Origin of the sequence: Pseudomonas sp. NY15354 (assembly GCF_048068075.1) — a bacterium.
In the GTDB taxonomy this organism is placed as follows: domain Bacteria; phylum Pseudomonadota; class Gammaproteobacteria; order Pseudomonadales; family Pseudomonadaceae; genus Aquipseudomonas; species Aquipseudomonas guariconensis_C.
Window position 1 is genome coordinate 56,659 of the sequence record NZ_JBLUPV010000010.1, and the last position, 57,671, is coordinate 114,329.

The 57,671-nt window shown below is 64.6% G+C and carries 47 protein-coding genes (2 of these 47 only partly in view); 27 read left to right on the forward strand and 20 right to left on the reverse strand.

Annotated elements, in window-relative coordinates:
• The 10 genes from ACNFCH_RS12420 to ACNFCH_RS12465 all read right to left on the reverse strand — a co-directional run.
• On the reverse strand, window positions 1-1,818 hold the 5' portion of the coding sequence (locus tag ACNFCH_RS12420; RefSeq protein ID WP_416742890.1) for a putative bifunctional diguanylate cyclase/phosphodiesterase. It extends 264 nt beyond the left edge of the window; 1,818 of the gene's 2,082 nt are visible here — the first part of the coding sequence; its start codon is at window positions 1,816-1,818; its stop codon lies beyond the left edge, outside the window.
• A gap of 145 nt (window positions 1,819-1,963) precedes the next feature.
• Complete coding sequence (locus ACNFCH_RS12425; RefSeq protein WP_416742891.1) at window positions 1,964-6,310, reverse strand: SpvB/TcaC N-terminal domain-containing protein; 4,347 nt, start codon at window positions 6,308-6,310, stop codon at window positions 1,964-1,966.
• A 245-nt stretch (window positions 6,311-6,555) separates the two neighbouring features.
• Window positions 6,556-8,052 carry an efflux transporter outer membrane subunit gene (locus tag ACNFCH_RS12430; protein ID WP_337158312.1) on the reverse strand — a complete coding sequence of 499 codons (1,497 nt, stop codon included), beginning with the start codon at window positions 8,050-8,052 and terminating at the stop codon, window positions 6,556-6,558.
• Complete coding sequence (locus ACNFCH_RS12435; RefSeq protein WP_337158311.1) at window positions 8,049-11,156, reverse strand: efflux RND transporter permease subunit; 3,108 nt, start codon at window positions 11,154-11,156, stop codon at window positions 8,049-8,051. Before ACNFCH_RS12435 ends, ACNFCH_RS12430 begins: the two co-directional genes overlap by 4 nt.
• Window positions 11,153-14,251, reverse strand: coding sequence for an MdtB/MuxB family multidrug efflux RND transporter permease subunit (locus ACNFCH_RS12440; protein WP_337158310.1), 3,099 nt, complete (start codon window positions 14,249-14,251; stop codon window positions 11,153-11,155). Before ACNFCH_RS12440 ends, ACNFCH_RS12435 begins: the two co-directional genes overlap by 4 nt.
• Complete coding sequence (locus tag ACNFCH_RS12445) at window positions 14,248-15,534, reverse strand: MdtA/MuxA family multidrug efflux RND transporter periplasmic adaptor subunit (RefSeq protein WP_196161964.1); 1,287 nt, start codon at window positions 15,532-15,534, stop codon at window positions 14,248-14,250. Before ACNFCH_RS12445 ends, ACNFCH_RS12440 begins: the two co-directional genes overlap by 4 nt.
• A 204-nt stretch (window positions 15,535-15,738) precedes the next feature.
• The gene (tpx, locus tag ACNFCH_RS12450) at window positions 15,739-16,239 is read right to left on the reverse strand and encodes a thiol peroxidase (RefSeq protein ID WP_070091110.1); all 501 of its coding nucleotides are present in this window, start codon (window positions 16,237-16,239) and stop codon (window positions 15,739-15,741) included.
• A gap of 171 nt (window positions 16,240-16,410) precedes the next feature.
• Complete coding sequence (locus ACNFCH_RS12455; protein WP_337158309.1) at window positions 16,411-17,700, reverse strand: serine/threonine transporter; 1,290 nt, start codon at window positions 17,698-17,700, stop codon at window positions 16,411-16,413.
• Window positions 17,701-18,039: 339 nt separating this feature from the next.
• A complete protein-coding gene (locus tag ACNFCH_RS12460; protein WP_337158308.1) occupies window positions 18,040-19,239 on the reverse strand; it encodes an amino acid aminotransferase in 1,200 nt (399 codons plus the stop codon).
• A 240-nt stretch (window positions 19,240-19,479) separates the two neighbouring features.
• Window positions 19,480-20,505, reverse strand: coding sequence for an Ldh family oxidoreductase (locus tag ACNFCH_RS12465; protein WP_337158307.1), 1,026 nt, complete (start codon window positions 20,503-20,505; stop codon window positions 19,480-19,482).
• A 158-nt stretch (window positions 20,506-20,663) separates the two neighbouring features.
• Between ACNFCH_RS12465 and ACNFCH_RS12470 the strand changes: the two genes are divergently transcribed.
• From ACNFCH_RS12470 to ACNFCH_RS12500, 7 genes are all read left to right on the forward strand, one after another.
• Window positions 20,664-21,536, forward strand: coding sequence for a MurR/RpiR family transcriptional regulator (locus ACNFCH_RS12470; RefSeq protein WP_337158306.1), 873 nt, complete (start codon window positions 20,664-20,666; stop codon window positions 21,534-21,536).
• Between the two features lie 26 nt (window positions 21,537-21,562).
• Window positions 21,563-22,315, forward strand: coding sequence for a transporter substrate-binding domain-containing protein (locus ACNFCH_RS12475; RefSeq protein WP_196161969.1), 753 nt, complete (start codon window positions 21,563-21,565; stop codon window positions 22,313-22,315).
• Between the two features lie 84 nt (window positions 22,316-22,399).
• Window positions 22,400-23,119 (forward strand): ABC transporter permease, encoded by a 720-nt coding sequence (locus ACNFCH_RS12480; RefSeq protein ID WP_416742892.1) that lies wholly within the window; start codon window positions 22,400-22,402, stop codon window positions 23,117-23,119.
• Entirely contained in the window at window positions 23,116-23,826 is a 711-nt protein-coding gene (locus ACNFCH_RS12485; RefSeq protein WP_416742893.1) for an ABC transporter permease, read from the forward strand. The genes ACNFCH_RS12480 and ACNFCH_RS12485 overlap by 4 nt, the downstream gene beginning before the upstream one ends.
• A gap of 16 nt (window positions 23,827-23,842) precedes the next feature.
• Entirely contained in the window at window positions 23,843-25,087 is a 1,245-nt protein-coding gene (locus tag ACNFCH_RS12490; protein WP_337158304.1) for an FAD-binding oxidoreductase, read from the forward strand.
• Between the two features lie 22 nt (window positions 25,088-25,109).
• Entirely contained in the window at window positions 25,110-25,895 is a 786-nt protein-coding gene (locus tag ACNFCH_RS12495; protein ID WP_337158303.1) for an amino acid ABC transporter ATP-binding protein, read from the forward strand.
• Window positions 25,896-26,407: 512 nt separating this feature from the next.
• Complete coding sequence (locus ACNFCH_RS12500) at window positions 26,408-27,217, forward strand: type 1 glutamine amidotransferase (RefSeq protein WP_337158302.1); 810 nt, start codon at window positions 26,408-26,410, stop codon at window positions 27,215-27,217.
• 136 nt (window positions 27,218-27,353) lie between these two features.
• Here the strand turns inward: ACNFCH_RS12500 and ACNFCH_RS12505 are convergent, their stop codons facing one another.
• Window positions 27,354-28,124 carry a helix-turn-helix transcriptional regulator gene (locus ACNFCH_RS12505; protein ID WP_337158301.1) on the reverse strand — a complete coding sequence of 257 codons (771 nt, stop codon included), beginning with the start codon at window positions 28,122-28,124 and terminating at the stop codon, window positions 27,354-27,356.
• Between the two features lie 105 nt (window positions 28,125-28,229).
• Here ACNFCH_RS12505 and ACNFCH_RS12510 point away from each other — a divergent pair, with 105 nt between their 5' ends.
• Together ACNFCH_RS12510 and ACNFCH_RS12515 are read left to right on the forward strand one after the other, a co-directional pair.
• Window positions 28,230-29,045 (forward strand): sulfite exporter TauE/SafE family protein, encoded by an 816-nt coding sequence (locus ACNFCH_RS12510; protein WP_337158300.1) that lies wholly within the window; start codon window positions 28,230-28,232, stop codon window positions 29,043-29,045.
• A gap of 74 nt (window positions 29,046-29,119) precedes the next feature.
• Window positions 29,120-29,449, forward strand: a complete 330-nt coding sequence (locus ACNFCH_RS12515) for a hypothetical protein (RefSeq protein WP_337158299.1) — start codon at window positions 29,120-29,122, stop codon at window positions 29,447-29,449.
• A 98-nt stretch (window positions 29,450-29,547) separates the two neighbouring features.
• Here the strand turns inward: ACNFCH_RS12515 and ACNFCH_RS12520 are convergent, their stop codons facing one another.
• On the reverse strand, window positions 29,548-30,708 hold the full coding sequence (locus ACNFCH_RS12520; RefSeq protein WP_337158298.1) for an MFS transporter: 1,161 nt from the start codon (window positions 30,706-30,708) through the stop codon (window positions 29,548-29,550).
• A gap of 389 nt (window positions 30,709-31,097) precedes the next feature.
• Here ACNFCH_RS12520 and ACNFCH_RS12525 point away from each other — a divergent pair, with 389 nt between their 5' ends.
• Window positions 31,098-32,315 carry an amidohydrolase family protein gene (locus ACNFCH_RS12525; protein WP_416742894.1) on the forward strand — a complete coding sequence of 406 codons (1,218 nt, stop codon included), beginning with the start codon at window positions 31,098-31,100 and terminating at the stop codon, window positions 32,313-32,315.
• A gap of 36 nt (window positions 32,316-32,351) precedes the next feature.
• Here ACNFCH_RS12525 and ACNFCH_RS12530 read toward each other — a convergent pair whose 3' ends face one another.
• Window positions 32,352-33,239 (reverse strand): LysR family transcriptional regulator, encoded by an 888-nt coding sequence (locus tag ACNFCH_RS12530; protein ID WP_323113926.1) that lies wholly within the window; start codon window positions 33,237-33,239, stop codon window positions 32,352-32,354.
• Between the two features lie 117 nt (window positions 33,240-33,356).
• Between ACNFCH_RS12530 and ACNFCH_RS12535 the strand changes: the two genes are divergently transcribed.
• Window positions 33,357-34,031 (forward strand): class I SAM-dependent methyltransferase, encoded by a 675-nt coding sequence (locus ACNFCH_RS12535; protein WP_416742895.1) that lies wholly within the window; start codon window positions 33,357-33,359, stop codon window positions 34,029-34,031.
• Window positions 34,032-34,253: 222 nt separating this feature from the next.
• Entirely contained in the window at window positions 34,254-35,138 is an 885-nt protein-coding gene (locus ACNFCH_RS12540) for a DMT family transporter (protein WP_416742896.1), read from the forward strand.
• On the opposite strand, the gene ACNFCH_RS12545 is transcribed toward ACNFCH_RS12540, so the two are convergent.
• Window positions 35,139-36,050, reverse strand: a complete 912-nt coding sequence (locus ACNFCH_RS12545) for a hypothetical protein (protein WP_337158293.1) — start codon at window positions 36,048-36,050, stop codon at window positions 35,139-35,141.
• 205 nt (window positions 36,051-36,255) lie between these two features.
• Between ACNFCH_RS12545 and ACNFCH_RS12550 the strand changes: the two genes are divergently transcribed.
• From ACNFCH_RS12550 to ACNFCH_RS12575, 6 genes are all read left to right on the forward strand, one after another.
• The gene (locus ACNFCH_RS12550) at window positions 36,256-37,236 is read left to right on the forward strand and encodes an aliphatic sulfonate ABC transporter substrate-binding protein (RefSeq protein WP_416742897.1); all 981 of its coding nucleotides are present in this window, start codon (window positions 36,256-36,258) and stop codon (window positions 37,234-37,236) included.
• A 15-nt stretch (window positions 37,237-37,251) separates the two neighbouring features.
• Window positions 37,252-38,616, forward strand: coding sequence for an LLM class flavin-dependent oxidoreductase (locus ACNFCH_RS12555; RefSeq protein ID WP_416742898.1), 1,365 nt, complete (start codon window positions 37,252-37,254; stop codon window positions 38,614-38,616).
• 134 nt (window positions 38,617-38,750) lie between these two features.
• The gene (locus tag ACNFCH_RS12560) at window positions 38,751-39,587 is read left to right on the forward strand and encodes a bifunctional allantoicase/(S)-ureidoglycine aminohydrolase (RefSeq protein WP_070091132.1); all 837 of its coding nucleotides are present in this window, start codon (window positions 38,751-38,753) and stop codon (window positions 39,585-39,587) included.
• 95 nt (window positions 39,588-39,682) lie between these two features.
• Window positions 39,683-40,282 carry an START domain-containing protein gene (locus ACNFCH_RS12565; RefSeq protein WP_416742926.1) on the forward strand — a complete coding sequence of 200 codons (600 nt, stop codon included), beginning with the start codon at window positions 39,683-39,685 and terminating at the stop codon, window positions 40,280-40,282.
• 123 nt (window positions 40,283-40,405) lie between these two features.
• Window positions 40,406-40,693 carry a hypothetical protein gene (locus ACNFCH_RS12570; RefSeq protein ID WP_337158289.1) on the forward strand — a complete coding sequence of 96 codons (288 nt, stop codon included), beginning with the start codon at window positions 40,406-40,408 and terminating at the stop codon, window positions 40,691-40,693.
• Between the two features lie 88 nt (window positions 40,694-40,781).
• Window positions 40,782-41,396 carry a Yip1 family protein gene (locus ACNFCH_RS12575; RefSeq protein ID WP_337158288.1) on the forward strand — a complete coding sequence of 205 codons (615 nt, stop codon included), beginning with the start codon at window positions 40,782-40,784 and terminating at the stop codon, window positions 41,394-41,396.
• Window positions 41,397-41,414: 18 nt separating this feature from the next.
• Here ACNFCH_RS12575 and ACNFCH_RS12580 read toward each other — a convergent pair whose 3' ends face one another.
• Window positions 41,415-41,681 carry a DUF1652 domain-containing protein gene (locus ACNFCH_RS12580; protein WP_337158287.1) on the reverse strand — a complete coding sequence of 89 codons (267 nt, stop codon included), beginning with the start codon at window positions 41,679-41,681 and terminating at the stop codon, window positions 41,415-41,417.
• 333 nt (window positions 41,682-42,014) lie between these two features.
• Between ACNFCH_RS12580 and ACNFCH_RS12585 the strand changes: the two genes are divergently transcribed.
• Window positions 42,015-42,242 carry a DUF6555 family protein gene (locus ACNFCH_RS12585; protein ID WP_196161989.1) on the forward strand — a complete coding sequence of 76 codons (228 nt, stop codon included), beginning with the start codon at window positions 42,015-42,017 and terminating at the stop codon, window positions 42,240-42,242.
• Between the two features lie 27 nt (window positions 42,243-42,269).
• Here ACNFCH_RS12585 and ACNFCH_RS12590 read toward each other — a convergent pair whose 3' ends face one another.
• On the reverse strand, window positions 42,270-43,154 hold the full coding sequence (locus ACNFCH_RS12590; protein WP_416742899.1) for a pirin family protein: 885 nt from the start codon (window positions 43,152-43,154) through the stop codon (window positions 42,270-42,272).
• A gap of 215 nt (window positions 43,155-43,369) precedes the next feature.
• Window positions 43,370-44,257 carry an EamA family transporter gene (locus ACNFCH_RS12595; protein ID WP_070090989.1) on the reverse strand — a complete coding sequence of 296 codons (888 nt, stop codon included), beginning with the start codon at window positions 44,255-44,257 and terminating at the stop codon, window positions 43,370-43,372.
• 258 nt (window positions 44,258-44,515) lie between these two features.
• Here ACNFCH_RS12595 and ACNFCH_RS12600 point away from each other — a divergent pair, with 258 nt between their 5' ends.
• A complete protein-coding gene (locus tag ACNFCH_RS12600; RefSeq protein WP_337158285.1) occupies window positions 44,516-45,913 on the forward strand; it encodes a cytosine permease in 1,398 nt (465 codons plus the stop codon).
• 149 nt (window positions 45,914-46,062) lie between these two features.
• Here the strand turns inward: ACNFCH_RS12600 and ACNFCH_RS12605 are convergent, their stop codons facing one another.
• Together ACNFCH_RS12605 and ACNFCH_RS12610 are read right to left on the reverse strand one after the other, a co-directional pair.
• Window positions 46,063-46,881, reverse strand: a complete 819-nt coding sequence (locus ACNFCH_RS12605; RefSeq protein WP_337158284.1) for a class II aldolase/adducin family protein — start codon at window positions 46,879-46,881, stop codon at window positions 46,063-46,065.
• Window positions 46,882-46,917: 36 nt separating this feature from the next.
• Window positions 46,918-47,961 carry an ABC transporter substrate-binding protein gene (locus tag ACNFCH_RS12610; protein WP_416742900.1) on the reverse strand — a complete coding sequence of 348 codons (1,044 nt, stop codon included), beginning with the start codon at window positions 47,959-47,961 and terminating at the stop codon, window positions 46,918-46,920.
• A gap of 190 nt (window positions 47,962-48,151) precedes the next feature.
• Here ACNFCH_RS12610 and ACNFCH_RS12615 point away from each other — a divergent pair, with 190 nt between their 5' ends.
• The 4 genes from ACNFCH_RS12615 (at window position 48,152) to ACNFCH_RS12630 (ending at window position 53,491) form a co-directional block, all read left to right on the forward strand.
• Window positions 48,152-50,104, forward strand: a complete 1,953-nt coding sequence (locus tag ACNFCH_RS12615; protein ID WP_416742901.1) for an FAD-dependent oxidoreductase — start codon at window positions 48,152-48,154, stop codon at window positions 50,102-50,104.
• 40 nt (window positions 50,105-50,144) lie between these two features.
• Window positions 50,145-50,753: a helix-turn-helix domain-containing protein gene (locus ACNFCH_RS12620; RefSeq protein ID WP_416742902.1), complete on the forward strand. Its 609-nt coding sequence runs from the start codon at window positions 50,145-50,147 to the stop codon at window positions 50,751-50,753.
• A gap of 257 nt (window positions 50,754-51,010) precedes the next feature.
• Window positions 51,011-52,318, forward strand: coding sequence for a substrate-binding domain-containing protein (locus ACNFCH_RS12625; protein ID WP_416742903.1), 1,308 nt, complete (start codon window positions 51,011-51,013; stop codon window positions 52,316-52,318).
• A gap of 165 nt (window positions 52,319-52,483) precedes the next feature.
• Complete coding sequence (locus ACNFCH_RS12630; protein WP_337158279.1) at window positions 52,484-53,491, forward strand: TerC family protein; 1,008 nt, start codon at window positions 52,484-52,486, stop codon at window positions 53,489-53,491.
• A gap of 63 nt (window positions 53,492-53,554) precedes the next feature.
• Here the strand turns inward: ACNFCH_RS12630 and ACNFCH_RS12635 are convergent, their stop codons facing one another.
• Window positions 53,555-54,784, reverse strand: coding sequence for an acyl-CoA dehydrogenase (locus ACNFCH_RS12635; protein WP_070090997.1), 1,230 nt, complete (start codon window positions 54,782-54,784; stop codon window positions 53,555-53,557).
• Window positions 54,785-54,924: 140 nt separating this feature from the next.
• Between ACNFCH_RS12635 and ACNFCH_RS12640 the strand changes: the two genes are divergently transcribed.
• From ACNFCH_RS12640 to ACNFCH_RS12650, 3 genes are all read left to right on the forward strand, one after another.
• Window positions 54,925-55,851, forward strand: a complete 927-nt coding sequence (locus ACNFCH_RS12640) for a LysR family transcriptional regulator (protein ID WP_337158278.1) — start codon at window positions 54,925-54,927, stop codon at window positions 55,849-55,851.
• A gap of 185 nt (window positions 55,852-56,036) precedes the next feature.
• Window positions 56,037-57,191, forward strand: a complete 1,155-nt coding sequence (locus tag ACNFCH_RS12645) for a cysteine desulfurase family protein (RefSeq protein WP_337158277.1) — start codon at window positions 56,037-56,039, stop codon at window positions 57,189-57,191.
• A 269-nt stretch (window positions 57,192-57,460) separates the two neighbouring features.
• On the forward strand, window positions 57,461-57,671 hold the 5' portion of the coding sequence (locus tag ACNFCH_RS12650; protein ID WP_337158276.1) for an MFS transporter. It continues 1,250 nt past the right edge of the window; only the first 211 of its 1,461 coding nucleotides appear in the window; the start codon lies at window positions 57,461-57,463; its stop codon lies beyond the right edge, outside the window.

The following is a 57,671-nucleotide window of genomic DNA, read 5'->3' on the forward strand; positions in this document are numbered from 1 at the left end:
CGGCAGGCGCTTCAAGTACATCAGGCTTGAGTAACCGGTCCCGAAATCATCGATGGACAGGTCCACGCCCATGTCGGAAAGCTTCTGCAGCACGGTCAGGCTGGCATCGGCGTCGCGCATGGCCGTGGTCTCGGTGATTTCCAGCGTCAGGCGGTTGGCCGGCAGTTGGTTGCTCGCCAGGGCGCGGGCCACGCTGTCGACCAGACCGGCATGACAAAATTGGATGGCCGACAGGTTCACCGCGATACGCCAGTCGTCATACCCCTGCGCGAGCCAGTCGCGCATCTGCCGGCAGGCCTCGCCCAGCACCCATTCGCCAATGGGGATGATCAGACCGGTCTTCTCGGCAAGGCCGATGAACCGGTCCGGCAACAGCAGCCCGTGCTGCGGATGCTCCCAGCGCAGCAACGCCTCGGCGCCGATCGGCTGGCGGGCGAGCGCATCGAATTTGGGCTGGTAGTGCAGGCGGAACTGGCCATGTTCCAGGGCCGCGCGCAGGTCCTGGAGCAGTTGCAGTTGCTGACGGGCGTTGCTGTTCATCGAGACGTCGAAGAAGCTGTAGCCGTTCTTGCCGGCGCTTTTTGCGTGATACATGGCCGCATCGGCGTTGCGCAGCAGTTCCTGCTGGTCCAGGCCGTTGCCCGGGTAGAGCACGATACCCAGGCTCGCCGAGAGCTGCAGGTCGTGATCGGCCACCCGATAAGGGCGTGCCACCAGATTGACCTGCTTGACGGCCACCTCCATGGCATCGGCCGGCTCCTGCAGTTCCACCAGCAGGACGAACTCGTCGCCGCCGATGCGCGCCAGGGTGTCCTGGCTGTGCAGATGCCCCCGCAGGCGGGCCGCCACCGCCTTGAGCAACAGGTCGCCCACATGATGGCCGAAGGCATCGTTGACGGGCTTGAAGCCGTCCAGATCGATGAACATCAGCGCGAAGCATCCGCCCTGCTCCGCCACCTTGCTGATGGCTTGGTCGATGCGCTCCGCCAACAGGGTGCGGTTGGGCAGGCCGGTCAGGGTGTCGTGCAAGGCGAGCTGAGTCAGCTCCTGGTTGGCCAGGGTCAAGGAGCGTGCAAGCTCCGAGGTGCGCGCCTCCAGGCGAGCATCGAGCACCGACGTGAGCAGGGCCACCGCCAGCACCGCCAGGGTGGTGATCAGCACCACCGAGTCCAGGCCATCGCCGCGCAGGCCGTTGGCCAACGCACCGCAGAAGCTGCCCTCGGGGAAGTTCGCCGCCGCCATGCCGGTATAGTGCATGCCGACAATGGCGATCCCCATCACCACCGCGGCCGCACCACGAATATGCCGCACATACGGGGTGTGCTGACGCAAGCGGAACGCGATCCACAGGGCCGCCGCCGAGGCCCCTACAGCGATGGCCAGGGAGGCACCGAACAGGGTCGGGTCATAGTCGATGCCCGGCACCATCTGCAGTGCAGCCATGCCGGTGTAATGCATGCTGGCGATGCCACCGCCCATGATCAGCGCACCGAACCCCAGCTGCAGCATCGGCAGGCTCGGCTGACTGACCAGCCACAGGGCGAAGCCCGACGACAACACCGCAATCAGCAGCGACAGCGCAGTGAGCGTCCAGTCATACCCCAGCTCGATCGGCAGGCTGAATGCGAGCATGCCGATGAAATGCATCGACCAGATCCCGATGCCCAGGGCAAAGGCCCCGCCCCCCATCCACAAGTAGGCCGCGCGGCCCTTGGCCGTGGCAATCCGGCCGGTCAGGTCCAGCGCGGTGTAGGAGGCAAGAATGGCGACGCACAGCGAGATCAACACCAGCGCGGAGGAGTAGCTACCGATCAGCATTTGGATTCCAGCAAAGGGGCTGAACAAGGGCCCGAAAAGCTGATTATTGTACTCAAGCGTTGGTGAAACGCACGGGCTTTTTGAGAATGGGAACGGGTCCGTCAAAGCGCCGCGCAGGCCCCTCAGGCCTGCGCGGTCGCTGCGTTCAAGCCGTATCGTTTTCGTCTTCCGAGACCGTGAACCAGGGGTAATACTGCGTGCGTCGCTCGTAGCCCGCAGCAGTGAGCACGCGGCAAACACGCCCAGTGGCATCGTACAGATGGGTGTCGGCATAAAGCCCGTCAGTTGTGCGCTGATCGTCCACCGGGCGCCAGTCGTTCAGATAGAACGGTAGCCACGTGCGCACCGGCTGGCCCTTGTTGTCGTACTCGGTCTTTCCGCTCACCGCCCAACGTACGGCGGCGTGGGCGATGACAGCCTTGCCCTGCTCATCCACTTTCAGCTCGCCCTCGTCAGTCCGGACCAATGCATCGCCTGGCGCATGCAGTACCGCCGTCTGCAACGCGCGCCCCCCTCCATCGCTGTAGGTCACGCTCAGGCGCACCTGCTGGTCAGGGTCGCCGTCGTAGCGGTCGGTCAGCAGGCTGATGATGTGCGGCGGCTCGCGTCCTTCGTTCAGATCGAGCTTAAGCCCATGCGTGCGGGCAAAACGCCTGAGCGCCAGCTCGCCGACGCGCCCCGATTGGATACGCCCGCGCGCGTCACGGCCCGGGGGCATCCAGCTGTCGGTCACCAACAGGTGGGCCGTATGGACAGGCACTTCGCCGCCCTCGAGCGACAGCATGGCCGCCATCGATTTCGGCACATCGAAAGCCTGGGTGGGGTGATAACCCGCCATTTCGCCATTCTCGGTGCCGTGGAATCGGCTCTGGACCACCCGCCCCAGTGCATCGAATGTCACCGATAGCACATTGTCGTTCGGGTTGATGAGCGACATCACCGTCATGAAGCGCCAGTCATAGCTGAAGCGCGTGCACAAACCCGCTGCGTCGGTCACCTGCTGCACGGCCAGCCCATGAGGCGTCCATTGCACGAGCGTTTCACCCGTCAATTCGCTGTCCCGCGCACCGACCAGTCGATAGAACCCTTCGGCGTCGGCATAACGTGCCAGCCCGTGGCGAGCGAGGTAGACGCGTTTGCCGTCCTCCGGTAGCTCACTGGCACGGTAACCGCCCTGTTTTAACAAGCGCTCCAGCTCCGCCTCGGGCACATGGCCTTCGAAGGCCGCCAGCGACGCCTGTTCCAGCAGGGCCGTCTCGGTGTAGGCCACCAGAGCCTGACGTACCGGCACCTCGACCGGCGCCCCCGCCCTGTCGCACCACTGCACATGGCTGTAACCGCCCAGCGTGGCATCGTCCAGATGCGCAAGGGGGCCCTGTGCTGCCTGCAGACTCTCCACGGTGAAACCACCCTCAGGCACCTGCGCTGGCTCCAGATGCAGCACGTCCGTGCGCCCTCCTTCACTCAGCCCCGTCAGATGAAGGTGCCCGACATGCAGGTTGCGCACACGCTGACGCGAAAGCGTCAGCCATACCGCGTTCTGCTGGGCGTCGCGAGAAGCCGCTTCGAGCCCCTCGGGCAATGTGTCCGGGTAAGGCGACGGCTTGACCGCATCCTGTCGCGGGTAGCGGATGTCCACGCTTTGCAGGACGCTGCCATACCGGTCCTGCTCCAGGACGACCACCTGCGAGACCACCGGATCCTGGGCAATCCGTTCGGTGGTCAGCGTCAGGCTCTCCACCGGCGTCACCAGCGCCGCTGGCCTCGCAGGGGACGCCGTCTCATAGGCGCGCACCTGCCAGCGCTGGCGGGTGATGCTGTAGGGCACAGACGCCCGATCACTGCCGTCCAGACCATAGGTTTCCGTCCGCACTGGCATGCCCTTCAGCGCGCGCAGCAACCAGCGCCGTGCCTCGCCCTCCGGCGCGTAGGGGACTTCCTGGCCGTCGGCTTGCAGCTGGGTGAGACGCAGTGGGCTGACGGCAAAATCCGACTCTGCCGAGCCCGGCCCCGCAAAAATGCCCTCCAGGGTCGTATCATGAGCCTCGATTCCACTGAGGAACCAGCTGCGGACCTGAGCAGGTGGCGAACGCTCCGGCGCGGTGCCCTGGGCATCGACCAGCGTGTCGGTCTGGATCAGGCGGGTAAACCCGCGAAACTCACGCTCGATACCGTCCCAGATGCCACGCAGGTACGTCATGCCGCTGACCGTGCGCAGGCCGCTGATGTCATCGACCATGGTCACTCGGCTGAGCATGTGCACCGGAAACGGCAACAGGCTCACCGCTGGCTTGCCTTGCGCCTTCAGGGTGGCCTTTTCATCCAGCCAGCCCTGGGCCGAACTGCGGTAGTCGAACAGGGTGCGGCTGCCGGTGTTGGTGCAAACCTGCGCCAGCAACCAGGGGCGCCTGTCATTGAATCGGTAGGTCCAGGTGCGCGGCGCCATGTGCGTCACCGTCAACACGAGCTCTGCGGTCCCTTGGCCGCGCAGGTCCGTCACCTGCAGCACGCAGGTGTCATCCAGCACCACGCCCGCGGGCGCCGGCACCGCTGCACGCTCCACGAAACGGTTGCCCGATTCGCTCACGAACACCCGCACACGGTCGGCCTCCAGGTACAGGATGTCAGTGGTGCCGCTGCCGTCCGTATCACCGAGAAGTACCCGCGAGGCCCTGAAGTCCTCGACGGCAAACCCGCCGATGCCGATCGGCTCGCCAAATCGGCCATGGCCGAGCGATGGCCAATAGGTAACGCTTTCCCCGGTGATCTCCACCAAATGCTGTTGACCACTGCCGGCCACGTCGGCAAACGCCACCAATCGGTCCTCGCCGCCTTCCATGGGCAACGATGTCTTGCCCAGGTAGGCGGTTTCGGCAGACTGCCGCCAGCCTTCGCTGCCCGCGCTAGCCCATAGGCGCACACTTCGCGGCCCGATCATGGCCACATCCAGCAATCCTTCGCCGGTCAGGTCGACCCGTTGGGCACGGGGATGCAGCAACTCCGTGGGCAAGGCCTGAAGCGGGATGAAACGGCTCCATTGGCCATCTGGCGACAAGGTGAAGCGGCCATGCAAACCTGGCTGAGCCACCAGCCAATCAGGACGGCCATCGCCGTCCAGGTCGGTCAAGGTCCCACTCTCCAGCGCAGGGGCAAGAGGCAGCAGCTGGGATTCGCCCCACGTCACTGCATCGATCTCGCCACCGTCCTTGCGTTCCGGCGCACGGTATCGCCACGCGCCCTGCTCTTGGTACAGCAGCCCTGCCAGACCCTCGCCATGCAGGTCGGCCATCTGCCAGCGCGACGGGCTGAAACCGTCGAGATCGGGCAGCGCTTCCCAGCCGGCAGCGTCCCGGCCTGGCCGGCTCAACTCGAACTCCATCGGTGGCAGGATCAGCGGCGTGCCATCCGGTTCATACGCCACCTGCTGGGCAGACTCCAGCACGGTCGCCACGGCTGACTGCTGGTATGTCAGGTGCAGGCGCGAGACCAGCACCGGTGTCGAGTCCTTCTCGCCCGCCATCATCGCGGTGCGGTGCCAGAGCAGCACGTCCCGGCACAGACGACGCATGCGCACGTTGAAACCCCAGCGCCAGAAACCATAGCGGTCCAGGCGAGCCGGCCAACGTGCACTGGTCTGGAACGGTGGGGGCTCATCCACCGGCGTGTCGCGCTCGCCATAATCGAACAGCATCACGCTCATGAAGTCTTCAGGGCGAAACGCCCCTTCCGGTACCAGCAGCGCCTCCGACGGCGTCGCGTTCAAGGCATGCACGCCAGCCAGGTATACGTTCGCCACCCGCGGGTGGGCGGCCAACTCCTGAGCGTCGCAGTTGGCCTCATCCTCCGTACGGTAGGTGTACACCAGGTGCTCGCCCTTGGCGCTGACCGTCTCTTCGGGGTACCAGGTGGCCACGTGCGAAGGGTCGTCCGGGTCGCTCAAACGGGCGCTGGTAGTCCAGCCGAACAGCGTCAGGCTGCCGTCTGCATGGTAGTGCAGCCAGAAACCGGGAGCGTCCGGTGTGGCCTCGGCGCACCAATGCTCGAGGCGTTCGCCGCGCCCGCCGCTTCGCGACACCCAAGGCGTGACGGTGTGCGGGGCATGGACGGTGGAAAATGGCAGCGTGCTCTCGGTACGCGAGCCAGCGTTGTCACGCAGGATCTCTTCGCCGTCAGGGCCGGCCAGACGGTCGCCTTCGGTATACCGTGGGATGCCGAACCGGGTCATGCGCGATACCACAGGCAGTGAGCAGATCCATCCGGCGCCAAAAGCATCGTTACCGCCACCTGAGCTGTAGTTCAGCGCTAATGCCGGCGACAACTCGCGCCCGCCGGGCAGCGGCAACGGCAACGACCAACCGGCCGCACCATCGGCGCTGCCGACGGACAGCATGCCGCCGCCGACGGAGACGGTACCGCCGCCTTTGGGCAGCGACGGCGGGGTAAACAAGGGGTCGCGGCGAGTGTCCGCGGACGTAGAGGATGAATCAGGCATGTTGGGCTCCTGCGCGCCCTCCCGCATGGCACGGGATCGGCGCAGACTACTGATGGCATGGAAGGAGCGCGCCTGCCGGCACCGACCGCCGTGGGCGGATGATCGAACGCATGGGCAGGACGAAAGCGCTCAAGCTTTGAACAGCTTATCCATCAGTCCAACAGGGCAGAACTGCCCGAAACACGAGGTGGCGCCGAGCGGAAAAACATGCCTGACCGCCACACATCTGGCCCGACTGCCGGTCGTTATGGGGTTTTATCCGCTTCGGCAAACGCCTGCTGGGCATCCCAGCCACCGCCCAACGCGGCAATCAACTGCACGCTGGCCACCAGCCTGCCCTGAAGCAAGGTCAGGACGCTGCGCTCGTTGCTGAGCGCCGTGGTCTGGACGTTGACCACATCCAGGTAGCCGATCAGCCCGGCGCGGTACTGGTTTTCGGTCAGGCGCAGCGATTCACGGGCCGCTTCCAGGGCTTCCTGACGCACCACGGCCTCATCCCCATACACCTTGAGCTGCACCAGGTAGTTCTCGACTTCCTTGAAGCCATCGAGCACGGTCTGTCGGTACTGCGCCACGGTCTGGTCGTACACCGCCACGGTGCGATCCACCTCGGCACTGCGCCGACCGGCATCGAACAGGGTCATGGCCAGCGACGGCCCCACCGACCAGTAGCGGTTGGGCAGCTCGATCCAATTGCTGAAGCTGCTGCTGGAGTAACCACCGCTCATGCTCAGGCTCAGGTCCGGGAAATACGCCGCGCGAGCCACGCCAATGTTGGCGTTGGCGGCCATCACATTGCGCTCGGCCGAAGCGATGTCAGGCCGACGCTCCAGTAACTGCGAAGGCAGCGATACCGGGATCTGCGGCAAGCCCGGGATGCGCTTGCTATCGGCCAGGGCGAAGTCCGCCGGCGCTTTGCCCAGCAGCACGGCGATGGCGTTCTCGCACTGGGCGCGCTGCCAGGCCAGATCGATCAGGTCGGCCTCGGTGCTCTTGAGCTGGGTACGCGCCTGCGCCACGGCATCGGGCCCGGCAACGCCTGCGCGGTACTGGTTTTCGTTCATTCGTAGCGAACGTGCGTAAGCGGCCACGGTGGCCTCCAGCAGGCGCTTCTGCTCGTCGATCACCCGCAGTTGCAGGTAGTTCTGCACCAGCTCCGACTGCAGGCTCAGGCGGATCGCCGCCAGGTCCGCAAGGCTGGCCTGTGCACTGGCCTCATCGGCATTGAGCGCCTCGCGCAACTTGCCCCACAGATCGATCTCCCAGCTCACGCCAAGCTGGGCATTGTAGGTATCGCGGATGCCGCTGCTGTTGTTCGACAGGCTCGAACTGCTGCTGCCGGTGCCCTGGGCCGAGCGGGTCTTGCCCACCGAAAGGTCCAGGCTTGGGAACAACGCGCCACGGCTGCTGCGCACCAAGGCCTGGGCCTGGCGGTACTGGGCCGCGTATTGGGCCACGGTCTGGTTGTTGCGGTTGAGCTCCTCGACCAGGGCGTTGAGCCCCGTGTCGCCGTAGATTTCCCACCAGGCACCCCGGGCGATGGCATCGGACGGGTTGGCCTGGGTCCAGCCCTCGGCCTGCTTGAACTGCGTTGGCGTGGCAAGCGTCGGGCGGTGGTAATCCGGGCTCAGGGTACAGGCGCTGAGCAGCGCAACGCACAGGCCAGCGCCGACCAGGCGCGAGCCGCGCCCACGGGTCAGCAGCTTCAGGGCGCGGTGGAGTGGGGTCTGGGCAAAGTTCATAGCGGGGTATCCAGTGCGGCGTCGGTGCGCACGCCACGCCAGCGGTTGAACCGATGGCGCAGGCGGTCGAGGTACAGGTAGACCACAGGCGTGGTGTAGAGGGTCAGGACCTGGCTGAACACCAGGCCACCGATGATCGTCAGGCCCAGGGGCTGACGCATCTCGGCGCCCTCGGCGCGGCTGAGCAACAGCGGCAGCGCGCCGAGGATGGCGGCCAGCGTGGTCATCAGGATCGGGCGCAAGCGCAGCAGGCAGGCACGGCGGATGGACTCCTCCGGGCTCAGGCCATCGTTGCGCTCCAGTTGCAAGGCCAGGTCGATCATCAGGATCGCGTTCTTCTTCACCACTCCGATCAGCAGGAACAAGCCCAGCAGCGAGATCAGGCTGAACTCGCCGCCGGTGGCATACAACGCCAGCAAGGCACCGACACCGGCCGACGGCAAGGTGGAAAGAATGGTCAGCGGATGGATGTAGCTCTCATAGAGGATCCCCAGCACCAGGTACACCAGCACCAGGGCGCCGAGGATCATCAACGGCTGGCCTTGGGTGGTCTTGGCGAAGGCATCGGCGGTGCCGCCGAGCTTGGCGATCACTTCCTCCGGCAGGCCGAGCTTGGCCACCGTGCGCTCCACCGCGGCCATGGCCTGATCGGGGCTGTAGCCTTCGGCGACATCGAAGGCGATGTCCTCGGAGGCGAACTGCCCTTCGTGGCTGACACGGTCATTGGCCAGGCTGTTCTCGTAGCGGGCGAAACTCGACAGCGGCACCCGCGCGCCGTCGGCGGTGATCACCTGGACCTGCTCCAGGGTGCTGGGGTCCCAGGCGTACCTGGGGTTGATCTCGAGCACTACCTGGTACTGGTTGAGGCTGTCGTAGATGGTCGAGATCTGCCGTTGGCTGTAGGCGTTGTTGAGCACCGTGGTGACCATGTCCATGTCGATTCCCAGGCGCTTGGCCTGGTCGCGGTCCACCACCAAGGTCACCTGCTGGGTGCCCGCACCGTCCCGGGCATCGATCGCGATCAGCTCAGGCAGCGCGCGCAAAGCTGCGACCACTTTGGGGAACCACTCACGCAGCGCACCAAGGTCGCCGCTCTGCAAGGTATAGAGATATTGAGAAGTGGACTGGTCGCGCCCGCCTCCACCCAGTTGCAGGTCCTGGTCGGCCATCAGGAACAGCCGCCCACCAGGCACCTTGGGCATCTCCTTGCGCAGGCGCTCGATCACCTGCTGGGCCGACAGCTTGCGCTCGCCGATGGGCTTGAGGCGCACCAGCACGAAGGCATTGTTGGTGCCGCTGTTACCGCCGATGAAACCTGCCACGCTCTCCACCGCTGGATCGGCCAGCAAGGCGCGGCGGTAGGTCTCCATCTTAGGCTGCATCACGCTGAACGACAGACCGTCGTCGCCACGGATGAAGCCCTGCAACTGCCCGGTATCCTGCTGGGGCATGAGGGTCTTGGGTACCACCACGTACAGGGCGATATTGACGCCGATGGTCACCAGCAGGCTGATCAGCGTGAGACGCTTGTGACGCAGCGCCCAGCCGAGGCTGCGGTCGTAGGCCGCGACCATGCGCTGGTGCACCTGGTCGCTCCAGCGTTGCAGGCGGTTCTGCTCCTGGGCATGGGGCTTGAGCCAGCGTGAGCAGAGCATGGGCGTGAGGGTCAGCGACACCAGCAACGACACCAGGATCGCCGCGGCCAGGGTAATGGAGAACTCCTGGAACAGGCCACGCACGATGCCGCCCATGAACAGGATCGAGACGAACACCGCCACCAGCGAAACGTTCATCGACAGCAGGGTGAAGCCCACCTCCTTGGCGCCCAAGAAGGCCGCGCGCATGGGCGGTTGTCCGTCCTCGATGTGCCGGGAGATGTTCTCCAGCACCACGATGGCATCGTCCACCACCAGCCCGGTGGCGAGGATCAACGCCATCAACGACAGGTTGTTCAACGAGAACCCACACAGGTACATGACCGCGAAGGTCCCCACCAGCGAGACCGGCACAGCCAGGCTGGGGATCAGCGAAGCACGCACGTTGCCCAGGAACAGGTACACCACCAGGATGACCAGCACCACCGCGATCAACAGGGTGTGTTCGGCCTCCTTCAAGGTGGCCTTGATCACTGGCGAACGGTCCATGGCCACGTTCAACTTGACGCTGGCCGGCAGCAGCGATTGCAAAGCAGGCAACTGGGCCTTGATCTCGTCGACGGTCTGGATGATGTTGGCGCCGGTCTGGCGATTGACCACCAGCAGCACCGCCGCCTGATCATTGAAGAAGCCGCTGTTGTAGCGGTTCTCGACGCCATCGGTAACGCTCGCCACATCGGACAGGCGCAAAATCGCGCCGTCCTGCTGACGGATTACAAGTGGCTCGTAGTCCTTGGCTGTTTCGAGCTGGTCATTGGCACGCACCTGCCAGTTACGCTCGGCATCTTCGACGAAGCCCATGGGCCGGCGCTGGTTGGCATTGGCCACCGCCGTGCGGACTTCGTCCAGGGACAGGCCGTACTGGTTGAGCAGTTGGGGCTCCACGGAGATGCGCACCGCCGGCAACGAGCTGCCGCCGATCTGTACCTCCCCTACTCCGCTGACCTGGGCCAGGCTCTGGGCCAGGATGGTGTCGGCCATGTCGTAGAGCTGGCCTTTGGAGAGCACATCCGAGGTCAGCGACAGCACCATGATCGGCGCCTGGGACGGGTTGATCTTCTTGTAGGTGGGCATGCTGCGCATGCCGCTGGGCAGCAGGTTGCGAGTGGCGTTGATCGCCGCCTGAACCTCCCGCGCCGCGCCATCGATGTCCCGGCCCATGTCGAAGCCGATGATCACCCGGGTCGACCCCTGGTTGGAACTGCTGGTCAACGTCGTGACCCCGGCGATACTGCCAAGCTTGCGCTCCAGCGGCGTGGCCACGGTGGCGGCCATCACCTCAGGGCTGGCCCCTGGCAGGTTGGCCTGCACCACGATCACCGGGAAGTCCATCTGCGGCAATGGCGACACTGGCAACAAGCCAAAGCTCACCCCACCCAGGAGCATGATCGCCAGGCTCAGCAGCATGGTCGCCACTGGCCGGCGGATGAACGGGCCGGACAGGTTCATGCCTGGGCCTGCTGCGCATCAGTGGCCGGACGCCAGCGGCGCGCCAGGCGATCGAAGTACAGGTAGATGACCGGCGTGGTGAACAGCGTCAGTACTTGGCTGACCAACAGGCCACCCACCATCACCAGGCCCAGCGGCTGACGCAGCTCGGCGCCGGAGCCGGTGGCGAGCATCAAGGGCACAGCGCCGAACAGCGCCGCCAAGGTGGTCATGAGGATGGGCCGGAAGCGCAGCAATGCCGCCTGGTAGATGGCATCGCGCGGAGTCATGCCCTGATGGCGCTCGGCCTCCAACGCGAAGTCGATCATCATGATGGCGTTCTTCTTGACGATACCGATCAGCAGGATGATGCCGATGATGGCGATCATCCCCAGGTCGTTGCCGCTCAGGATCAAGGCCAACAAGGCACCGACCGCCGCCGATGGCAGGGTCGAGAGAATGGTCACGGGGTGGATGTAGCTCTCGTACAGCACGCCCAGCACGATGTACATGGTGACGACGGCGGCAAGAATCAGCAGCAAGGTGCTCGACAGCGATGCCTGGAAGGCTTCGGCGGCGCCCTGGAAGCGCGTCTGCACGCCCAGCGGCATGCCGATATCCTGCTGCACCTGCTCGATGACCTTGACCGCCTCGCCCAGGGAAGCGCCATGGGCCAGATTGAACGACATCATCACCGCCGGGAACTGGCCGATATGGGAAATCGCCAGTTGCGCCTGACGCTGCTCGATCCTTGCCAGGGCCGACAGGCGGACCTGCCCGCCGTCGGTGGCCTTGACGTGGATCGACTCCAGCGCCTGCGGGCCGATACTGGAGGCCGTCTGCGACTGCAACACCACGCGGTACTGGCTGGCCTGGGTATAGATGGTGGAGATCTGTCGCTGGCCAAAGGCGTCATACAAGGCGTTGGTGATCTGCGACACGCTGATCCCCAGGCGGCTGGCCATGTCGCGGTCGATCACCAGGTACACCTGCAGGCCCTTGTCCTGCAGGTCGCTGGCCACATCCTGCAGTTCGGGGCGCTGCTGCAGGGCCTGGACCAGCTTGCCGCTCCATTCGGCGAGCAAGTCGGCATCAGGCGACGACAGGCTGAACTGGTACTGGGTACGGCTGACCCGATCTTCGATGCTCAGGTCCTGCACCGGCTGCATGAACAGGCGGATCCCCACCAGCTTGTCGAGCTGCGGCTGCAAGCGGTTGATGACCTCGCTGGCCGTGACGTCCCGCTCGCCGTGCGGCTTGAGGTTGATCAGCAGACGGCCGCTGTTGAGCGTGGCGTTATCGCCATCGACGCCAATGTAGGACGACAGGCTCTGCACCGCCGGATCCTTGAGGATCACCTTGCTCAGCGCTTGCTGACGCTCGCTCATGGCGGCGAACGAGGTGGACTGGGGCGCCTCGGAGATCCCCTGGATCACGCCGGTATCCTGCGCCGGGAAGAACCCCTTGGGCACGATGATGTACAAGAACACCGTCAGCACCAGGCTGGCCACGGCTACCAGCAAGGTCAGCGGCTGGTGCTTGAGCACCCACTGCAGGCCTCGTCCATAGTGCTCGATCAGCCAATCGATCCAGGCACCGCTGGCACGGTAGAAACGCCCCTGCTCTTGCTCCTTGGGTTCGCGCTTGAGCAGCCGCGCGCACATCATCGGGGTCAGGGTCAGGGACACCACCAGGGAAATCAGGATCGCCACCGCCAGGGTGATGGCGAACTCGCGGAACAGCCGCCCGACCACGTCGGCCATGAACAGCAGCGGGATCAACACCGCGATCAGCGAGAAGGTCAGCGAGACCAGGGTGAAACCGATCTGACGGGCACCCTTGAGGGCCGCCTGCATCGGCGTTTCGCCCTCCTCGATATGCCGGGAGATGTTCTCCAGCATGACGATGGCATCGTCCACCACGAAGCCCGTGGCAATGGTCAAGGCCATCAGCGTGAGGTTGTTGACCGAGAAACCGGCCAGGTACATCACGCCGAAGGTGCCGATCAGCGACAGCGGCACGGCGATCGACGGAATGATAGTGGCGCTGAATCGGCGCAGGAACACGAATGTGACCATCACTACCAGGGCGATGGCGATCAACAGCTCGTGCTGCACGTCCTTGACCGCCGCACGAATGGTCTGGGTCCGGTCGGTGAGGACGGTAACATCCAGGCCGGCCGGCAGGTTGTCGGTGATCGAGGGCAGCATCTCTTTGATCAGGTCGACCACTTCGATGACGTTGGCCCCCGGCTGGCGCTGGATGTTCAGGAGCACCGCCTGGTTCTCGTTGGCCCAGGCCGCCAGGCGCTCGTTCTCGGCGCCGTCGACGATCTCGGCGACATCCTTCAGGCGCAGGGGGGCGCCGTTGTTGTAGGCCAGGATAAGGTTGGCGTACTCGGCGGGCGAGCGCAGTTGGTCGTTGGCGTCGAGCATCGAGACCCGCGTCGGACCATCGAAGTTGCCCTTGGGCTGGTTGACGTTGGAAGCGCCGATCAGTGTACGTACGTCGTCCAGGTTCAGGCCGTTGGCGGCCAGCGCATCGACGTTGACCTTGATGCGCACCGCCTGGCGCTGTCCGCCGGCGATGCTGACCATGCCCACTCCGCTGATCTGGGCAATCTTCTGCGCCACCCGGGTATCGACCAGGTCATTGAGCTTGGGCAGCGGCATGGTCTTGGAGGAAATGGCCAAGGTCAGCACCGGGGTATCGGCCGGGTTGACCTTGTTGTACACCGGCGGCGCCGGCAGGTCGCTAGGCAGCAGGTTGGTGGCAGCGTTGATCGCTGCCTGGACCTGTTGCTCGGCGACATCCATGTTCATGTCGAGGTTGAAACGCAGGGTCAGCACCGAGGCGCCGCCGGAGCTGGTCGATGCCATCTGGGTCAGGCCCGGCATCTGCCCGAACTGGCGCTCCAGGGGCGCAGTGACCGCGCTGGTCATGACTTGAGGACTGGCGCCGGGATACAGGGTCATGACGCGGATCGTCGGGTAATCGACCTGGGGCAAGGCCGCGACCGGCAGCAGCTTGTAGGCGATCAGGCCGGCCAGCACGATGGCCAGCATGCTCAGCGTGGTGGCAACCGGGCGAAGGATGAACAGGCGCGAGAGGTTCATGCGCCCGCCTTGCCCGACTCACCCGCCTGGGCCGAACCCTTGGCGTCCTGGCCCTGGAGTTGCTGGCCAGGCGTGGTCGGCACCTGGGAGCTGTCCTCCACCACGTCCACCTTGCTGCCTTCGCGCAGGCGGTCGGTGCCTTCGAGGACCAGGCGATCGCCTGCGGCCAGGCCGTCGAGCACCACGCTCTGCTCGCCGTCGCTGGCACCGACCTTGAGCTTGCGGATGTTGACCGTGTTCTGGGCATTGACCACATAGGCGAAGGTGCCGTCATTGCCGAACTGGATGGCCGCGGCCGGCGCCAAGAGCACCTGCTTGAGGGTGTCGGCCAGAAGGCGCACGTTGACGAACTGGTTGGGGAACAGGGCCTGGTCCTTGTTATCGAAGCGGGCTTTGAACTTCAGCGTGCCGGTGGTGGTATCGATCTGGTTGTCCAGGCTGCCCAGCACACCGGTGGACTGCAGCTTGCTGTCGCTGCGGTCCCAGGCTTCGACCGGAAGGCTCGCGCCACTGCGGTAGCGCTCGAGCACGGTGGAGAGCTCGGTCTCCGGCAGAGTGAAGGCCACGCTGATCGGCTCGGTCTGGGTGATCACCACCAGGGCGGTGGTGTCATTGGCGGCCACCAGGTTGCCCAGGTCGAGCTGGCGCAGGCCGACCCGGCCATTGATAGGCGCGCGGATCTGCGTGAAATCGAGGTTCAGGCGGGCGTCGTTGACCTGCGCCTGGTTGGTCTTGACCAACCCCTGGAACTGCGCGACCTGGGCCTCGGCGGTGTCCAGGGTCTGCTTGGCGATGCTGTCTTCTGCATACAGGCCTTTGTAACGGGCCAGATCCACCTGGGCGTTCTTCAACTGGGCCTGGTTCTGCGCCAGGGTGCCTTCTGCCTGCTGCAAGGCAATGCGATAAGGGCGTGGGTCGATTTCGGCGAGCAGGTCGCCAGCCTTGACCTGCTGGCCTTCCTTGAAGTGGATCTTGACCAACTCACCGGCCACCCGGCTGCGGACGTTGACGGTATTGGTCGCCGTCACTGTGCCCAAGGCCTTGTAGTACAGCGGGAAATCGCCCACATGCACCGGCTCGACGCGCACCGGTACCGGATCGCTGGAGCCACCGAACCCCGGCCGCCCCATGCCCATACCCATGCCTTTGCCGGGCCGCCCGCCTGGCTTCGCCGTGTGGGGCGTGGCTGCAGGCCACAGCCACCAGGCCAGCAGGGCCACCAGCAGCAGGATCAGCAGGCCAACGAGCCAGCGACGAGGGGAACGAGAAACGGAAGATTGCATGGGTTGAACGAACCTTGTTCAGGAAATGACGACTGGGGAGGATGAACGATAAGCACTGACACCGTATTAGCAAAGGACCTTTACCAGGCATTTACCTTCGCCTTACGCTGCCAAGATGCTGAACTTTAAATGAAAACGGCCTGGAGATCGCTCCAGGCCGTTACAGCGTGTGACCGAGGGAGCCGCTTCGCGGCTCCGACACACTTACTTCAGGACAGCCAGCGCCGCCTCGTAGTTTGGCTCATCGGCGATTTCGCCAACCAGCTCGCTGTGCAGGACCTTGTCGTTCTCATCCAGCACCACCACCGCGCGGGCAGCCAGACCGGCCAGGGGACCGTCGGCGATGGCCACGCCGTAGTTCTCGAGGAACTCGCGACCACGCAGGGTCGACAGGTTCTTCACGTTCTCCAGGCCTTCGGCACCGCAGAAACGCGCCTGGGCGAACGGCAGGTCAGCCGAGATGCACAGCACCACGGTATTGGCCACGTCGTTGGCCTGGGCGTTGAACTTGCGCACGGAGGTGGCGCAGGTCGGGGTGTCGACGCTTGGGAAGATGTTCAGCACCTTGCGCTTGCCGGCGTAGTTCTGCAGCGACGTGTCGGCCAGGCCTTCACCGACCAGAGAGAACGCCGGTGCCTGGGCGCCGACCTGCGGCAGATTACCTTTGACCTGGACCGGGTTGCCTTTGAGAGTCACTTGAGCCATGACGAAATCCTTATGCGGGGTTTTGAAAAGGACACTGAGTTAAGCATGAAGGCGCGCAAGTGCCTATGGGAAAAGTTAAATTGTTCTATTTCCAGGCATTTATTGTGGACAAAAAAAGGCCCAAATGACGACAAACCATTCGGGCCTTTCTCTTTATGCAACGGCGTTGGATCAGCCCAGCAGGCTATCGACCACCGAATAGACCACCGAGGACATGGCCACCAGGCCCAGCACCACGACGAAGACGTTGGACATCGCCCCGCTGTACTTGCGCATCGATGGCACGCGGCGGATGGCGTACATCGGCATCAGGAACAGCAGCGCGGCGATGATCGGGCCGCCAAGGGACTCGATCATGCCCAGGATGCTCGGGTTCAAGGTAGCGACGATCCAGCACACCACCAGCATCAGGGCAGCGACCACGCGATCCATGGCCTTGGCACCCGGGCGCAGGCCGGTCTTGCCGATGATGCCCTTGAGGCCTTCGCTGGCACCGATGTAATGGCCCAGGAACGACTTGGCGATGGCGATGAAGGCGATCAGAGGTGCGGCGAAGGCGATGGCCGGGTTGCTGAAGTGGTTGGCCAGATAGGACAGGATCGACAGGTTCTGCGCCTTGGCCTCGGCGAGCTGGGCGCTGCTGAGGGTCAGCACGCAGCTGAACACGAAGAACAGCACCATCGCCACCATCAGCAGGTGCGCGCGGGCCAAAATCTGGCCGCTGCGCTCATCGGCGTGCTCGCCGTAGCGGCGCTTCTGGTCGACCGCGAAGGCCGAGATGATCGGCGAGTGGTTGAAGGAGAACACCATCACCGGGATCGCCAGCCACATGGTGTGCAGGAAGGCCGAGCCCGATGGCAGTTGGCCGGCGCTGTCGAGGATACCGCCATTCCAGTGCGGCACCAGGTACAGGGCCAGCAGCGCCAGGGCGACGATGAACGGGTACACCAACAGGCTCATGACCTTGACCGTGGCCTGTTCGCCACAGCGCACGATCAGCAGTAAGCCAAAGATCAGCAGGAACGACAGCAGCGCCCGCGGTGGCGGGGTCATGTGCAACTGATGCTCCATGAAGCTGCTGACGGTGTTGGTCAGGGCGACGCTGTAGATGAGCAGGATCGGGAAGATGGCGAAGAAGTACAGCACGGTGATCAGCGCGCCGGCCTTGATGCCGAAGTGCTCCTCGACCACCTCGGTGATGTCGCCACTGCGCCCGGAGAGAACGAAACGGGTCAGCCCGCGGTGGGCATAGTAGGTCATCGGGAAGGCCAGCACAGCCAGGATCAGCAGCGGCCAGAAGCCGCCAAGGCCGGCATTGATCGGCAGGAACAAAGTTCCGGCGCCGATCGCCGTGCCGAACAGGCCCAGCATCCAGGTGGTGTCTTGTCGCGACCAACTGCCGAGGGTGGCGGGGGTCGATTCTTCGAAGCGTTGTTCAACGCTTGGGGCCTGCTCATTCATTCCGGGTGCAACTCCACTCGCAAGACTGCAACAGGCTGAGAGCGGCGAAACAGAAGGCCTCGCACACCTCAACCGAAAAGAGGGGCGCGATTGTGCGCTGATTGGGTTGCACTTGCATAGCCCCGCCCTACGGACGGTTGCACCTTTAATGTAAGAATTATCCGCTGGCCGGCTGCACCTTTAGACAGAACGAGTTGCACCTTGAGGTTTTTGCGGCTGCTTTGCATCCCTTTCACGGCACAAGGCCGCCCCTACAGGAGCAGCGCGCGCTTGAGTTTGCGCAGTACCTGTAGGAGCGGCCTTGTGCCGCGAAAGGGCCGCGACGCGGCCCCAGCAGTATCAAGCCGAATGAACGGCCGCGAACGCCTCTGCCACCCGGCGCAGGTTGGCCGGGCGCAGGCCCGACATGCACACCCGACCGCTGTCGATCAGGTACACGCCGAACTCATCGCGCAGACGTCGTACTTGGGCAACGCTGAACCCGGTGTAGCTGAACATGCCACGCTGACGCAGGAAGAACTGGAAGTCCTGGCCCGGCAACAGCTCGCCCAGCAGGTCAACCAAGCCCTGGCGCATGTCGAGGATACGCTTGCGCATCACCTCGACCTCGGCCACCCATTGGGCGTTGAGTTCGGCGTCGCCCAGCACGCCGGCCACCAGTTGCGCACCATGGCAGGGTGGGCTGGAGTAGTTGCGACGCACGGTGGCCTTGAGCTGGCCCAGCACGCTTGCGGTGGTGGCTTCATCATCGCAGACCACCGACAGGCCCCCTACTCGCTCGCCGTACAGCGAGAAGATCTTCGAGAACGAGTTGCTGACCAGGCACGGCACGCCGGCACGGGCCATCTCGCGGATCGCGTAAGCGTCTTCCACCAGGCCTTCGCCGAAGCCCTGGTAGGCGATGTCGAGGAATGGAATCAACTGACGTGCCTTGACCACTTCAACCACTTGCTGCCACTGGTTCTGGTCCAGGTCGACGCCGGTGGGGTTGTGGCAGCACGGGTGCAACAGGACGATGCTGTTCTGCGCCAGGCCTTGCAGGCACGCCAGCATGCCGGCGAAGTCCACGCCACGGGTGGTCGGGTCGAAGTACGGGTAGGTATGGACCTTGAAGCCCGCGCCTTCGAAGATCGCGCGGTGGTTGTCCCAGGTCGGGTTGCTCACCCAGACCTCGGACTGCGGGAAGTAGCGCTTGAGGAAGTCGGCGCCGACCTTCAGCGCGCCGGAGCCGCCGACGGTCTGCACGGTCGCCACGCGAGCGCCGGTCACGGCCGGATGATCGGCGCCGAACAGCAGAGCCTGAATCGCCTGGCGATAGCTGGCCAAGCCTTCCATCGGCAGGTACAGCGAGGCTTCGTGGGGCTGATCGGCCAGGCGCTTTTCCACCTCGCCCACTGCCGCCAGTTGCGGCACCACGCCGGCTTCATCGTAGTACAGGCCGATACTCAGGTTGACCTTGTCAGCACGGGGGTCGGCCTTGAAGGTCTCCATCAGCGAGAGAATCGGGTCGCCGGCATAGGCATCGACATGTTTGAACACAGCGCACAGCTCCTTGGATCAGGTCAGTTCGGGAAATGCTGCCCCGAGAATACCCTCAGTGAGGCGTGAGAAACATCACTGATGTGCAAGGCGTTCAATGCAGCCTTGCACGGAGGCCTGGCCCGCACCTTTGACTCGGCATCAGCGCTGCCCGTTTCGCGGGTAAACCCGCTCCCACAAGGGCCTGCGCAAGCCATGTGAAAGCGGCGGTTCTATCCGCGAAGGCAGGCCCGGACGCGTTCAGTCCGCCAACGCCCTGAGCCCCTGCAACTCCTGCTCGGTCAGCGCCACCCCTTCACGCTGCGCCACCTCGCGCTCACGGTAGCGCCGCTCCCCTGGCATGCGCGTCAGCCCCGCTTCCTGCATGTGATCGACCAGCGCTCGGCTGCGCTGGGCAAAGCGTTGCCCTTCGGCCTTGGTCGGGTCGATGACGATGATCAGCTGTCCTGTCCACGGCGTCTTCGCCCCCGGATGTCCGGACCAGTCGAACTCCCAGGAGAAATGCCCACCCGTGAGTGCCGCGGCCAACAACTCGACCATCATCGACAGCGCCGAGCCCTTGTGCCCGCCAAACGGCAGCAGCGCGCCACCTTCGAGAATTGCCTTGGGGTCACAGGTCGGCTGTCCCTGGGCATCCACGCCCATGCCCGGCGGCAGTTGCTCGCCAGCCCGCGCGGCGATCTGCACATCGCCATGGGCCATGGCGCTGGTGGCCATGTCGAAGACGATCGGGTCATGCCCGGCGCACGGTGCAGCAAAGGCGATCGGGTTGGTGCCGAACAGCGGCTTGCGTGCGCCATGGGGCACCACGCAGGTCATGCTGTTGACCACGCTCAAGGCCACCAGCCCTTCGTCGGCGAAGGGCTCCACATCCGGCCAGAGGGCCGCGAAGTGGTGCGAATTATGAATCGCCAGCACGGCGATGCCGGCGTTACGCGCTTTCTCCACCAGCAATGGACGGGCCGCGGCCAAGGCCGGCTGGGCAAAGCCACCACCGGCGTCGACCCGGACATAGCCCGGGGCAACATCGCTCACTTGAGGCTCGGCACGCCCATTGACCCAACCACTGGCCAGGGTCGAGACATAACCGGGAATACGAAACACGCCATGGCTATGGGCGCCATCACGCTGGGCACTGGCGCAGTTGTAGGCCAGCGCCGCGGCGACCGGCTCGGCACAGCCGTGACGTTGCAGGATGCATTGCAACAGCGCCTGCAGCTCGGCGAAAGGCACGCGCACGACAGGGCTTGTGGAAGGTGCGGACATCTGGAGCTCCTGTTCTTGTACTTCTTGGAAGTGGAATGGCTACAGCGTAAGCAAGGGCAAAACTTATCCCGCGAATGACAGCTATCTGTCAATTGTTGACTTGATGACAGAAAACATCCATTTTCTATCGCAAGCCTCACCCACCCCCGGAGTCGACCATGAGCCAACCGATCAAGCAACGCCTGGAGACCAGCCTGCAGAGCGCTGCAGCCTCGGGCCGCAAGATCGCCAGCTACATGCTCGCCAACCTGCACGAGTTGCCATTCCAGACCTCGGCCAGCATCGCGACCAAGCTCGGTGTCAGCGAATCCAGCGTCGGCCGTTTCTGTCGCTCCCTGGGTTATGCCCACCTCAAGGCGCTCAAGCAAGACCTGCAGAACGACCTGGGTGATGGCCCCTGGCTGGTGGGGGATCGCCTGCAAGAGTACCGCCAAGGCGAGGACGACAGCGAGAGCTCCGGCAGCCTGGAGCTTGAAATCGCCGCCCTGGTGCGTGTTCACGAATACCGCCGCAGCCAGGCCTGGCAACAGGTGGCCCAGCGCCTGGCGAGCAAACGCCGGGTGTTCATCGCAGGTTTCCAGACCGAGCGCGGCGTGGCCATGTGCATGAGCCACCTGCTGCAGTACCTGCGCGATGGCGTGCAACTGGTCGACGGCAGCGCCGGGCATTTTGGCGATGTGCTGCTGGGCCGTGCCGAAGACAGCGCCCTGGTGGTGTTCGAGGCGCGCCGTTACTCCCGCCATGCCCTGCTGCTGTGCAGCAAGGCGCGTCAGGCGGGCATCCCGGTCACCCTGGTGACCGACACCTTCTGTGACTGGGCCGATGCCAACGCCGACGAGGTGTTCCGCATCCCCACCGAATTCAACCTCTTCTGGGAGTCCACCTCGGCGATGCTGTCGTGGGTGCACCTGATGGTCAACGAGGTCTGCAGGAAGCTGGGGCCTGATGTTGAAAGACGCTTGGAAGCAACTGCCGCTCTACATAACGAATTCGTCGGCTACACCTCGTGGCCAACGGGAAAACAACAATAGCAAGAGTGCAAGTACAGAGGTGTTAGATGAAAAAGACCATGTCCGTGGTGGGTGCGTGTGCCCTGTTGCTGGCCGGCGCGGCCAGCGCCGAGACCCTGCGCTTCGCGACCGAGGGCGCCTACCCTCCCTTCAACTATGTCGATGCCGATAACAAGCTGCATGGTTTCGACATCGACATCACCAACGCCCTGTGCGCGCAGATGAAAGTCGAATGCACCCTGGTGGCCCAGGACTGGGAAGGCATCATCCCGGCCCTGATGGCCCGCAAATACGACGCCGTGGTCGCCTCGATGATCGACACCGAGGAGCGACGCAAGAAGATCGCGTTCACCAACCACTACTACCGCACCCCGTTGACCGTCGCAGTGGCCAAGGACAGCCCGATCAAGGACGCCCAGGCCGACTTCAAGGGCTACACCGTCGGCGCCCAGTCCTCCTCCACCCAAGCGATCTACGCCGAGGATGTCTACGCCAAGGCCGGTGCCGACGTGAAGCTCTACCCGACCATGGACGAAGCCAACGCCGACTTGGCAGCCGGCCGCCTGGACGGGGTGATCGCCGACAAGTTCCCGCTGCACGAGTGGATGAACAAGAACGGCCAGGACTGCTGCAAGGTCCTGGGCGACGTCAACGGCACCAAGGCCGACGCCGCCATCGCTGTGCGCAAGGACGACGAGGCCCTGCGCGAGCGCCTGAACAAGGCGCTGGGCGAGATCGTCGCCAACGGCACCTACCAGAAGATCGCCAGCAAGTACTTCGCCTTCGACATCTACAACTGACCTGACACCAGTGGCAGCGGGTTCGCCCGCTTCCACAGGGCCACTGTTGCCTTTCGATATCGATGTAGCTGAGGAGCCTCCTCCATGCTCGATCAACTGTCTCTGCTGTCCTTCGCCAGCGGGGGCTGGGGCCAGGCGTTGCTCGCCGGCGCCCTGGTGACCCTGTCACTGGCTCTGGCCTGCCTGCCGATCGGCCTGCCGCTGGGCCTGCTCGTGGCCCTCGCCGCGCGCTCGCGCAAACGGGCCGCGCGCGCCTGGGCGACCAGTTTCTCCACGGTGTTTCGCGGCCTGCCGGAGTTGCTGACACTGCTGATCATCTATTACGGCTGCCAGATCGCCGCACAGAAGCTGCTGGCGGCAATAGGCTATGAAGGCGAGGTGCTGATCAACACCTTCCTCGCCGCGATGATCGCCTTCAGCCTGGTGTTCGCCGCGTTTTCCAGCGAAATCTGGCTGGCCGCCTTCAAGACCCTGCCCAAGGGCCAGCTGGAAGCCTGCTCGGCCCTGGGCCTTAGCAAGCGCACCGGATTCTTCAAGGTGGTGCTGCCACAACTGACCCGCATCGCCCTGCCGGGGCTGTCCAACAACTGGCTGTCCTTGCTCAAGGACACCTCGCTGGTGTCGACCATCTCGTTGGTCGACCTGATGCGCCAGACCAACCTGGCGGTCAGTGTCACCAAGGAGCCGATGTTCTTCTATGGCGTCGCCTGCCTGGGCTACCTGCTGTTCTCGGCGCTCTCGGGCCGGGTGTTCGCCTTCATCGAACGACGCTGCAACCGTCACCTGCAAGGAGCACGGGCATGAGCTTCGAACAATTGCTGGCCATGGTGCTCGACCCCGACCTGCTTGACCGCTACGGCGCACGCTTCATCGACGGCCTGCTGGTGACTGCCAAGCTGGTGGCGATCTCCTTCAGCCTGGGCGCGGTGCTTGGGCTGCTGCTGGCCTTGGCGCGCATGTCGCACAGCCGCGTGCTGCAGCGCCTGTCGGCAGGCTACGTGTACTTCTTCCGCGGCTCCCCGCTGCTCGCACAGCTGTTCTTGCTGTACTACGGCCTGGGCTCGCTCAAGGGCTTCTGGCAGGACATGGGCCTGTGGTGGTTCTTCCGCGAAGCCTGGTACTGCACGCTGCTGGCCTTCACCTTGAACACCGCCGCCTACCAGGCGGAGATCTTCCGCGGCAGCCTGATGGCCGTGGCCCCCGGCCAATACGAAGCGGCGCGGGCCTTGAGCCTCAAGCGCTCGACCACCTTCTTCAAGGTGATCCTGCCGCAATCGCTGCTGGTGGCCATCGGCCCGCTGGGCAATGAGCTGATCCTGATGATCAAGGCCAGCGCCATCGCCTCGCTGGTGACCATCTATGACCTGATGGGGGTGACCAAGCTGGCCTTCTCGCGCAGCTTCGACTTCCAGATCTACCTGTGGGCCGCGGTGCTCTACCTGGTGATCGTCGAGATCGTCCGTCGAGCCCTGAAACACCTGGAAGCCCGCCTGGGCCGCCACCTGAACTGACCGAAGGATACGCTCCATGCATTGCCAAACCATCGTCCTGGGCGCCGGCATCGTCGGCGTCAGTACCGCCCTGCACCTGCAGGCCCGTGGCCGCCAGGTGATCCTGATCGACCGCGATGAGCCCGGCAGCGGCACCAGCCACGGCAACGCCGGGTTGATCGAGCGCTCCAGCGTCATCCCCTACGCCTTCCCACGCAGCCTGGGCGCCCTGCTGCGCTACGGCCTGAACCGCCAGCCAGATGTGCGCTACAGCCTGCTGCACCTGCCCAAGGCTGCGCCTTGGCTACTGCGCTACTGGCAACAGTCCGCCCCCGGGCGCCTGGCCAGTGCCGCCGCCGACATGCTGCCGCTGGTGCAGCGCTGCGTCGAAGAGCACGACGCCCTGATCGACGCCGCCGGCCTCGGTGCGCTGGTGCAGGCCAAGGGTTGGATCGAGGTGTACCGTGACCCAGGCCTGTTCGCCCAGGCCAAGGCCGACCTCAAGGGCCTTGCCCGCTACAACCTGCAATACGAGATTCTCGAACGCGATCAACTGCAAGCCCGGGAACACCAGCTCGATGGCGACGTGATCGGCGGCATCCACTGGCTGGACCCGAAGACCGTCAACAACCCCGGTGGCCTGACCCGAGGCTACGCCGCCCTGTTCATCCAACGGGGTGGCCAGTTCATCCATGGCGACGCCCGCAGCCTGCGTCAGGTCGGTGCACAGTGGCAGTTGGACAGCCGTCGCGGCCCGATCACCGCCGACGAGGTGGTGGCCTGCCTCGGCCCACAGTCAGCCGAGCTGTTCGAGCCACTGGGCTACCACTTCCCGCTGGCGATCAAGCGTGGCTATCACATGCACTACAGCACCCGGGACGGCGCCGAACTAGCCCACTCGATCTGCGACACCCAAGGTGGCTACGTTCTGGCGCCGATGGCCCGGGGCGTGCGCCTGACCACCGGTATCGAGTTCGCAGCCCACGATGCCCCCGGCAACGAAATCCAGCTGGGCCGCTGCGAAGCCCTGGCCCGCAAGCTGTTCCCGGCCCTGGGCGAGCGCCTGGACGACCGCCCGTGGCTGGGCCGGCGCCCGTGCCTGCCGGACATGCGCCCGGTAATCGGCCCGGCACCACGGCACAAGAACCTGTGGTTCAACTTCGGCCACGCCCACCACGGCCTGACCTTGGGCCCGGTCAGCGGTCGCCTGCTGGCCGAACTGGTCACAGGCCAGGCTCCATTCACCGATCCATCGCCCTACAGCGCTGCACGCTTCGACTAAAACCACGCGGGAGAACAACAAGATGACCGCCGCCTCTCTGAGCCTTGCCAGCGTCACCCCCGAACCCGACCCACGCCCGGTGCTGATCCGCATCGAGGGCCTGAACAAGCACTACGGCGCCTTCCATGTACTGCACGACATCAACCTGCAAGTCCGCGAAGGCGAGCGCATCGTGCTCTGCGGCCCCTCAGGCTCGGGCAAGTCGACGCTGATCCGCTGCATCAACCGCCTGGAAATCGCCGAACAGGGCAGCATCCACGTAGCCGGCACGGACCTTGCCGCCACCAGCCGCCAGGCCGCCCAGGTACGCAGCGAGATCGGCATGGTGTTCCAGCACTTCAACCTGTTCCCGCACATGAGCGTGCTGGACAACTGCCTGCTGGCCCCCACCACCGTGCGCGGTCTGTCGCGCAAGGACGCCGAAGAGCGGGCGCGCATGTACCTGAGCAAGGTCGGCATCGAGAGCCAGGCCCACAAGTACCCCAGCCAGCTCTCCGGCGGCCAGCAGCAGCGGGTGGCCATTGCCCGGGCGCTGTGCATGAAACCGCGCATCATGCTGTTCGACGAACCCACCTCGGCCCTGGACCCTGAGATGGTCGCCGAAGTGCTGGATGTGCTGGTGCAACTGGCCGGTACTGGCATGACCATGCTCTGCGTCACCCATGAAATGGGCTTTGCCCGCCAGGTGGCCGAGCGGGTGTTGTTCCTGGAGGGTGGGCAGATCATCGAGGACAGCCCGCCGGAGGTGTTCTTCAATCACCCGAAAACCCAACGGGCACAAGCGTTCCTCAAACAAATCCTGCACTAGACCTTTCTGGATAACCACCGCCCCTGTGGGAGCGGGTCCACCCGCGAATGCGATAGTGATTCACCGTCGTATTCGCGGGCAAACCCGCTCCCGCAGCGTTTGCGCCGCCCGGACGGAACTGGCTGTCCTTCAGTGGGGTGGGCGGGTTCACCCGCGAATGCGCACGCAAAGGCCCCCTCGTATGGGTAGATGGAACCCACCAACCCTCCAGTACCTGCCGGCACTCATTGCACCCATGCAAAGACCCAACTGCATCGTTAAATATTATTGACCTAACCCCCCGCCAAACCCTTGTCGCCGCAGGGCTCCAAGCCCTCAAGCCCCCGAAAAACGGCGCCTGCGCCCCTCGTCACTCGTTTGACATATCGAACGGCTCTGGCAAGCTATGAGTAAGCCCCGACCGGAATCGCCTGCCAGGCGAGCCGGCAGTGCTCGGGGCTTCAGGACGTACTCAAGGCCGAGCCCGTGCGCCTGCACAACAACGACAGGTAGAACCTGTCCCAAGGTGACATATGTCCAACAGCAACATTGGCAACAAGCAACCCTCCCTGCGCAAACCCGTCGTCCTGATGACCATGGGCAGCCAAGAGCGCAAAGGCCATGACTATCAGGTCATGACCCACAAATACATCACCCCGCTGGTCGAATTCGCCGGTTGCGTCCCGGTCCTCGTACCCACCTGCTGTGGCGTCGAAGACCTCGAGACCTACCTGGACATGGCCGACGGCGTCTACCTGACCGGCGCGGGCAGCAATATCGACCCAGCCCTCTATGGCCAGGAAAACGAAACCCCGGGCAAGGCCCAGGACAAAGATCGCGACCTGTTCGACATCCCACTGGTGAAAATGGCCATCGCTCGCGGCCTGCCGATCTTCGGCATCTGCCGTGGCATGCAGGAAATCAACGTAGCCCTGGGCGGCGACATCTACCAGAAGGTCTACGCCGAGCCAGGCTTCAACGACCACCGGGAAAACCCCGAAGATCCGGTCGAAGTCCAGTACCAGGCCGTACACAGCGTCAAGGTCAAACCAGGCAGCTGGCTGCGCGAGAAGCTCGGCACCGACGAAATCCGCGTCAACTCCCTGCATGGCCAGGGCCTGAACAAGCTGGGCAAGGGCATCGAGCCGATCGCCCATGCCGAAGACGGCCTGGTCGAAGCGATCCACGCCCCAAGCATCTCGCCGTTCCTGTTCGCCGTGCAGTGGCACCCGGAATGGCAAGCCGCGAAGAACCCTGACTCGATCAAGATCTTCGAAGCGTTCGGCGACGCCTGCCGCACCCAGGTGCGCAAGTCCCAGGGCAAGCGCAACCAGGCTGCCTGATTCCTCTTCGTTAGTTTTGATCGCGGGGCGGCGCAATGTCGCCCCCGCTTCCCCGGTCACCCTCTGCTGGTCCCAGAACACTTCCCGTGGAAGCGGGTGGCTGGCTTGTGCCTGTCTCCGCGATCATTTTTTTGCCTCACACCACCGTGTGCCGTAGGGCCGAAGGTGCCTCCCCCATCATCCGCCTGTACATGCTGGAAAACGCACTCGGGCTTTCATAGCCCAGATCCAGCGCCACCCGCGTGACCGACTCCCCCGCCGCCAGGCGCGCCACTGCCGCCATCAGGCACGCTTGTTGCCGCCATTGGATGAACGACAACCCCGTGAGCGTTCGAAAGCGCCGGGTAAAGCTACGAAGGCTCCAGTTCAGCCGCTGCGCCCAATCCTGGGGCGTGACGCGGATATCCGGCTGGGCGAGAAACGCCTGGCACAACTTCGCAACACGCGGCTCCTGCGGGATCGGCGCGAACAGCGGCAATGGCCGGGCGCGGCGCAATTCTGCCAGCATCAAGCCAACCAGCAGGCCGTCGCGCCCTTGGGTGTCGTACAACGCCGGCACCTCGGCACTGGCCAGCAGCAGTTCATGAAGCAAGGGGCTGACCAGCAACGCCTCGCACTGCTCGCCCACCCTGGGCACCGCTTCGGGCTCGATGTACAGGCTGCGGGTGCTGACGCCGCGCATGCGCACTTGGTGGCGCTTGCCCGGCGGAATCCAGACGCCGTTGTAGGGCGGGACCACCCAGGCGCCGTCATCGGTCAGCACATCCATCAGACCACTCATGCCGTAGAGAAACTGCGCCCGCCGATGGCTGTGTGCCGCCAGCAACGTGCCGGGCGGGTAATCGGTGCCGATGGCCAGCACTGGCCGGGGCGTTGCATCCACCGTCTGCAAAGGGATATTGCGCATGCTGATCGCCCTGGCCGAAAAACAACGATTATTGGCCAATGCGCGCATGCCAGCCAACCCCACGCCCTTTATCGTGCAGCCCTCATCGACTCTGGAGGGTCTTGCATGTTCTACGCCTTGCTCGTTGCGTTCGGCCTGTGCGCTGGCGTCACCACCTTGTTGTTCGGCTTTGGCGGCGGATTCTTCGCCGTGCCCTTGCTCTATGCGCTGCTGGTGACCAGCCACGAAGCCGGCAGCCTGGCCAGCGAGCACGCCATGCAGATCGCCGTGGCCACCTCGGCCGCGGTGATGGTCGTCAGCAGCGCCCTGGCCAGCTGGCGTCATCATCGCGCCGGGAGCCTGCAATGGGGCCTGGTGCGCCGGCTGGTCCCAGGCATCAGTCTTGGCGCCCTGCTCGGCGCTGCTGCAGCGCTCTGGCTGCACAGTGACTGGCTGCGATGGCTGTTCATCGCCTACTTGGTGGCGAGCCTGCTCGATGGCTGGCTGCGCCCGGGTTTCGTGGCGACGAGCCACCCACAGGTTCACCCGTTGGGCCGAGGGCAGGCGACTTTGCTGGGTGTGCCGATCGGCGCGGTGGCAGCCTTGCTCGGTGTGGGCGGCAGCGTCATGACCGTGCCGTTGATGCGTCGGCGCGGCGCAAGCATGCTGACCGCCACGGCCATGGCCAACCCGTTGTCGTTGCCCATGGCGCTGGTGGCCACGCTGACCTATGCCCTGTTGCCCCAGGCGCAATTGGCGCTGGGCGCAGGCTACCTGGGCCTGGTCAATCTGTATGCCGGCGCCGCGTTGGTGGCGGGCGCCTGGCTGGGCATGGTGCTGGCTGCGCCGTTGGTCGGACGCATCAACGATACCCTCCACGCCCGCGCTTACCTGATATTGCTGGGCGGCGTGCTCCTGACGATGCTTGGGGTACGTGCTTGACGGCAAATTGCTGGCCCCCAGCCCTGTGAAGCGAAGGCAAACTCCCTTCTCCTTCATAAGCTTAGGACAGCATCATGCGGGTATTTCTAGCAACGATCGCCGGCTGTGTGATGGCCACAGTCGCCTTCGGAGCCCATGCCAAGGCCTTGAACCAGAACGACCGCCAAGTGTGCCACTGGGGTTCGCAGATCGCCGCCGATGCGCAGCAGGCCAAGCTTTCCGGCGTCACGCTGTACGCCACGCGCAAGCGGCTGCAGACACGCAAATTCCCCAAGCCCTGGATGCGCATGACGGCCTTTGGCATCACCGAGCAGACCTATAACAGTCAGTCCCGGCTCAAGCCCGCAGCGATCAAGCAGACCTACTACGAGCAATGCGTACAGCATGCCATTGCCAAACGTTAATATTTATAAATCATGCAGTTATAAACACTATCTAACGTTTTAACTTAAGACAGCACTTACATCGACGAGAGGGGCCGCAACGGCCCCATCTGGCCCATTCAAACCGAGGCCGACAACCGCTCCTGTGCCCCCTTGGGCCGTCCACCCAGGCACGTGATCGCAAAGGCGATCACCAACGCGCTGGTGCCCAACAGGAAGATCAACTGCTGATTCGACCCCTCCACTAGCAGGGCGATCAAGGCTGGGGTCACCGCCGCCGCGCCCATCAGCGTGATGCTCACCAGAGGTGTGAGCTTTCCGGTCGGGTCGTTGGTGGTGATCAGCGCCATGTAGTACGACAACGACAACACCCATCCAAAGTTGATCAGCAGCAGCGCGACGCACAGCTGCATCGGCGTGCGGGTATGCCCGGTCAGCATGGCGATCGACACGAAGATCGCCACCAGGCCCACGGCGATCATCATCTGGCGGTTGACCCGAGCGCCCAGCAAAGCGGGCAGCCCCGCCCCTGGCAGGCCGCCAATGGCCGACAAACCGAACGCCCAGCCGATATCCACCCCGTCGATACCTTGGTCACGTGCCAGTTGATCGATGAAGCCCCACACGCAATAGATGGCGATCTGCATGAACAGCATGCCCACCAGCGCGCTGCGTCCTGTGCGCGACGAGCCGCCCTGGGCGGGCGTCCCCTCGCCGCTGCCGACCAGCACTGCAGGCCTGCGTGGCAGTGCAAGGCTCGCGCCGCAGATCAGCAGGTACCACAGGCCAAAGGAACACAGCGCCGTCACCGTGCCGCTCTGGGCCGCGAGCAGCGGCAAGGCGGCGGAAAACAACGAGTACTCCGGCGTCTGCAGCAACAGCATCAGGCCGAACGAACGGTCCTGGTTGGGCAAACGTCCCAGCGTGGACACCGCATAGGCATACACCAACCCGGCGCAGGTTCCTGCGGCCAGACGCACGAGCAGCAGCATGGCGTTGGTCGAGGCGAAGGCCGTGGCGATGCTCAACGCAACGCACAGCAGGCCCACGAGCAGGCATAGGCTGCGCCCGCCCTGGCGCTTCATCAGGATCGGGCACAGCAAGGTGCCCAAGGTCATGCCGATCATCTCCACCGAGACGACCCAGCCCTGTTGATCGAGCGACAAGTTCAGTTGTTCGGTGACCAACCCCATGAAGATAGGCTGTACACCGCAGACGATGAATGAAGTGCAAGCGATGAAGATAAGGGCGGCACGCAGTAGCTTGGAATCTTTGATCATGAATGGACCCTGACACGCTGCACAGCGTCACCTGCCACATCAGGTAACCCTGCCCACAGCATTTGTTTTTATTGTTTGGGTGACTGGGCCAAAAGCGCTGTGATAGACGCCCTCGATTGCCCAGCCCAGCAGCGGCAAAACTGCTCTGGGGTGCCATCCTGGCCCTTGCCTGAAGGCTTTGAAAGTTAAATATCGGAATCGACTTCAGTGGGCTTTTTAATGCAGCCGATACCGGTTGCCTGTATCCAGAAACACACTGCAATCGATGCTGATATTTAATTTGTGGGGGCCTTGGAGATTCCCTACCGTGTGACGCTACATCCAACCCAGGGGCCATCGCCCGCCACCGTGCGTTTCGTCGATCCGGCCCCGATGAGAAAAGGCCAGCCATGAACGACCGTGAGTTCATCAATGCCATCGATGCAGATGGCCTGCCCCTGAACATCGCCGTGAAGAACGGACGCATCACCCACATCGGCCCGCAACGCGCCGCCGTGGCGTCGGTCGAGACCGTCGACCTGGAAGGTCTGCTGGCCCTGCCCGGCTTCGTCGATGGCCATATCCACCTGGACAAGAGCTTCGTCGGCGACCGCTGGCGCCCCCACCAGAGCGTCGCGACCCTGCGCGAGCGCCTGGCGGTGGAAAAGCGCGAACTGGCCAGCGCCCTGCCCATCCTCGACCGCGCCGACTCGTTGATCCGCCAGGCCGCCTGCTACGGCACCCTCGCCATGCGCTGTCACGTGGATGTCGATGCCACGACCGGGCTGAGCCACCTACGCGCCATTCTCGAGGCACGGGAGAAGTGGAAGGACCTGATCGATATGGAACTGGTGGCCTTTCCCCAGGCCGGTGTGGTGTCCTGCCCTGGTACCGCCGACGTCCTGGAGGCCGCCATCCGCGAGGGTGTGCAGGTGGTTGGCGGCATCGACCCGACGACCCTCGATGGCGACGCCGAGGCCCAGCTCGATATCGTCTTCGGTATCGCCGAGCGCCACGGCGCGAAAGCCGACATCCACCTTCACGAACCGGGCGAGATCTGCATTGCCCAGCTCGAACGCATTGCCGCACGCACCCGCGCATTGGGCATGCAGGGCCACGTGGCGGTCAGCCATGCCTATGGGCTGGGCGATGTGTCCGACCTTGTGGTCGACCGGACCGCCGAGGTGCTGGCCGATGCGGGCGTGTCGATCATGACCAACGCGCCTGGCGAGCATGCCTTCCCGCCGGTATTGCGCCTGCGCGCGGGAGGTGTGCGGGTGTTCACTGGCAACGACAACATCCAGGACGCCTGGTGGCCCTACGGCAATGGCGACATGCTGCAACGGGCGATGCTGGTCAGCTATCGCTCGGGCTTCAATACCGACGAAGAGCTGCGGGTCGCGCTGGACATGGCCACCGAGGCCGGCGCCGCTGTGATGGGTAAGACGGACTATGGCCTGAAGGTGGGCAACGAGGCGAGCTTCGTGCTTTTCAAGGCTCCGAACGCAGCTGCGGCGGTAGCGGCCGCCCTGCATGAGCGGCTGATCGTTCGCCATGGGGCGTTCTGGAGCGGGCCTGCCACCTTGCAGCTTCAGGCTGCCCAGTTCGCTCGCGAGATGCGCCGCTGAGTTGCCGCCTGGGGGCGCCTTGCGCCCCAGGCGGCATCAGGCCGGTTCGGGTGCTTCGTCGCGCAGGATCCCGATCAGGATTTCCGCCAGTGCCTTGACCATCGGGTCGGCCGTGGGCCGATAGAAGACCGCCGCCTCGAACACCTTGATCGGCTTGAACCCCTCCTCGCTCCCCAACACCCGGTGCCCCGGTGTGACCACCCGCGACGGCAACAGGCTGACACCCAGCCCATTGGCCACCGCCTCCTGGATGCCGGCCAGGCTCGAACTGGTAAACCCGATGCGCCAGCTACGGCCCATGGCCTCGATGGCACTGATCATGTCATCGCGGTACAGGCCGCGCGCAGGGAAGGTCACCAGCGGGATCGGGTCCTGGGCGAAACAGGGGTATTGCGCGCTGTCGATCCATTCGATGCGCTCGGGCTGGCAGGCGTTGGCCTCACGGCTGTGGCGGCGCTGCTTGATCAGCACCAGATCCAGCTCGCCGCGGTCATAGCTGCTCATCAGGTCGCGGCTCAGCCCCCCGGTGATCTCAAGCTTCACCTTGGGGTGCTTGCGGTTGAACGCGGCCAGCGCTGCCATGGTCTTGCCCGCGACAAAATCGTCCGGTAAACCGATGCGCACTGTCACCGTCACGCCACCGGACAACGCCTCGCTCAGTTGATTGCTCACCGCCAGCAGATGCCGCGCATACCCCAACAGCATCTCGCCGGCATCGGTCGGATGCACTTCGCGGTTGCTGCGATCGAGCAACTGGTGCCCCACCATCTCCTCCAACCGCCGTACCTTCTGGCTGACGGTGGACTGGGTGGAGTGAAGCCTGGCGGCCGCCGTGGTGAAACTGCCGCAATCGGCGACCATCACCACAGCCCGGAGCAGGTCCAGGTCATAGATCGATCTATTTGGTTTTGCACTGTCTGTCATACGCAAGATTCAGCTTTCGAATACATAGGCCTCTGCGCATGATGCCAGAAGCCTTCTACCTTGGCTTGCACGATCAGGCCTATCCTTGTGCTTGACCATTCCCACGGGACACTGCCGATGCCCACACCTGAAGCCTCACTGCTGCACAGTTGGCAGCACAATGCCCAAGCCTGGATCGAGGCCGTGCGCAGCGGCGCCATCGAAAGCCGACGGCAGGTCACCGACCAGGCCATCCTGCTGGCGGTGTTGGGCCGCCAACCTGAGCACGTGCTGGACCTGGGCTGCGGCGAGGGCTGGTTGTTGCGCGCCTTGGCCGAGCGAGGGCTCGAGGTGACAGGCGTGGACGGTGATGCAGGGCTGGTGCAAGCCGCGCAAGCGGCTGGATCGCCCCAGGTATTCCAGGCGACCTACGAACAATTGGCTCAAAGGCAGGTAGACGTGGGCCATGCATACGACGTGGTGTGCGCCAACTTCGCCTTGCTGCACCAGAACATCATCCCGTTGCTCGACGCCATGCGCGCCCTGCTCGCCCCAGGCGGCGCACTGGTCATCCAGACCCTGCATCCCTGGACGATGGCCAACGGTGACTACCAGGATGGCTGGCGCGAAGAGACGTTCGCCGGATTCGCCGGGCAATGGGCTCCGATGCCCTGGTATTTCCGCACCCTCTCCAGCTGGTTGAATGCCCTGGACATGGCCGGGCTGCGGCTGGTCAGCCTGCAGGAGCCGCAGCATCCGCAAAGCCCGGTGCCGCAGTCGCTGCTGCTGGTCGCACAGCGCCAAACTGTGTAATGGCCTAGCGGGTACCCCGCCCACAGGGATTTCACAAGTTTTGAGAGTGGCGCAGGCCCGGTGCAAGCCTGCGATGGTCTGCAAAGCAGCCCCTCAATCCCTGACCAACCCCTTGGTTGCGACACGATCCACACCAGACACGCCAACCCCGCCCCACCCCCTTGCTCCCTTGTGCGCCCACCCGCTAGCCTGCCTTCCTCTCCCGGATGGACCCAGCCCCCCATGCAACCGCGCGACCTTGCCGCCTATTCGTTCCTGGCCATCACCTGGGGGCTGTCCTTTCTGGTGGTGCTCAAGGTGGTGCATGCCTTCGGCTGGGTGGGCGCGGTCAGCCTGCGCTCGCTGATCGCCGGCAGCACGCTGGCCGTGCTGGCGGCGCTGCTGGGGCGGGCGCTGCGCCTGCGGCCCTTGCTCAAGCCGCTGCTGGTCGTGGGCGCCACCACGGTGGCCGGGCAACTGATCGGTCTTTCCTACGCCACACCGCGAATCGGCACCGCCATGTCGGCGATTCTGGTGGCGACCATTCCGCTGTTCTCGATGATCATCGGCCGCGTCTGGGGCCTCGAGAAAATCACCCCCCAGGGCCTGGCTGGCCTGCTGTTGGGCGTACTTGGCATCGTCATGCTGGTGGGGTTCCCGGCGCAGGCCGTGACCGAAGACTTCATTCACGGCTGCATCGCTTCGGTCTTTGGCTGTCTGTGCGCTGCGTTCGGCAGCAACTATGCGAGCCTGCGCCTGCGCGGCCAGGACCCGTGGACGGTCACCGGTGGTGCCTTTCTCGCTGGCGGCCTGCTGACATTGCCCTTGTTGTGGGTGGTGCCTGTACCCACCGTGCCCCAGGCCGGCGACTGGCTGCTGCTGGCCATCAGCGGCGCGGTGATGAGCGCCACCACCTACGTGCTGTACTTCGGCCTGGTCGCGCGCATCGGTGCCACCCGCACCATCAGCGTGGAATTCGTGGTGACCTTGGTGGCCGTGCTGATCGGCGCACTGTTCCTCGGCGAGGCCCTGAGCCTTCTGCAGATGGTGGGCGGTGGGGTGATCCTGCTGGGCTGCACGCTGGTGCTCGGCTTGCTGCCGGGGCGCAGCAAGCGTCTACCCAGCTGATCAGGCCCCGGGCACGTCCGGGGCCACATCCTGCGCCTGAGCGGTGCTGGTATCGATCGGTGGCGTCAGACGCAACACCCGGTCGCGCCCGCCTTCGGCGAGCAGGTAGCCGCCCTTGCCGTCAGGGACGATGGCCTGGGGCGCCTTGAGGAACGTCAGCACCGTATGACGCTGACCGTCGGCGTCGATGCGCAACAGCCGTGCGCGGTGGGTGGAGTCTTCGCTGATCCACAGCCCACGCTGATCGCAGAGCAGGAAGGTGGGGTTGCGCAGGCCGCTGGCCACCACCGGGTCCTGGCCATCCTCGCTCAGCGCACGGATCTGCCCGGCCCCCTTTTCGGTGTAAAGCAGGCGCCCATCGCTGCAACGGGTCAGGCCCTCGGTTTCGGTCAAGCCTGAGCGCAGGATGTCGAGTTGGCCGCTGTGCCAGTCGTAACGCATCAACCGGCCATTGCCCTTGCGGTCCTCGATGGCATAGAGGTAATCGCCGTCGTTCCACAGACCCTGCACGCTTTCGCCGTCGAACAACCGGGTTACCTGACCGTCCCGGGCAAGGCTGACCGGCGCCTTGCCGCCTTCCTGGCTGAATACCCAACCGCCCTGGGCGGCCACCATGCCATCAGGTTTGGACAACCCCTCGATCAACACCACCCGATCGCCTTCGGCAGTGATCTTCAGGATGCTGCCACGGCCATCGTCCAGCTCGCGGCTCACCAGCAGGCTGCCATCGGCCTGGGGCAGCAGGGAGGCGGCCTTGTCCACCGAACGGTGGAGTACCTGAACATCCCAGCCGTCCGCGGCCTGAACCGGGTAGAAACTCTGCCAGGCAAAGAACCCCAGGGCGCTGGCAAGCACTCCGGCGGTGCCGGCCACCAACACTTTTGCAGTACGTGCGCGCAGGGCTCGTGCCATTGATCGTCTCCTTGAAGGAGGCGAAATCCTAGCAAGTGGATGTGAAAAAAATGTTGTCTGCCCTATCCGACTCATCGCCTATAAAAAACAAAACGATATATAAAGAACAAAACAATCTAACTAAATGGAATTAAAAAATTGAAAGGCCCTACGCGCCTCCTTAGGCTGGAGATCACCTACCCAAGCCTTTCAAGGAGCCCGTCCCGTGCCTGCCCGTGCCTTTTCTCCCCTTCGCCGCCTACTGCTCGGCGGCCTGCTGGCCAGTGTCGCCAGCACTTTGTTGCCGTGGTCCAACGCCTTGGCTGAAGACGCCAAGACCTTGCGTATCGGTTACCAGAAGTTCAACAGCATCAACATCCTCAAAGGCAGCGGAGCCCTTGAAAAGGCACTGGCCCCCCAAGGCGTGAAAGTCAGCTGGCACGAGTTCGCCGCCGGCCCACAATTGCTCGAAGCCCTGAGCACAGGCGCCATCGACCTGGGTCATGCCGCCGATGCGCCCTCGGTATTCGCCCAGGCGGCCGGCAAACCGATGGTCTACCTGGCAGCTGAACAGCCCTACCCCCGCGGCATCGGGCTGGTGGTACGCGAGCAGGACCACATCGAGGGCGTCCAGGGCCTCAAAGGCAAGCGCGTGGCCACCGGTCGCGGCTGGAACGCCCAGTACCTACTGGCCGTGGCCCTGGAGCAGGCGGGCCTGAGCTACAAAGACATCACCCCCGCCTACGTCAACAACGCCGCCGACGCCGTGGCCGCCCTGCAATCAGGCAGCGTGCAGGCCGTCACCCTGTGGGACCCGTTCCTGGCCGCCGCCGAACGACAACCAGGTCTGAAGAACCTGCGCGATGGCAGCGGGCTTTCCAACAACCGCACCTTCTACCTCTCCACCGCAGCGTTCGCCGACCAGCACCGCGCGCTGCTCAAGACCTTCTTCAGCGAACTGGCCAAAGTCAGCCAGTGGGCCAACGCCAAGCCCGCCGAGGTGGCCAACCTGCTGGCGCCGCAACTGGGCATCGGTGCCGACGTGCTGGAGGTGGCCAGTGAGCGGCGCAACTACAACGCGGTGGCCATCACCCCACAGATCGTCGCCGAACAGCAGAAACTGGCCGACACCTTCCAGGGCCTGGGCCTGATTCCTCGCAAGCTGCAGGTGGCCGATGCGGTCTACCCGGCTTCCGTGCTGCCCTGACGCCAAGGAGCCCACATGCCGCGTCCCATTCGCTTCAACGCCTTCAGCATGAACGCCGCCAGCCACCAGTCACCGGGCCTGTGGCGTCACCCGCGCAACACCAGCGTGGATTTCAACCGCCTGGACTACTGGACCGATCTGGCCCGTCTGCTTGAGCGCGGGCTGTTCGATGCGCTGTTCATCGCCGATGTGCTGGGCATCTACGATGTCTATCAGGGCGGGCCGGACGCGGCCCTGCGCGGCGGTGTGCAGGTCCCGGTCAACGACCCGTTGCTGTTGGTGCCGGCCATGGCCGGGGTGACCGAACACCTGGGGTTCGGCGTGACTTTCTCGCTGACCTATGAGCACCCCTACCCGTTCGCTCGGCGCATGTCGACCCTCGACCACCTGAGCAATGGCCGGGTCGGCTGGAACATCGTTACCGGCTACCTCGACAGCGCCGCACGCAACCTGGGCCTGGCCCGGCAACTGGGCCATGACCAACGCTACGACCTGGCCGAGGAGTACCTCGACGTACTCTACAAACTCTGGGAAAAGAGCTGGGACGACGACGCCGTGGTGCTTGAGCGCGAGACCGGCCGCTACATTGATCCGTCGCGCGTGCATCCCATCGCCCATACTGGCGAGCACTTTCAGGTGCCCGGCATGCACCTGTGCCAGCCCTCGCCCCAGCGCACCCCGGTGCTGTTCCAGGCCGGCGCCTCGGCGCGCGGGCAGCAATTCGCCGCGCGGCATGCCGAATGCGTATTCATCAGTGGCCCGACACCCACCGTGCTGCGTCGCTACGCCGAAGGTATCCGCCAGGCCAGCGAAGCGGCCGGTCGCGGTCGCGACGAGGTGCTTATCTATGCCCAGGCCCTGCTGATCGTTGGCCACACGGGCGAGCAAGCCCAGGCACGCTTTGCCGACTACCGCCGTCACGTCGACCTGGAAGCGGCCCTGGCCCTGCTGTCGGGCTGGACCGGTATCGACTTCGCAGGCCTCGAACCCGACGCGCCCATCGAATATGTGGAGAACGACGCCGGCCGTGCCGCCCTGGCCGCCTTCACCGCCGCCGACCCCAACCGGCGCTGGACAGTACGCGAGGCGGCGCAGTTCGTAGGGCTGGGCGGTCGGGGCCCGGTGCTGGTGGGTTCAGCGGCTGAAGTCGCCGATCAATTGGAAGCCTGGCTGGACCAGACCGGCATCGACGGTTTCAACCTCACCTACGCGGTGCAACCGGACGATGTGGCCAACGTGGTCGAGCTGTTGATACCCGAGCTGCAACGCCGTGGTCGCTACCCGCTGGCCTATGAAGATGGCACCCTACGCCACAAGCTGTTCGGCCAGGGCGATCGTCTGCCAGAGGCCCATGCCGGGCGCCAGGTCGACATTCACTGAATAAATACCGGACATTTCAACATTTAATTTGTGGATGCCACGGAAAGGCTCATATCCTGTCCGTGCATCCCCTGCGGCGCACCGGCCGGTGCGGTTCAACGGCACGGGGACAGAACAACAAGTCGAGACTCTCCATGTCGAATCATTCGTACTTCGCCCCTCACGGTGGGCACCCAGGCCAAACCGAGCTGCTGACTGACCGTGCCATGTTCACCGAAGCCTATGCCGTCATCCCCAAGGGCGTGATGCGTGACATCGTCACCAGCCACCTGCCGTTCTGGGACAAGATGCGCATGTGGGTCATCGCCCGCCCGCTGACCGGCTTCGCCGAAACCTTCTCCCAGTACATCGTCGAAGTCGCCCCGGAAGGCGGCAGCGAGCGTCCTGAGCTGGACCCGAACGCCGAAGCGGTCGTGTTCGTGGTCGAAGGCGAAATCGACATCACCGTCGAAGGCAAGCACCACACTCTGGTCCCAGGCGGCTACGCCTTCCTGGCCCCGGGCGCCGACTGGAGCCTGCGCAACAACAGCAAGTCCAACGTCACCTTCCACTGGCTGCGCAAGCACTACCAGAAGGTCGAAGGCCTGGCTGTTCCGGAATCCTTCGTCACCCATCGCAAGGACGCCACCGTCATCGAGATGCCGGGCACCGAAGGCCGTTGGGTCACCACCCGCTTCGTCGACATGGCCGACATGCGCCATGACATGCACGTCAACATCGTGACCTTCCAGCCAGGCGGCGTGATTCCGTTCGCTGAAACCCACGTCATGGAACACGGCCTGTACGTGCTGGAAGGCAAGGCGGTGTACCGCCTGAACCAGGACTGGGTCGAAGTCGAAGCCGGTGACTTCATGTGGCTGCGCGCCTTCTGCCCGCAAGCCTGCTACGCCGGCGGCCCAGGCCCGTTCAGCTACCTGCTGTACAAAGACGTCAACCGCCACGTGCACCTGACCCTCAACCCACAGCGTTGAGTTCAGGCTGATGTCAGCAAGCCCGCCTTCATGGCGGGCTTGTCGTTTGTGTCCATACTTTTTGGACTTCCAGCCTTGGGCCTGCGGCCATGCCCTTGTATCGCCTGTTGCTCACCCTCCTGCTTCTGTTGCCCGCCCCTGTGCTGCTGGCCGACGACTGGCGCCTTGCGCAACAGGAGGATGGCGTCGACGTCTACTTGAGCGCTGTCGAGGGCTCGTCGTACCAGGCATTTCGCGGCGTTACCCGCATCAAGGCGAGCGTGCGCACCCTCACCGACCTGCAGGAAAACCTGCGGGTAGCCTGCAAATGGCTGTATGCCTGCGCCGAAATGCGTCTGCTGGAAGTCGATGGCGACAGCACCTGGGTCTACCTGGTCACCGACCTGCCCTGGCCGGCCCGCCCGCGGGACATCGTGCTGCGCGTACGCACCGAACGCCTGGACGACGGCACCCTGGTGCGCCACCTGAGCGCCGAGCCTGGCCGGATACCCGCAGTGCCTGGGTTGATCCGCGTGCGCCGGCTGCGCGGGGAATGGACCATGCGCCCCTTGGGCGAAAAAGAAACCGAAGTGACCTACCAACTGCAGGCCGACCCCGCAGGCGACGTGCCAGGGTGGCTGGCCAACCAGTTCGTGGTGGATGCTCCGCTGGTGACCTTGCGTACCCTCAAGGCCGTGGCCGAGCGCCAGCCTTGAAACAGATAACGCTGAATGAAATAGAAATAATTTGAACGACGCCCCCGGATAGGTTTCGAATGAGAGATACCTCCGCGATCCTTCCCAGGAGCCCGCCATGTCCCCCATTCAGCTGTGCCACCCATGAAGCCCATGTACCGCGCTCCGTGCGCCTGCCTGGAGCTGGACTTCGTCCGCGATACGCTGTTCGGCCCAGTGGCCCAGCGTGTGGAATGTCAGGTCCAACTTGCCGTCCTCAACCTGCAAGGCAGCCCGGCCTTGCGTCTGCACATCGACCCACCCCTGCCAGAGAAGCTCGACCGCGCCCACAGCGTGGCTTTCGTCTGGGATGGGCGCAGCTACCACGGCGTGGTGCGTGACCATGCCAAATGCGGCGACGGGGGCATGAATCTGGTGCTAGAGCTGCAATGAAGCGATCAACGGCCCCCAGATAACCTGAACCCTGGACGCTCGGGCTTCTCCATAAAAAGAGGACACGCTTGCCCTCGAGGAGAATGCCATGAACAGTCCCTTGCTCAAGCTCTTCACCCAACCCGGCGCCGCCTGGCTGGACATCCGCCGCGCCGAGGAAGCCCATCCCCAACAATACCTGCCACGCCTGCTGGCCCTGGCGCTGATCCCGGCTGTGTGCCTGTTCGTCGGCACCACCACTTTCGGCTGGAGCCTGGCCAGCGAAGAGCGGGTGCGCCTGAGCATGGTCAGCGCTGCGCAGCTGGCCGGCCTGCTGTATGCGACGACCGTGGTCGGCGTGATGCTCATGGGGGTGATGATCCGCTGGATGTCACGGGGCTTCGACGCCCAGCCCACCCTCAACCAATGCATCGGCTTTGCCGCCTATTGCGCCACGCCGTGGTTCGTCGCGGGAGTGGTCGGCCTGGTACCGATGCGCTGGTTGGCCGTGGCAGCCCTGCTGGCGGCCTCCGCTTACGCCACGGTGTTGCTCTATGGCGGCTTGCAAACCTTCCTGCGTCTTCACAAGGAACAGGCGATGCTGTTCTCGACCTGTGTCTGGGGTGTGGGACTGCTGTTGCTGGTGACCATCCTGGTGGCGATGATCCTGTTCTGGTCCAACAGCCTGATGCCTGAATACGTGCGCCCGGCCAGCGTTGGCTGACCGGGTCGTGAAAGCCCGTCAGGCCATGGCCTTGGTCACCCCGTGGGGGTGGCCCAGGCGCTGCTCCTTGCGCAGTTGGTTCACCAGTTCGTGCAGGTCACGACAACTGTTGAGGCTGTCCAGCGCAATGCCGGTGACCGTCAGGCAATCGTCCAGCCCCTGCTCGTTGCCCAGGCGGATGGTCAGGCTGACGCCGTCCGGGCAACTGACCTCGCAGCGGTCGGGCAGACAGGCCTGCTCGATCAGCTGGCGCATTTCCAATAGCGAAACCCCTATCAGCGACATGGTTCGACCCTCTCTGTACTGGATGGCCTGTTGTGTGTGAGTACGCCCTGAAGTGGCGCAGTGCCAATTGATATTGCACATGCTCAAGCGCCAGCCCATTCGCTGTCGCAATGATGCCGTGCAATCCCTTTAGCACCTTAGAAGAAGAGGCCGGTTAGACAGGAGATGTTCGATCCGGTTGAACGCGCTCGCGACAAACGGTCGAGCCACTGCCGCTGGTCGGTAGACGGTGATTAATTTAAAACTTTTGCCCTTTGGGTAGATTCCCACGGATAGGCCACGGAACGTCTCGTATAGGGCCAGCCTGCGCTGCTGCGCAAGGGATGGGGACCGATGATCGATGCCAAACTCTTCGTGATCGACTACGACCTGCACGGGCAACACAAGTCGTTCGTGATCCGCGCCGAGCGGATGGACAATGCCGAGGCTTGGCACTGGGCAAGTTGCGATGCGGGCGTTGCCCGTATCGGACGCTACGGGCGCGAGAAGATCAAGAAGGTCAGCAAGCCGGTGGCCGAGCGTTACGGGATCAGTGACGTGCACTGGCGGCAGACCGGTTGAACGGCTGCCGCTCAGCGGCCCATCACCTCAATGCCGAGGGCCTTGCTCCCCAACCATCTGCCCGAATCGCCCGGCCTGGAAGTCGTCGAACGACTCGGCGATCTCCGCCTGGCTGTTCATCACGAACGGGCCATAGCCGACGATGGGCTCATCGATAGGCTCGCCACTGAGCAGCAACAGACTCACGTCTTCCAACGCCTGCACCTGCACATGCTCACCGTCGCGCTCCAGCAACACCAGACTGGCCGGCCCCGCCTCACGCTCGCCATTGACCCGCACATTGCCGCGCAAGACCACCAGCGCAGCGTTGCGCCCCTGGGCGATGGGCAGTTGCAGGCTGGCACCGGCAGCAAGACGCAGGTCCCACACATCCATGGGCGTGAAGGTCTGCGCCGGGCCCTTGTGACCTTGGTAATCACCGGCAATCACGCGCAAAGTGCCCGCATCGCCTTCCAGCTTCACCACTGGGATGTCACTGGCCAGCAGCGTCTGATAGCCCGCCGCAGCGCGCTTGTCACGCGCCGGGAGGTTGACCCATAGCTGCACCATTTCCAGGGTGCCGCCACTGCGGGCGAAGGCTGGCGAATGGAACTCCTCGTGCAGAATGCCGTCGGCAGCGGTCATCCACTGCACGTCACCGGGGCCGATCAAGCCGCCCGCGCCGGTGGAGTCGCGGTGCTCCAGCTCGCCCTGGTAGACAATGGTCACGGTCTCGAAGCCCCGGTGCGGATGCTGGCCGACGCCTCGGCGGGCGGTGGTCGGGGTGAAATCGTGGGGGCCGGCGTAGTCGAGCAGCAGGAACGGGCTGATGTGACGGGCAAGGTTGTCATAGGTGAACAAGCTGCGAACCGGGAAGCCATCCCCGACCCAATGGCCGTGGGGGCTACGGTGTACACCCAGAATCTTTTTCATGAGAAGTCTCCTCTCTCAGATGGCTGGGTATAACACTACCGATGAGAACAATAGTCCGGTAGGTAGCAAAAACGGCCCTGATCGTCCCGATGATAGAACAATGACAACAGGCAAACCGGAGTACAGCCTCGTCGCGGCTAGCCCCCTCCCACAGGGTTGGCGGTGATCCTTGTAGGCGCGGACTTACCCGCGAACAGGCCACCGCCGCCCCCTGTTCATTGGACCGTGGCCGCCCGCAACCGCTGCCCCAACCGCGGCCCGAAGACGTTGATCAGCAGCCCCGCCATCACCAGCAACGCGCCCCAGCCTTGCACCGCGCTCAAGCGCTCATCCAGTAGCCAGGCCGACGAACTCAGGCCAATCACCGGCACCAGCAGCGAGAATGGCGCCACCTTGCCCGCCGGATGACGCGACAGCAGCGTGCTCCAGAGGCTATAGCCCAACATGGTGGCGACGAACGCCAGGTACGCCAGCGCCAGCACCGAACTCAAGCCGAGGTTGGCCAGTGCATGGCCAATGCGCTCGGGGCCTTCGAGCCACCAGGACAGAGCCAGAAACGGCAACGGCGGGATCAGCCCGCCCCAGATCACCAGGGCCACCAGATCCACCGAGCCAAAGCGCCGGGTGATGATGTTGCCCATCCCCCACATGGCCCCGGCGCACAGGGTCAGCAGCAGCGCCAGCAACGGCACGTGGCTGCCATCCTCGCTGCCGATCAGCACCAACCCGCCCGCCGCCACCAGCAGCCCCAACACACTGGCCACGCGCAGGCGTTCACCCAGGAACAACGCCGCAAAGCCGAGGGTGAAGAAGGCCTGGGACTGCAGCACCAACGAGGCCAGCCCCGGCGGCATGCCGCTGTACATGGCCTGGAACAGAAACGCGAACTGCCCCAAGGAAATAGTTGCCCCATAGGCGATCAACCAACGCCAGGGCAACTTAGGCCGCTTGACCAGCAGGATCGCCGGAAAGGCCACCAAGGCGAAGCGCAGGGCGCCGAGCAGCATGGGCGGCAAGCCATCGAGGCCGACCTTGATGACGACGAAGTTGACTCCCCAGGCGATGATCACCACCAGGGCGATCAGCAGGTCCTTGAGCGGCATTGCGGCTTCCTTCTTCAGGCTTTCTAGACATATTTCGTTACAGCATAAGGCCATTCTTTTTTCGTCGACCAGCACAGTTGGCCACCGACCTTGCGCAACAGTCGATCAAGCGAAGCGTCTGGCACGCGAGTGGCCGTCCTGTCAGAGGTTGTCAAGCTTCACTTGACCGAACTTGTCTATACATGCTCATATCTCATCACAGCCGTCCCCTGCCGATGGCTCGCCCGCCCCTCACAAAAACAAACACGCGGAGTGCCCATGTCCAACAAACCCGTGATCGAACGGCGCTCGATCGACTACATCCCCGAAGCTGAACGCCATGGACGCGTGTACAGCCAGTTCACCCTCTGGCTGGGAGCCAACCTGCAGATCACCGCCATCGTGACCGGCGCCCTGGCCGTGGTGCTCGGCGGCGATGTGTTCTGGTCGCTGATCGGCCTGTTGCTCGGCCAATTGGTCGGCGGCACGGTCATGGCACTGCACGCCGCCCAAGGCCCGCGCCTGGGCCTGCCGCAGATGATTTCCAGCCGTGTGCAGTTCGGCGTCTATGGCGCGGCCATCCCCATGGCCCTGGTGTGCTTGATGTACTTGGGCTTCACCGCCACCGGCACGGTGCTCTCCGGCCAGGCGATCGGCCAGTTGCTCAGTGTGAGCGACAGCACCGGCATCTTGATCTTCGCGGGTGTGATCGTGCTTGCCACCCTCGCCGGCTATCGGGTGATCCACTGGATCGGCCGCCTGGCCAGCGTGCTGGGGATCATCGCCTTCGTCTACCTGTTCAGCCGCATCCTGATGCTGGCCGACATCGGCCAATTGCTGGACAACCGCCACTTCACCTGGGCGTCGTTCCTGCTGGCCGTTTCGCTGGCCGCCTCCTGGCAGATCGCCTTCGGCCCCTACGTGGCGGACTATTCGCGCTACCTGCCCAGCAGCACCTCGCCGGTCAAGACCTTCCTCGCCGCCGGCCTGGGTTCGGTGATCGGCGCCCAGGCTTCGATGATCCTCGGTGTGTTCGCCGCCGCCATTGCCGGTGGTCAGTTCACCGGCCATGAAGTGGCCTACATTGTCGGCCTGGGTGGCGTGGGTACCACTGCGGCGCTGCTGTACTTCAGCATCGCCTTCGGCAAGGTGACCATCTCGACGCTGAACTCCTACGGCAGCTTCATGTGCATCGCCACCATCATCAGCGGGTTCCGCGGCCATTTGCAGATCAGCCGCCTGCAGCGCCTGGTGTTCGTCCTGGCCATCGTCGGCGCCGCGACCCTGGTCGCCCTGCTCGGCCAGCACTCGTTCCTGAGCGCGTTCAAGTCGTTCATCCTGTTCCTGCTGACCTTCTTCGTGCCGTGGAGCGCCGTGAACCTGGTGGACTACTACTTCATCACCAAGGAGCGCTACGACATCCCGGCCCTGGCCGACCCCGAAGGTCGCTATGGCCGCTGGAACTGGCCGGGGATCATCGTCTACACCGTGGGCGTGCTGGTGCAGATGCCCTTCATCGACACCAAGCTGTACACCGGCCCTATGGTCGCCCACCTGGGCGGTGTCGATGTGTCCTGGCTGATCGGCCTGGTCGTGCCGAGCGTGCTGTACTACTGCGTCGCCCGTGGCCGCGCCGCGCAGGCGCCGGCCCACATCATCGTGCCGGACGCGCGTTGATACGGGTGCTTTCGTCCCTTGGGGCTGCTTTTGCAGCCCATCGCAGGCTCGCCACCGCCGACACGGATTGAGTTGTACGTGTAGGCGCGGCCTTGTGTCGCGAAAGGGTCGCGAAGCGGCCCCAGGGTGTTGGAGCCGACGCGGGCGTCTCAGTCGCGATAATCCGGCGCCACCCGCTCCAGTAGCCGCAGCAGGGCTTGCCAGGCCAGTGCATTGCCATCCGGGTCCGATAACTCCCCTGCTTTCAACGGCCGCGCCGGGGCATTGAACTGGCGCTCGGTATGGGCGCACACCTCGTGCGGCGGCACGATCACCTGCCCGGCCTGCAACGCGGCCAACTGGATCTCGCAGGCTTTCTCCAGGTAGTACATGCGCATGAAGGCCTCGGCCACGCTGCTGCCGACCGTCAGCAGACCATGGTTGCGCAAGATCATCACCGAATGCTCGCCCAGGTCCGCTACCAGGCGCTGTTGCTCGTCCATATCCAGGGCGATGCCTTCGTAGGCGTGGTAGCCGACCCGTCCGTAGAACTCCATGGAAATCTGGTTGAGCGGCAACAAGCCGCACTCGAGCGCCGCCACCGCGCAGCCGGCCCGGGTATGGGTATGCAGCACGCACTGAGCGTCCTCGCGGGCGCCATGAATGGCGCTGTGGATGACGAAGCCCGCCGGGTTGACCGGGTATGGCGTCGCTTCCACCGGGTTGCCCTGCAGATCGATCTTCACCAGTTTCGAGGCCGTGATTTCATCGAACAGCAAACCATAGGGATTGATCAGAAAATGGTGCTCAGGGCCCGGCAGGCGCACGGAGATGTGCGTGAAGATCAGATCGGTCATGCGAAAGTGCGCGATCAGCCGGTAACAGGCAGCCAGCTCCTGGCGCAGGGTCCGTTCGGTGGGGGTCATTGTTGTTGTCCTGGTTCGAGAATGTGGGAGGCCGAAGTCTGTTCGGCGCTCCGATTTACCCACGAAGGCCGCGAAGCGGCCCTGGGGAATGAATCTACCTCACTTGCTGGCCCACGCGTTGAAGCGCTGCTCCAGCTCCTCGCCATGGTCAACCCAGAACTCGACATTCATCGCCAGCGCGCCCTTGAGGTTTTCCGGCGAGGTCGGCACCCAGCTGGCCAAGGCGGGGTCGAGCTTGGCCGCGGCCTGGGTATTGGTCGGGCCATAGGGGATCTGCTGCACATACCGCACCTGGGTATCGGGTTGGTTGGCGTAGGCGATCAGGCGCCGCGCCTGGTCGACATGCTGGGAGCCCTTGATGATCGCCCAGTAGTCCATGCCATACAGGCTGCCCGGCCAGACCACCGCCAGCGGGCTGCCCTGCTGGGCGGCGACGGCGATGCGGCCGCTGTAGGTGGAGGTCATCACCACATCGCCTGCGGTGAGCCACTGGGCTGGCTGCGCGCCGGCATCCCACCACTGGATGTAGGGTTTGAGTTCGGTGAGCTTGGCAAACGCGCGTTCGACGCCGGCCGGGGTGGACAGCACCTTGTAGACGTCCTCGACCTTCACACCGTCGGCCAACAGCGCGAACTCCAGGTTGTACACCGCGCGCTTGCGCAGCCCACGCTTGCCGGGAAACGCCTTCACATCCCAGAAATCCGCCCAGGAGGTAGGCGCCTTGGCCAACTTGTCGCGGTCATAGGCAATCGCCACGCTCCACACTAGCGCCGCTGAACCGCACGCCTGGGCCGCGTCCGGTATCAACTCCTTGGCATGGCCCATCTGCTGCCAGTCCAGACGCTCGTAGATGCCTTCGTCACAGCCGCGCATCAGGTCTGGGCCCTCGATCTGCACCACATCCCAATCGACATTCCCGGTATCGGCCATCACCTGGATCCGGGCCATCTCGCCGTTGTACTCGCTCTGGATCAGCTTGCTGCCATCCTGGGCGCTGAAAGGCTGGAAGATCGCCACGTCCTGGGCTTTCTGACCCGCGCCGCCATAGCCGACCACGACCATCTGCGGCGCCGCCTGCGCACTGCCCAGGCCCAAGGCCAGAAGGACTGCGCACAGTCCGATCCTGCGGGGAAATGCTTGCATCGTTGGTTCCTCCTGCCGATGCCTGGCCGGTGCAGCGCAGGCCTCGCTTTCTTGTTGTTGTGAGGGATGCCCCTGAGCCAGGGGTCGAGGGGAACGCTAGACGCCAGCCAGTAAAAAAACAAGTTGATTTTTTACTGACGCTACACTTTCATGAGAAAAACAAAAACGACCACCGACCGGAGCTGCGCGCATGTCGACCGCCTTCCCCCACCTGTTCGAACCGCTGCAGATCCGTGGCAAACGCCTGAAGAACCGCATCATGTCCACCGGACATGACACCTGCCTGCCCACCGACAACTTGGTCAACGACAAGCTGATCGCCTATCAGCGCGCCCGCGCCGAAGGCGGCGCCGGGCTGATCGTGCTGCAGGTCGCGGGGGTGCACGACAGCGCCCGTTACACCTCCCATGTACTGATGGCCACCGACGATGCCTGCATCGACGGCTACCGCCGCCTGGCCGAGGCCTGCCATGCCCACGACACCCTGGTGCTGTCGCAGCTGTTCCACCCAGGCCGCGAGATCATGGAGACGGCCGATGGCCTGCTGGCGGTGGCCTACTCGGCCTCGGCGGTGCCCAACGAGCGCTTCCGAGTGATGCCCCGGGCCTTGGGCCAGGCGATGATCGACGAAATCGTCCAGGGCTACGCCAGTGCCGCCCGCCGCCTGCATCAGGCCGGGCTGGACGGCGTGGAAGTAGTGGCCAGCCACGGTTACCTGCCGGCGCAGTTCCTCAATCCGCGGGTCAATCGCCGTACCGACGGCTACAACGGCGGCCTGGAACAACGCCTGCGCTTTGTACGTGAAGTGCTGGCCGCCGTGCGCGCGGCCACTGACGAACACTTCATCGTGGGCCTTCGCATCAGCGCCGACGAGCGCGACCCCGAGGGCCTGACCGAAGACGAGTCCCTGGTGGCCGCCCAGGCGCTGCAGGGCGAGATCGACTACCTGCACATCGTCGCCGGCACCTCCGCCTCCCAAGGCGGTGCAGTGCACATTGTTCCGCCCATGGCCATCGACCCTGCGTACCTCGCCCGCGAAGCCGGCACGTTCAAGGCACGCCTTGACATCCCACTGTTCGTCACCGGACGCATCAACCAACCCCAGGAGGCCGAACTGATCCTGGCCCGCGGCCAGGCCGACGTCTGTGGCATGACCCGGGCGCTGATCTGCGACCCGCAGATGCCCGCCAAGACCGAGCGCGGTCAGGTCGAGGACGTGCGCGCCTGCATCGCCTGCAACCAGGCCTGCATCGGCCATTTCCATCGCGGCCTGCCAATCTCCTGCATCCAGCGCCCGGAAACCGGCCGCGAATTGCAATACGGCACACTCGTCCCTACCTCGGCGCCCAAGCGCGTGATGATCGCAGGCGGCGGCCCGGCCGGCATGAAAGCCGCGGCGGTCGCGGCGGCGCGTGGCCATGACGTGACCCTCTACGAGGCCGGCCCACAGCTCGGTGGCCAGGTGCAGTTGGCCCAGCTGCTGCCCCGTCGCAGCGAGTTCGGTGGTGCCAGCACCAACCTGCAACGGGAAATGGAACTGGCCGGCGTGCGCGTGGTGCGCAACACCCGCGTCGACCGCGCCCTGGTCGAGCGCGAGCGCCCCGACGTGGTGATCGCGGCCACTGGCGCCACCCCATACTGGCCGGAGTTCGAACGCAGCGGCGACCTGCAGGTGGTCGACGCCTGGCAAGTGTTGCGCAACCAGGTCACCCTGGGCGGCTCGGTGCTGGTGGTGGACTGGCGCAGCGACTGGATCGGCCCCGGCATCGCCGAGCGCCTGGTGCGCGAAGGCCATCAAGTGCAGTTGGCGGTCAACGGCACCCACTGCGGTGAAAGCCTGCCGCTGTACGTACGCGACCAGATGGCCGGCGAGCTGCACCGCCTGGGCATTGCGATCACGCCTTATGCGCGGCTCTACGGCTGCGACGACAACACCGTCTACCTGCTGCATACCGCCAGCGGCGAGCCGATGATCTTCGAAGGGATCGACACCTTGGTGCTGTGCCTGGGCCATCAACCGGTGGACACCTTGGCCGAGGAACTGGCCGGCCTGGTCGAGGTGCGACGCGTTGGCGATTGCCTGGCGCCGCGCACTGTCGAAGAGGCGATCCACGACGGCCTGACGGTTGCCTGGGCGCTCTGAGGCTGGTCATACTTCTGGCTTTCCCGATGGACCGACGCGCATGAGCCAGCAACCCCAGACGCCGCCGCCCGCCGCCGCCGAAGATGGCGGCGCGGCCCCGCACTTTCTCGGCACCCGCATCCGCGGCCTGCGCAAGCGCCGCGGCATGACCCTCGCCGAGCTGGCCAAGCAGAGCGAACTGACCGCCGGCTACATCAGCCAACTGGAGCGCAACCTCTCCTACCCGTCGATCCCGGCGCTGTTCAACATTGCCCGCAGCCTGGGGGTGACCATCCAGTGGTTCTTCGCCAGCGAGGCCAGCACCGCCCCGGAGGATCAGGGCTACGTAGTGCGGCGCAACAGCCGCTTGAGCGTGCATTACGAGGACGGCATCGTCGATCAACTGCTCACCCCCCAGCCCAATCGCCAGTTGGAGATTCTCCACTCGCGCTTTCCACCGGGCACCTACAGCCAACAGAGCTACAGCCACGAGGGCGAGGAAGCCGGCTATGTGCTGTCCGGCTGCTTCGAACTATGGGTCGGGGACCGATATTTCCAGCTCAATGAAGGTGACAGCTTCAGCTTCTCCAGCCAGGAGCCGCACCGCTATGGCAACCCCGGAGAGGTGGATGCGGTGGTGATCTGGGTAATCACGCCGCCTACGTTCTGACCGAGCCCACAAGCCTTTGCGCCACGCCTGTAGGAGCGGCCTTGTGCCGCGATCGGGCGCGAAGCGGCCGTAAAACCTGCTGCCACAGGGCACCTGGCACACCGCGCTCACCGAGCTTTTGATCGCGGGGCAAAGCCCGCACCTACAGGGGATGCGCAGACTGAGGGGCGCGGGTTCGCATCAAGCCCCGCACTGTCATCTCCCGGTCACGCCACTGTCGTAATCTGCAGCGCACCTTTATGCCACAGGTCTCCGGCATGCCTCGCCTGCTCGCCTTGCTGTGCTGTCTGCTTTCCTTATCGGCCCTGGCCGGGCCTGCGCAACTGCGCATCCAGGGCTCCAACACCATCGGGGCGGCCCTGACGCCTGCGCTGGTCCAGGGCCTGCTGGCGGCCCAAGGCGCCACGGCCATCACGCAGACCCCGGGCCACCAGCCCAACGAAACCGAAATCAACGCCCGCACTGCCCAGGGCCAGCCCCTGCGCATCACCATCGCCGCCCATGGCTCGAGCACCGGTTTCACCGCCCTGGGCGATAACCAGGCAGACCTTGCCGCCTCATCACGCCCCATCACCCAGGACGAAGCCCAACGCCTGCGAGCGCTGGGCGATCTGCGTGGCCAAGGCGCCGAACAGGTCATCGGCCTGGACGGTGTAGCCGTGATCGTCCACCCAGACAACCCGCTGGCCCAACTGACCACCGCACAACTGGCCCAGGTGTTCTGCGGCCAGGTGCGGCGCTGGGAGCAGCTCGGCGTGTCCGGCGGGGACATCCGCCTGTACGCACGCGACGATCGCTCCGGTACCTTCGAGACCTTCAAGGCACTGGTGCTGGAGCCACGCCAGCAGACGCTGGCCGCCCAGGCGCAACGTTTCGAGTCCAGCGAAGCCCTGGCCGAGCGGGTCAAGGCCGACCGCCAAGCCATCGGCTTCAGCAGCCTGGCTGCCGTGCACGGTGCCAAGGTCCTGGCCATCGCCGAGGGCGACGCGCCGGCCATGTTGCCTACCCCTGCCCTGGTCGCCAGCGAGGACTACCCGCTGTCGCGCCGCCTGTTCTTCTACCTGCCCGCCCGCGCCGCGCCCCTGGCAGTGGCCCTGGCCGACTTCACCCAAAGCCCCGCCGGCCAAGCCATCGTCGCCGGCCAAGGCTTCGTGGCCCAGCAGGTCAAGGCCCTGCCCGTGCCCGCCCAGGCCGACATGCCGCCGCGCTACCGAACCCTGGTCGATGAAGCCCGGCGCCTGAGCGTGAACTTTCGTTTCCAGCCAGGCAGCGCCAACCTCGACAACAAGGCGCTGCGCGACGTGCGCCGGGTGGCCGACTACCTGCGCCAGGCGGGCAAGCTGCAGCACAAGGCGGTGCTGGTGGGCTTTGGCGACCCCAAGGAAACCCCAGGCCGCGCCGCCCTGCTCTCGCGCCTGCGGGCCATGGCGGTGCGCCGCGAGCTCGCCCGCAGCGGTGTGGAGGTAAAGGAGGTGACCGGCATGGGCGACGAACTGCCGGTGGCCGACAACGAGCAGCAACAAGGACGGCTGCGCAATCAACGGGTGGAAGTGTGGGTGTACTGAAAGACTGCGCAGCACCGCAAAGAAATGTAACAGCGCGCCATTCGGCAGGGTCCCGGATCGGGACTACGCTCAAGCCCATGTGATACCGGGCCCCTCTGACGGTTGCCAAGCCGCCATGTCGGATCACTGTTGCCATGCAACGTCGACATTCAAGGAGGGGCTCAAATGGCTCTGCAGACATTCCTCATCACCCCATTCCTCGGCACCAGCGCTTGGCTGTGGCTGGTCTTCATCGCAATCGTCATCGGCCTGCTGGTTCTGGACCTGGGCGTGCTGCACCGCGAAAACCGCGAGATCGAGATGCGCGAGAGCCTGCTGCTGTACGCGGGCTATTTCAGTGTCGGCGTGCTGTTCGGCGCGTGGGTCTGGTACGAGCTGGGCGCGCAGTCGGCCCTGGAGTTCTACACCGGCTTTTTGGTCGAGCAATCGCTGTCGATGGACAACGTGTTCGTCATGGCGATGATCTTCGGTTTCTTCGCCATCCCCCGCCGCTACCAGCACCGGGTGCTGTTCTGGGGCATCCTGGGCGTGGTGTTCCTACGGGCGATCATGATCGGCGTGGGTGCGGCGCTGGTGCAGCACTTTGCCTGGGTACTCTACCTGTTCGGCGCCTTCCTGCTGTTCACCGGAGTGAAGATGGCCCTGTCGCGGCAGGAGAGCCACCCGGACCTTGCCAACAACCCCGTGCTGCGCTTCGTACGCCGGCACATGCGGGTCACCGACCAGCTCCACGGCGCGCACTTCTTCGTGCGCCTCACGCCGCCCGGGCAGCGCACCGCCCTGCGCCATGCCACGCCGCTGTTCCTGGCCCTGGTGTTGATCGAGCTGGCCGACCTGGTGTTCGCCGTCGACAGCGTGCCCGCGATCTTCGCCATCACCCAGGACCCGTTCATCGTCTATACCTCCAACATCTTCGCCATCCTCGGCCTGCGCTCGCTGTACTTCGCCCTGGCAGCGCTGATGCACCGCTTCGTCTACCTCAAGTACGCCCTGGCGCTGGTGCTGGTGTTCATCGGCTGCAAGATCTTCTACCACGGCCTGGTGGGCAAGGTGCCGGCCCTGCTATCGCTGGGGGTGACCTTCGGCTTGCTGCTCGGCGGGGTGCTGTTGTCACTGTTCAAGACCCGGGCCCGGCACGACGACCCGCCGCACGAGCAGCCTGACCAGTCCTGACCTCGTCCATGAGCCCCGGTCAGCCACCTCGGGGCCTGCGATGGGCTGCACAGCAGCCCCCCTTCAGTGCCCGCTACGCAGCAGTTCCTTGGGCACATGCTTGCCGATCTCGTACTTGCCCACCGCCGCCCGGTGCACTTCATCCGGCCCGTCGGCCAGGCGCAGGGTGCGCTGCATCGCATACATGTAGGCCAGCGGGAAGTCACCGCTGACCCCAGCCCCGCCGTGAATCTGGATCGCCCGGTCGATCACCTTCAACGCCACGTTCGGCGCCACCACCTTGATCTGGGCGATTTCGCTGCGCGCGACCTTGTTGCCGACAGTGTCCATCATGTAGGCGGCCTTGAGGGTCAGCAGCCGTGCCATGTCGATCTCCATGCGCGAATCGGCGATCTTGTCGACGTTTCCACCCAACCGGGCCAGCGGTCGGCCGAATGCGGTGCGCTCGACCGCACGCTTGCACATCAGCTCAAGGGCCCGTTCGGCCATGCCGATCGAGCGCATGCAGTGGTGGATGCGGCCTGGGCCCAGGCGGCCTTGGGCGATCTCGAAGCCGCGCCCCTCCCCCAGGATCACGTTTTCATACGGCACCCGCACGTTCTCGAACAGCACCTCGGCATGGCCATGGGGGGCATCGTCGTAGCCGAATACCGGCAACGGGCGGACGATCTTCACGCCCGGCGTGTCGGTGGGCACCAGGATCATCGAGTGTTGCTGGTGACGCGGGCCTTCGGGGTCGGACAAGCCCATGAAGATCATCACCTTGCAGCGCGGGTCGCAAGCACCGGAAGTCCACCACTTGCGCCCGTTGATCAGCCATTGGTCACCCTCGCGCACGGCCGTGGCGGCCATGTTGGTGGCGTCGGAGGATGCGACGTCCGGCTCGGTCATGGCGAACGCCGAGCGGATCTCCCCGCGCAGCAAAGGCTCCAGCCACTGGCGCTTTTGCGCCTCGCTGCCATAACGCACCAGCACTTCCATGTTGCCGGTGTCCGGCGCCGAGCAATTGAAGGGCTCCGGGCCCAGCAGCGAACGGCCCATGATCTCGGCCAAGGGGGCGTATTCGAGGTTGGACAGACCCGCGCCGTACTCTGACTCAGGCAAAAAGAGGTTCCACAGCCCCTCGGCGCGGGCCTGGGCCTTGAGCTGTTCCATGATCGCAGTGGGCTGCCAGCGATCGCCCTCGGCGACCTGGCGTTCGAACACCGGCTCCGCAGGGTAGACGTAGGCGTCCATGAATGCAGTGACGCGCTCGCGCAATGCCTGGACCTTGGGCGAATAGGCGAAATCCATCTGAAGCTCCCTTCACAGGCTGAAGAACATGGGCCAGAGCCTAGAGCACCCAGGCGCTATCCACCTAGTCTATTTTCCGCGTGTATTAACATTCATAAGCAATATATGATCGGCCGATAATTCCTATAAAGAGCCATGCCATGAACCTCAGCAAGGTCGACCTCAACCTGTTCATCGTCTTCGATGCGATCTACACCGAAGCCAACCTGACCCGTGCCGGACAGATCGTCGGCATCACCCAGCCTGCGGTGTCCAACGCCCTGTCGCGCCTGCGCGAAACCTTCAACGACCCGCTGTTCGTGCGCACCGCCCAGGGCATGGTGCCCACCCCCATGGCGCAGAACATCATCGGCCCGGTGCGCAACGCACTGGCCCTGCTGCGCACCTCGGTGCAGGAAAGCCGTACCTTCAACCCGCAACAGGCCAACAAGACCTTCCGCATCAGCATGACCGACCTCACCGAGGCGGTGATCCTGCCGCCGTTGTTCCAGCGCCTGCGGCGCCTGGCCCCGGCGCTGATGATCGAAAGCTTCCTGTGCAAGCGGCGCGAAACCACCAAGGAGCTGGCCGCCGGCCACCTGGATTTTGCCGTGGATGCGCCGCTGAACACCGATCCGCAGGTGCGCCACGTCAAGCTCATGCAAGACCGCTTCGTCTGCGCGCTGCGCCCGGGGCACCCGCTGGCCGAGGGCAAGCTCTCCCTCGACAGTTACCTGGCCTTGACCCACATCCATATTTCCAGCCGCCGCAATGGCCTGGGCTATGTCGACCTGGCCCTGGGCAAGATGGGCGTGCAGCGCAAGATCGCCCTGCGCTCGCAGCATTACCTGATGGCGTCCCAAGTGCTGCAGCAGACCGACATGGTGATGACAGTCCCCGAGCGCTTCGCCCGTCGCCACCAATTGCGCCACTTGCCGCTGCCGGTCGAAGTACCGCCGCTGGAAACCCACTTGTATTGGCACGAAAGCACCGACCAGGACCCGGCCAACCGGTGGATGCGCGAGCAGATCATCGATCTGTGCGAACGGGTCGCGGAGGAAGAAGAAAAGCAGCACCTCACGGCCTGACTCCCTATCCCTGCGAAGATAAACCTACCATCTAGAGAATAATTTCCTACACGCAAAGGCGTGATAGAAAAACTTTTCTTCAAGGCGCGCCGCACTGGGCCAACAAGGCAAAAAGCATCTCCGGAGCGCTGGGTACGATGGATCCATCGATCGCCACGTCATGGCGACCTGCACGGATTCCCATCATGCCCAGCGCCCCGCTCTACTTCGACTACGCCGCCACCACCCCTGTCGACCCACGCGTCATCGAGACCATGATCACCTGCCTCGGCCAAGAGGCGCATTTCGGCAACCCGGCCTCCAGCGGTCATGCGTATGGCCAGGCCGCCCGCGAGCTCGTGGAGCAGGCCCGTCGCCAGGTCGCCGAGCGCGTGGGCGCCGACCCGGCCGATCTGGTCTGGACCTCCGGCGCCACCGAATCGAACAACCTGGCGCTCAAGGGCATCGCCCAGGGTGCCGGCAAGCCGGGTCACCTGATCACCAGCCAACTGGAACACAAGGCGGTGCTGGACACCGCAGCCGAGCTCGAACGCCAGGGCTGGGCGGTCACGCGCCTGGCACCGGACGCGCACGGGCTGATTCAACCGCAGGCGGTACAGGCCGCGCTGCGTGAAGACACCCGCTTGGTGTCGCTGATGGCGGTCAACAACGAACTGGGCACGCTCACCGATTTCGCCACCATCGGCGAATACGTGCGCGCCCATGGCGCCCTGCTGCACGTGGACGCCGCACAGGCCGTGGGCAAGGTCGCCCTGGACCTGGCCCGTCAGGCGGTCGACCTGATGTCGTTCTCGGCCCACAAGGTGTATGGCCCCAAGGGCATCGGCGCACTCTATGTCGGCCCGCGCGCTCGCCCGATGCTGCGTGCCCAGATGCACGGCGGTGGCCATGAGCGTGGCCTGCGCTCCGGTACCCTGGCGACCCACCAGATCGTCGGCATGGGCAGTGCCTTCGCACTGGCCGGCGGACCCGGCGACAGCGAACACCAGCGCATCGCCCAGCTCAGCCAGCGCCTGCGCCAAGGGCTGCTGGCCCTGCCCGGCGTGAGCCTCAATGGCTGCGCCCAACAACGCATCCCTCACACCCTGAACCTGTGCATCGACGCCAAGGGCTTCAACAGTGCGGCACTGGCCAGCGAGCTGGCCCTGTCCTCCACCTCGGCGTGCAACTCGGCGAGCAACGCCGCGTCCCACGTGCTGCTGGCCCTGGGGCTCGAGGACGCCCAGGCGCGCAACAGCGTGCGGATCAGCCTGGGACGCTTCACCAGCGAGGCCGAGGTGGACAAGGCCATCGACGTGTTCGGGCGAGTGGTGAGCGCCGCTTCTGTCGCCTTGTGGTGACTGTCCCTGGCCTATTCGCGGGTGAACCCGCACACAGGTTCTCCGGTGTTCTCAACAACATCGCTGTGCCTGTGGGAACTACGCCAGGGCTGGCGTTTGCACGGCTGAAAAGTGTCAAGGAATACCAACCCAAGGCGATTCGAGCTTGTCCGACACCATAGAATCTCCCACAAAGGCCGTGGAGTTATCGACGTTGCTGAAATGAACTCCGCCCGCTGAAAAGGGCTCCACTGCCAGGCACATACCGCCAGCAGACCGGAGCCCACCTGGTGAACCAACCCTCGCTCCCCACCGCGGCCGGGCGCCTCTACCACACCGACATTCCCGCCCGCCTCGACCGACTGCCCTGGACCCGCTTCCACACCCTGCTAGTGATGGCCCTGGGCATCACTTGGTTGCTGGACGGGCTGGAAGTCACCCTGGCGGGTTCGGTGTCCGGTGCCCTCAAGGACAGCCCGGCGCTGGCCATGAGCAACACCC

Excerpts from the sequence above, each read along its gene's own strand:
- ACNFCH_RS12425 (WP_416742891.1), bottom strand. The coding sequence starts at position 6,310 with ATGCCTGATTCATCCTCTACGTCCGCGGACACTCGCCGCGACCCCTTG.
- ACNFCH_RS12430 (WP_337158312.1), bottom strand. The coding sequence starts at position 8,052 with ATGAACTTTGCCCAGACCCCACTCCACCGCGCCCTGAAGCTGCTGACC.
- ACNFCH_RS12435 (WP_337158311.1), bottom strand. The coding sequence starts at position 11,156 with ATGAACCTGTCCGGCCCGTTCATCCGCCGGCCAGTGGCGACCATGCTG.
- ACNFCH_RS12440 (WP_337158310.1), bottom strand. The coding sequence starts at position 14,251 with ATGAACCTCTCGCGCCTGTTCATCCTTCGCCCGGTTGCCACCACGCTG.
- ACNFCH_RS12445 (WP_196161964.1), bottom strand. The coding sequence starts at position 15,534 with ATGCAATCTTCCGTTTCTCGTTCCCCTCGTCGCTGGCTCGTTGGCCTG.
- tpx (WP_070091110.1), bottom strand. The coding sequence starts at position 16,239 with ATGGCTCAAGTGACTCTCAAAGGCAACCCGGTCCAGGTCAAAGGTAAT.
- ACNFCH_RS12455 (WP_337158309.1), bottom strand. The coding sequence starts at position 17,700 with ATGAATGAGCAGGCCCCAAGCGTTGAACAACGCTTCGAAGAATCGACC.
- ACNFCH_RS12465 (WP_337158307.1), bottom strand. The coding sequence starts at position 20,505 with ATGTCCGCACCTTCCACAAGCCCTGTCGTGCGCGTGCCTTTCGCCGAG.
- ACNFCH_RS12470 (WP_337158306.1), top strand. The coding sequence starts at position 20,664 with ATGAGCCAACCGATCAAGCAACGCCTGGAGACCAGCCTGCAGAGCGCT.
- ACNFCH_RS12475 (WP_196161969.1), top strand. The coding sequence starts at position 21,563 with ATGAAAAAGACCATGTCCGTGGTGGGTGCGTGTGCCCTGTTGCTGGCC.
- ACNFCH_RS12480 (WP_416742892.1), top strand. The coding sequence starts at position 22,400 with ATGCTCGATCAACTGTCTCTGCTGTCCTTCGCCAGCGGGGGCTGGGGC.
- ACNFCH_RS12485 (WP_416742893.1), top strand. The coding sequence starts at position 23,116 with ATGAGCTTCGAACAATTGCTGGCCATGGTGCTCGACCCCGACCTGCTT.
- ACNFCH_RS12490 (WP_337158304.1), top strand. The coding sequence starts at position 23,843 with ATGCATTGCCAAACCATCGTCCTGGGCGCCGGCATCGTCGGCGTCAGT.
- ACNFCH_RS12495 (WP_337158303.1), top strand. The coding sequence starts at position 25,110 with ATGACCGCCGCCTCTCTGAGCCTTGCCAGCGTCACCCCCGAACCCGAC.
- ACNFCH_RS12500 (WP_337158302.1), top strand. The coding sequence starts at position 26,408 with ATGTCCAACAGCAACATTGGCAACAAGCAACCCTCCCTGCGCAAACCC.
- ACNFCH_RS12505 (WP_337158301.1), bottom strand. The coding sequence starts at position 28,124 with ATGCGCAATATCCCTTTGCAGACGGTGGATGCAACGCCCCGGCCAGTG.
- ACNFCH_RS12510 (WP_337158300.1), top strand. The coding sequence starts at position 28,230 with ATGTTCTACGCCTTGCTCGTTGCGTTCGGCCTGTGCGCTGGCGTCACC.
- ACNFCH_RS12515 (WP_337158299.1), top strand. The coding sequence starts at position 29,120 with ATGCGGGTATTTCTAGCAACGATCGCCGGCTGTGTGATGGCCACAGTC.
- ACNFCH_RS12520 (WP_337158298.1), bottom strand. The coding sequence starts at position 30,708 with ATGATCAAAGATTCCAAGCTACTGCGTGCCGCCCTTATCTTCATCGCT.
- ACNFCH_RS12525 (WP_416742894.1), top strand. The coding sequence starts at position 31,098 with ATGAACGACCGTGAGTTCATCAATGCCATCGATGCAGATGGCCTGCCC.
- ACNFCH_RS12530 (WP_323113926.1), bottom strand. The coding sequence starts at position 33,239 with ATGACAGACAGTGCAAAACCAAATAGATCGATCTATGACCTGGACCTG.
- ACNFCH_RS12535 (WP_416742895.1), top strand. The coding sequence starts at position 33,357 with ATGCCCACACCTGAAGCCTCACTGCTGCACAGTTGGCAGCACAATGCC.
- ACNFCH_RS12540 (WP_416742896.1), top strand. The coding sequence starts at position 34,254 with ATGCAACCGCGCGACCTTGCCGCCTATTCGTTCCTGGCCATCACCTGG.
- ACNFCH_RS12545 (WP_337158293.1), bottom strand. The coding sequence starts at position 36,050 with ATGGCACGAGCCCTGCGCGCACGTACTGCAAAAGTGTTGGTGGCCGGC.
- ACNFCH_RS12555 (WP_416742898.1), top strand. The coding sequence starts at position 37,252 with ATGCCGCGTCCCATTCGCTTCAACGCCTTCAGCATGAACGCCGCCAGC.
- ACNFCH_RS12560 (WP_070091132.1), top strand. The coding sequence starts at position 38,751 with ATGTCGAATCATTCGTACTTCGCCCCTCACGGTGGGCACCCAGGCCAA.
- ACNFCH_RS12570 (WP_337158289.1), top strand. The coding sequence starts at position 40,406 with ATGAAGCCCATGTACCGCGCTCCGTGCGCCTGCCTGGAGCTGGACTTC.
- ACNFCH_RS12575 (WP_337158288.1), top strand. The coding sequence starts at position 40,782 with ATGAACAGTCCCTTGCTCAAGCTCTTCACCCAACCCGGCGCCGCCTGG.
- ACNFCH_RS12580 (WP_337158287.1), bottom strand. The coding sequence starts at position 41,681 with ATGTCGCTGATAGGGGTTTCGCTATTGGAAATGCGCCAGCTGATCGAG.
- ACNFCH_RS12585 (WP_196161989.1), top strand. The coding sequence starts at position 42,015 with ATGATCGATGCCAAACTCTTCGTGATCGACTACGACCTGCACGGGCAA.
- ACNFCH_RS12590 (WP_416742899.1), bottom strand. The coding sequence starts at position 43,154 with ATGAAAAAGATTCTGGGTGTACACCGTAGCCCCCACGGCCATTGGGTC.
- ACNFCH_RS12595 (WP_070090989.1), bottom strand. The coding sequence starts at position 44,257 with ATGCCGCTCAAGGACCTGCTGATCGCCCTGGTGGTGATCATCGCCTGG.
- ACNFCH_RS12600 (WP_337158285.1), top strand. The coding sequence starts at position 44,516 with ATGTCCAACAAACCCGTGATCGAACGGCGCTCGATCGACTACATCCCC.
- ACNFCH_RS12610 (WP_416742900.1), bottom strand. The coding sequence starts at position 47,961 with ATGCAAGCATTTCCCCGCAGGATCGGACTGTGCGCAGTCCTTCTGGCC.
- ACNFCH_RS12615 (WP_416742901.1), top strand. The coding sequence starts at position 48,152 with ATGTCGACCGCCTTCCCCCACCTGTTCGAACCGCTGCAGATCCGTGGC.
- ACNFCH_RS12620 (WP_416742902.1), top strand. The coding sequence starts at position 50,145 with ATGAGCCAGCAACCCCAGACGCCGCCGCCCGCCGCCGCCGAAGATGGC.
- ACNFCH_RS12625 (WP_416742903.1), top strand. The coding sequence starts at position 51,011 with ATGCCTCGCCTGCTCGCCTTGCTGTGCTGTCTGCTTTCCTTATCGGCC.
- ACNFCH_RS12630 (WP_337158279.1), top strand. The coding sequence starts at position 52,484 with ATGGCTCTGCAGACATTCCTCATCACCCCATTCCTCGGCACCAGCGCT.
- ACNFCH_RS12635 (WP_070090997.1), bottom strand. The coding sequence starts at position 54,784 with ATGGATTTCGCCTATTCGCCCAAGGTCCAGGCATTGCGCGAGCGCGTC.
- ACNFCH_RS12640 (WP_337158278.1), top strand. The coding sequence starts at position 54,925 with ATGAACCTCAGCAAGGTCGACCTCAACCTGTTCATCGTCTTCGATGCG.
- ACNFCH_RS12645 (WP_337158277.1), top strand. The coding sequence starts at position 56,037 with ATGCCCAGCGCCCCGCTCTACTTCGACTACGCCGCCACCACCCCTGTC.